Origin of the sequence: Pseudomonas sp. PS02303, from assembly GCF_029959925.1 — a bacterium.
GTDB classification, from domain to species: Bacteria; Pseudomonadota; Gammaproteobacteria; order Pseudomonadales; family Pseudomonadaceae; genus Aquipseudomonas; species Aquipseudomonas mandelii.
This window is the reverse complement of the sequence record NZ_JASCOM010000003.1, coordinates 1-57,671: the sequence shown is the minus strand read 5'-3', so window position 1 is coordinate 57,671 and position 57,671 is coordinate 1. Positions and strand designations below refer to the sequence as shown.

50 protein-coding genes and 4 tRNA genes (1 of these 54 running past the window's edge) are annotated in these 57,671 nt (G+C 60.3%); 12 read left to right on the top strand and 42 right to left on the bottom strand.

Annotation, left to right across the window (positions count from 1 at the left end):
• From QMX98_RS01700 to QMX98_RS01665, 8 genes are all read right to left on the bottom strand, one after another.
• On the bottom strand, nt 1-528 hold the 5' portion of the coding sequence (locus tag QMX98_RS01700) for a nucleoside hydrolase (RefSeq protein WP_102595447.1). It extends 501 nt beyond the left edge of the window; the window shows 528 of its 1,029 coding nt (coding positions 1-528); it begins with the start codon at nt 526-528; its stop codon lies beyond the left edge, outside the window.
• 43 nt (nt 529-571) lie between these two features.
• On the bottom strand, nt 572-976 hold the full coding sequence (rbsD, locus tag QMX98_RS01695) for a D-ribose pyranase (protein WP_102595446.1): 405 nt from the start codon (nt 974-976) through the stop codon (nt 572-574).
• Nucleotides 973-1,890 (bottom strand): ribokinase, encoded by a 918-nt coding sequence (gene rbsK / locus QMX98_RS01690; RefSeq protein ID WP_010455949.1) that lies wholly within the window; start codon nt 1,888-1,890, stop codon nt 973-975. The genes rbsD and rbsK overlap by 4 nt, the downstream gene beginning before the upstream one ends.
• Nucleotides 1,891-1,914: 24 nt before the next feature.
• Nucleotides 1,915-2,934 carry a LacI family DNA-binding transcriptional regulator gene (locus QMX98_RS01685; protein WP_010455951.1) on the bottom strand — a complete coding sequence of 340 codons (1,020 nt, stop codon included), beginning with the start codon at nt 2,932-2,934 and terminating at the stop codon, nt 1,915-1,917.
• 3 nt (nt 2,935-2,937) lie between these two features.
• Complete coding sequence (locus QMX98_RS01680; protein ID WP_010455954.1) at nt 2,938-3,915, bottom strand: ABC transporter permease; 978 nt, start codon at nt 3,913-3,915, stop codon at nt 2,938-2,940.
• Nucleotides 3,912-5,465 (bottom strand): sugar ABC transporter ATP-binding protein, encoded by a 1,554-nt coding sequence (locus QMX98_RS01675; RefSeq protein ID WP_282410139.1) that lies wholly within the window; start codon nt 5,463-5,465, stop codon nt 3,912-3,914. Before QMX98_RS01675 ends, QMX98_RS01680 begins: the two co-directional genes overlap by 4 nt.
• A 55-nt stretch (nt 5,466-5,520) precedes the next feature.
• Entirely contained in the window at nt 5,521-6,477 is a 957-nt protein-coding gene (locus QMX98_RS01670) for a sugar ABC transporter substrate-binding protein (RefSeq protein ID WP_010455958.1), read from the bottom strand.
• 175 nt (nt 6,478-6,652) lie between these two features.
• Nucleotides 6,653-7,090 carry a hypothetical protein gene (locus tag QMX98_RS01665; RefSeq protein WP_077748038.1) on the bottom strand — a complete coding sequence of 146 codons (438 nt, stop codon included), beginning with the start codon at nt 7,088-7,090 and terminating at the stop codon, nt 6,653-6,655.
• A gap of 346 nt (nt 7,091-7,436) precedes the next feature.
• Between QMX98_RS01665 and QMX98_RS01660 the strand changes: the two genes are divergently transcribed.
• From QMX98_RS01660 to QMX98_RS01650, 3 genes are all read left to right on the top strand, one after another.
• Complete coding sequence (locus QMX98_RS01660) at nt 7,437-8,525, top strand: asparaginase (RefSeq protein ID WP_010455963.1); 1,089 nt, start codon at nt 7,437-7,439, stop codon at nt 8,523-8,525.
• 169 nt (nt 8,526-8,694) lie between these two features.
• Nucleotides 8,695-8,985 carry a DUF1654 domain-containing protein gene (locus QMX98_RS01655; protein WP_042932723.1) on the top strand — a complete coding sequence of 97 codons (291 nt, stop codon included), beginning with the start codon at nt 8,695-8,697 and terminating at the stop codon, nt 8,983-8,985.
• Nucleotides 8,986-8,989: 4 nt separating this feature from the next.
• Nucleotides 8,990-9,679 (top strand): endonuclease I family protein, encoded by a 690-nt coding sequence (locus tag QMX98_RS01650; RefSeq protein WP_010455967.1) that lies wholly within the window; start codon nt 8,990-8,992, stop codon nt 9,677-9,679.
• 58 nt (nt 9,680-9,737) lie between these two features.
• Here QMX98_RS01650 and QMX98_RS01645 read toward each other — a convergent pair whose 3' ends face one another.
• Together QMX98_RS01645 and QMX98_RS01640 are read right to left on the bottom strand one after the other, a co-directional pair.
• Nucleotides 9,738-10,649, bottom strand: coding sequence for a siderophore-interacting protein (locus tag QMX98_RS01645; RefSeq protein ID WP_282410138.1), 912 nt, complete (start codon nt 10,647-10,649; stop codon nt 9,738-9,740).
• 101 nt (nt 10,650-10,750) lie between these two features.
• On the bottom strand, nt 10,751-11,116 hold the full coding sequence (locus QMX98_RS01640; protein WP_010455972.1) for an SPOR domain-containing protein: 366 nt from the start codon (nt 11,114-11,116) through the stop codon (nt 10,751-10,753).
• A 250-nt stretch (nt 11,117-11,366) separates the two neighbouring features.
• Between QMX98_RS01640 and csrA the strand changes: the two genes are divergently transcribed.
• Nucleotides 11,367-11,561 carry a carbon storage regulator CsrA gene (csrA, locus tag QMX98_RS01635; protein ID WP_007938114.1) on the top strand — a complete coding sequence of 65 codons (195 nt, stop codon included), beginning with the start codon at nt 11,367-11,369 and terminating at the stop codon, nt 11,559-11,561.
• Between the two features lie 186 nt (nt 11,562-11,747).
• Here the strand turns inward: csrA and QMX98_RS01630 are convergent, their stop codons facing one another.
• Both QMX98_RS01630 and QMX98_RS01625 read right to left on the bottom strand, forming a co-directional pair.
• The gene (locus tag QMX98_RS01630) at nt 11,748-12,212 is read right to left on the bottom strand and encodes a DUF2214 family protein (protein WP_282410137.1); all 465 of its coding nucleotides are present in this window, start codon (nt 12,210-12,212) and stop codon (nt 11,748-11,750) included.
• A 456-nt stretch (nt 12,213-12,668) separates the two neighbouring features.
• A complete protein-coding gene (locus QMX98_RS01625) occupies nt 12,669-12,863 on the bottom strand; it encodes a hypothetical protein (protein WP_010455982.1) in 195 nt (64 codons plus the stop codon).
• A gap of 191 nt (nt 12,864-13,054) precedes the next feature.
• Here QMX98_RS01625 and QMX98_RS01620 point away from each other — a divergent pair, with 191 nt between their 5' ends.
• Nucleotides 13,055-14,620 carry a PAS domain-containing methyl-accepting chemotaxis protein gene (locus QMX98_RS01620; RefSeq protein ID WP_083376297.1) on the top strand — a complete coding sequence of 522 codons (1,566 nt, stop codon included), beginning with the start codon at nt 13,055-13,057 and terminating at the stop codon, nt 14,618-14,620.
• A gap of 201 nt (nt 14,621-14,821) precedes the next feature.
• Here QMX98_RS01620 and QMX98_RS01615 read toward each other — a convergent pair.
• Nucleotides 14,822-14,898, bottom strand: a tRNA-Val gene (locus tag QMX98_RS01615).
• A 183-nt stretch (nt 14,899-15,081) separates the two neighbouring features.
• On the opposite strand from QMX98_RS01615, the gene QMX98_RS01610 reads away from it, so the two are divergent.
• The gene (locus tag QMX98_RS01610; protein ID WP_282410136.1) at nt 15,082-16,365 is read left to right on the top strand and encodes an FAD-binding oxidoreductase; all 1,284 of its coding nucleotides are present in this window, start codon (nt 15,082-15,084) and stop codon (nt 16,363-16,365) included.
• A 120-nt stretch (nt 16,366-16,485) separates the two neighbouring features.
• Here the strand turns inward: QMX98_RS01610 and QMX98_RS01605 are convergent, their stop codons facing one another.
• The 5 genes from QMX98_RS01605 to QMX98_RS01585 form a co-directional block, all read right to left on the bottom strand.
• Nucleotides 16,486-17,457: an XdhC family protein gene (locus QMX98_RS01605; protein WP_282410135.1), complete on the bottom strand. Its 972-nt coding sequence runs from the start codon at nt 17,455-17,457 to the stop codon at nt 16,486-16,488.
• A gap of 1 nt (nt 17,458) precedes the next feature.
• Entirely contained in the window at nt 17,459-18,694 is a 1,236-nt protein-coding gene (locus QMX98_RS01600) for a cytochrome c (RefSeq protein ID WP_282410134.1), read from the bottom strand.
• A gap of 2 nt (nt 18,695-18,696) precedes the next feature.
• Complete coding sequence (locus tag QMX98_RS01595) at nt 18,697-19,236, bottom strand: (2Fe-2S)-binding protein (protein WP_010455997.1); 540 nt, start codon at nt 19,234-19,236, stop codon at nt 18,697-18,699.
• Nucleotides 19,229-22,060 carry a xanthine dehydrogenase family protein molybdopterin-binding subunit gene (locus tag QMX98_RS01590; RefSeq protein WP_282410133.1) on the bottom strand — a complete coding sequence of 944 codons (2,832 nt, stop codon included), beginning with the start codon at nt 22,058-22,060 and terminating at the stop codon, nt 19,229-19,231. Before QMX98_RS01590 ends, QMX98_RS01595 begins: the two co-directional genes overlap by 8 nt.
• A gap of 184 nt (nt 22,061-22,244) precedes the next feature.
• Nucleotides 22,245-23,186, bottom strand: a complete 942-nt coding sequence (locus QMX98_RS01585) for a LysR family transcriptional regulator (protein ID WP_010456001.1) — start codon at nt 23,184-23,186, stop codon at nt 22,245-22,247.
• Between the two features lie 125 nt (nt 23,187-23,311).
• Between QMX98_RS01585 and QMX98_RS01580 the strand changes: the two genes are divergently transcribed.
• From QMX98_RS01580 to aldA, 4 genes are read left to right on the top strand one after another with little or no spacing between them, the layout of a single operon-like run.
• The gene (locus QMX98_RS01580; RefSeq protein ID WP_010456004.1) at nt 23,312-24,607 is read left to right on the top strand and encodes an MFS transporter; all 1,296 of its coding nucleotides are present in this window, start codon (nt 23,312-23,314) and stop codon (nt 24,605-24,607) included.
• Between the two features lie 16 nt (nt 24,608-24,623).
• Nucleotides 24,624-25,808 carry an L-rhamnonate dehydratase gene (gene rhmD / locus QMX98_RS01575; protein WP_172791351.1) on the top strand — a complete coding sequence of 395 codons (1,185 nt, stop codon included), beginning with the start codon at nt 24,624-24,626 and terminating at the stop codon, nt 25,806-25,808.
• 14 nt (nt 25,809-25,822) lie between these two features.
• Entirely contained in the window at nt 25,823-26,623 is an 801-nt protein-coding gene (locus QMX98_RS01570; protein WP_282410132.1) for an HpcH/HpaI aldolase/citrate lyase family protein, read from the top strand.
• A gap of 20 nt (nt 26,624-26,643) precedes the next feature.
• A complete protein-coding gene (aldA, locus tag QMX98_RS01565) occupies nt 26,644-28,077 on the top strand; it encodes an aldehyde dehydrogenase (RefSeq protein ID WP_282410131.1) in 1,434 nt (477 codons plus the stop codon).
• A 146-nt stretch (nt 28,078-28,223) separates the two neighbouring features.
• Here the strand turns inward: aldA and QMX98_RS01560 are convergent, their stop codons facing one another.
• The 22 genes from QMX98_RS01560 to leuC all read right to left on the bottom strand — a co-directional run bounded on the left by QMX98_RS01560 (nt 28,224) and on the right by leuC (nt 51,550).
• Entirely contained in the window at nt 28,224-30,647 is a 2,424-nt protein-coding gene (locus QMX98_RS01560; protein WP_282410130.1) for a TonB-dependent receptor, read from the bottom strand.
• Nucleotides 30,648-30,714: 67 nt separating this feature from the next.
• A complete protein-coding gene (locus QMX98_RS01555) occupies nt 30,715-31,665 on the bottom strand; it encodes a FecR domain-containing protein (protein ID WP_282410129.1) in 951 nt (316 codons plus the stop codon).
• Nucleotides 31,662-32,171 (bottom strand): sigma-70 family RNA polymerase sigma factor, encoded by a 510-nt coding sequence (locus QMX98_RS01550; RefSeq protein ID WP_042932721.1) that lies wholly within the window; start codon nt 32,169-32,171, stop codon nt 31,662-31,664. The genes QMX98_RS01555 and QMX98_RS01550 overlap by 4 nt, the downstream gene beginning before the upstream one ends.
• Nucleotides 32,172-32,420: 249 nt before the next feature.
• Nucleotides 32,421-32,497, bottom strand: a tRNA-Asp gene (locus QMX98_RS01545).
• 105 nt (nt 32,498-32,602) lie between these two features.
• A tRNA-Asp gene (locus QMX98_RS01540) sits at nt 32,603-32,679 on the bottom strand.
• A 55-nt stretch (nt 32,680-32,734) separates the two neighbouring features.
• Nucleotides 32,735-32,810 (bottom strand) — tRNA-Val (locus QMX98_RS01535).
• Nucleotides 32,811-32,992: 182 nt separating this feature from the next.
• Nucleotides 32,993-33,766, bottom strand: a complete 774-nt coding sequence (locus QMX98_RS01530) for an SDR family oxidoreductase (protein WP_010456018.1) — start codon at nt 33,764-33,766, stop codon at nt 32,993-32,995.
• Nucleotides 33,763-34,974, bottom strand: a complete 1,212-nt coding sequence (locus QMX98_RS01525) for an O-succinylhomoserine sulfhydrylase (protein ID WP_010456020.1) — start codon at nt 34,972-34,974, stop codon at nt 33,763-33,765. Before QMX98_RS01525 ends, QMX98_RS01530 begins: the two co-directional genes overlap by 4 nt.
• Before the next feature lie 66 nt (nt 34,975-35,040).
• Nucleotides 35,041-36,546, bottom strand: a complete 1,506-nt coding sequence (gene purF, locus QMX98_RS01520) for an amidophosphoribosyltransferase (protein ID WP_010456022.1) — start codon at nt 36,544-36,546, stop codon at nt 35,041-35,043.
• Between the two features lie 41 nt (nt 36,547-36,587).
• Complete coding sequence (locus QMX98_RS01515) at nt 36,588-37,148, bottom strand: CvpA family protein (RefSeq protein WP_221106693.1); 561 nt, start codon at nt 37,146-37,148, stop codon at nt 36,588-36,590.
• A 98-nt stretch (nt 37,149-37,246) separates the two neighbouring features.
• Nucleotides 37,247-37,909, bottom strand: a complete 663-nt coding sequence (locus QMX98_RS01510; RefSeq protein ID WP_010456026.1) for an SPOR domain-containing protein — start codon at nt 37,907-37,909, stop codon at nt 37,247-37,249.
• Nucleotides 37,893-39,200: a bifunctional tetrahydrofolate synthase/dihydrofolate synthase gene (gene folC, locus QMX98_RS01505; RefSeq protein ID WP_282410128.1), complete on the bottom strand. Its 1,308-nt coding sequence runs from the start codon at nt 39,198-39,200 to the stop codon at nt 37,893-37,895. Before folC ends, QMX98_RS01510 begins: the two co-directional genes overlap by 17 nt.
• Nucleotides 39,197-40,117, bottom strand: a complete 921-nt coding sequence (accD, locus tag QMX98_RS01500; RefSeq protein ID WP_010456031.1) for an acetyl-CoA carboxylase, carboxyltransferase subunit beta — start codon at nt 40,115-40,117, stop codon at nt 39,197-39,199. Before accD ends, folC begins: the two co-directional genes overlap by 4 nt.
• Before the next feature lie 209 nt (nt 40,118-40,326).
• Complete coding sequence (locus QMX98_RS01495) at nt 40,327-40,950, bottom strand: phosphoribosylanthranilate isomerase (protein ID WP_010456034.1); 624 nt, start codon at nt 40,948-40,950, stop codon at nt 40,327-40,329.
• A gap of 63 nt (nt 40,951-41,013) precedes the next feature.
• On the bottom strand, nt 41,014-41,838 hold the full coding sequence (truA, locus tag QMX98_RS01490) for a tRNA pseudouridine(38-40) synthase TruA (protein WP_010456035.1): 825 nt from the start codon (nt 41,836-41,838) through the stop codon (nt 41,014-41,016).
• A 310-nt stretch (nt 41,839-42,148) separates the two neighbouring features.
• Nucleotides 42,149-44,764 (bottom strand): FimV/HubP family polar landmark protein, encoded by a 2,616-nt coding sequence (locus QMX98_RS01485; RefSeq protein WP_282410127.1) that lies wholly within the window; start codon nt 44,762-44,764, stop codon nt 42,149-42,151.
• 208 nt (nt 44,765-44,972) lie between these two features.
• A complete protein-coding gene (locus QMX98_RS01480) occupies nt 44,973-45,983 on the bottom strand; it encodes an aspartate-semialdehyde dehydrogenase (RefSeq protein ID WP_010456038.1) in 1,011 nt (336 codons plus the stop codon).
• Nucleotides 45,984-46,252: 269 nt separating this feature from the next.
• Nucleotides 46,253-47,365, bottom strand: a complete 1,113-nt coding sequence (asd, locus tag QMX98_RS01475; RefSeq protein WP_054052925.1) for an aspartate-semialdehyde dehydrogenase — start codon at nt 47,363-47,365, stop codon at nt 46,253-46,255.
• A 69-nt stretch (nt 47,366-47,434) separates the two neighbouring features.
• Nucleotides 47,435-48,517: a 3-isopropylmalate dehydrogenase gene (gene leuB, locus QMX98_RS01470; RefSeq protein ID WP_282410126.1), complete on the bottom strand. Its 1,083-nt coding sequence runs from the start codon at nt 48,515-48,517 to the stop codon at nt 47,435-47,437.
• A 51-nt stretch (nt 48,518-48,568) separates the two neighbouring features.
• Nucleotides 48,569-49,336 (bottom strand): class I SAM-dependent methyltransferase, encoded by a 768-nt coding sequence (locus QMX98_RS01465; protein WP_077750382.1) that lies wholly within the window; start codon nt 49,334-49,336, stop codon nt 48,569-48,571.
• Nucleotides 49,337-49,475: 139 nt separating this feature from the next.
• On the bottom strand, nt 49,476-50,120 hold the full coding sequence (gene leuD, locus QMX98_RS01460) for a 3-isopropylmalate dehydratase small subunit (protein WP_010456042.1): 645 nt from the start codon (nt 50,118-50,120) through the stop codon (nt 49,476-49,478).
• Nucleotides 50,121-50,131: 11 nt separating this feature from the next.
• Nucleotides 50,132-51,550 carry a 3-isopropylmalate dehydratase large subunit gene (gene leuC, locus QMX98_RS01455; RefSeq protein WP_010456043.1) on the bottom strand — a complete coding sequence of 473 codons (1,419 nt, stop codon included), beginning with the start codon at nt 51,548-51,550 and terminating at the stop codon, nt 50,132-50,134.
• Between the two features lie 142 nt (nt 51,551-51,692).
• Between leuC and QMX98_RS01450 the strand changes: the two genes are divergently transcribed.
• Together QMX98_RS01450 and QMX98_RS01445 are read left to right on the top strand one after the other, a co-directional pair.
• Complete coding sequence (locus QMX98_RS01450) at nt 51,693-52,583, top strand: LysR family transcriptional regulator (protein ID WP_010456044.1); 891 nt, start codon at nt 51,693-51,695, stop codon at nt 52,581-52,583.
• A 66-nt stretch (nt 52,584-52,649) separates the two neighbouring features.
• Complete coding sequence (locus QMX98_RS01445) at nt 52,650-55,928, top strand: PAS domain S-box protein (protein WP_169856866.1); 3,279 nt, start codon at nt 52,650-52,652, stop codon at nt 55,926-55,928.
• A 50-nt stretch (nt 55,929-55,978) separates the two neighbouring features.
• Here the strand turns inward: QMX98_RS01445 and QMX98_RS01440 are convergent, their stop codons facing one another.
• Both QMX98_RS01440 and QMX98_RS01435 read right to left on the bottom strand, forming a co-directional pair.
• Entirely contained in the window at nt 55,979-56,422 is a 444-nt protein-coding gene (locus QMX98_RS01440) for an Hsp20 family protein (RefSeq protein WP_010456046.1), read from the bottom strand.
• Nucleotides 56,423-56,554: 132 nt separating this feature from the next.
• Nucleotides 56,555-57,514, bottom strand: coding sequence for a tRNA-dihydrouridine synthase (locus QMX98_RS01435; RefSeq protein ID WP_172791357.1), 960 nt, complete (start codon nt 57,512-57,514; stop codon nt 56,555-56,557).
• Between the last annotated feature and the right edge of the window lie 157 nt (nt 57,515-57,671).

Sequence of the window (57,671 nt, the reverse complement as noted above, 5' to 3'; positions counted from 1 at the left end):
CTTGATGCCCTGAACGATTTCAGGTTCCTGGATCAGCGCCAGGGCCAGGTTGGTCTGTGGACCGAGCATGGCGATGGTGATGCTGTGAGGCTTGGCGGCCTTCAAAGTGTCGATCAGGTACTCGACCGCATTGCCTTCGGCCAGGCCTTTCTTCGGCTCGTGCACGGTGACGCCCGACAAGCCTTCCTTGCCATGGATGTTCTCGGCATAAATCGGTGTGCGCATCAACGGTTTCGGTGCGCCTGCGTAGACCGGCACCTCCTCGCGCCCCGCCCACTCACGGGCCAGTCGCGCATTTCGTGAAGTCTTGTCCAGTCGCACGTTGCCCGCGACGGTGGTCAGCGCACGGATATTCAATTCTTCCGGCGACGCCAACGCAAACAGCAAAGCGACGACGTCGTCGGCACCCGGATCGGTGTCGATGATCAAATCGATCTTTTCCGCAGCCTGGACGCTTGTTGCAGTAATCAGGGACAAAAGCAGCAAACTCCGGAGCAGGTGGTGCAGTTTCTGAGCATAGCGGTGCATATCGCACTCCTTGTGCGTGGGAAAACAGATTGTGTACAGCGGGTCAGAAGGTCACCCCCGAGACCAGCACGATGTTGCAGTACGGCGCACATTCGCCGGTACGAACAATCGCTCGCGCCTGTCGACTGAGGACTTTGAATTGTTCATGGCTGAGCAGCTCACGCTGGCCCAGCGCGCCTTTGGCATTCAGCTCATCCAGAGAGCGCAAGGCGGGTGGTTGTTTGTCCAGAATTTCCTCGGCCAGCACATGGCGCTCAACCTGCATTTCGCTGAGCACGACGTTCAAGGTGCTGACGAAATCCGGAATACCCTGGGTCAGGGCCAGGTCGATCAGTTCGACGCCCGGCGGTACGGGCAGGCCGGCATCGCCGATCACGACCATGTCGCCGTGACCCAGGGAAGCGATCAGCCGAGACAGCGCGACGTTGAGCAAAGGTGTCTTTTTCATGGTGCTTTGTACGCCTGTACTTCGGACAAGGTGGGAATCGAGGGTTGCGCGCCGGCACGGGTGACTGAAAGCGCCGCGGCTACCTGGCCGAAACGGATCGCTTCAGCTTCGGTTTTGCCGGACGCCAGCGCGGCAGCAAAACCGCCGACGAAGGTATCGCCGGCCGCCGTGGTATCGACAGCCTTCACCGTCGGTGCCGGGAAATGTTCGAAGCCTGTACCGTTGGCGAACATTGACCCTTGAGCACCCAGGGTGATGATGACCTTACCGGCACCCAGTGCGATCAATCGGGTTGCGGCGGTTTCGGCGGACGCAAGGGAGTCAACCGGCAAACCGCTCAGCGCCGAGGCCTCGCTTTCATTGGGAATCAGGTAATCGATGGACGCATACCAATCTGCTGGCAGCGGACGACTGGCCGGCGCCGGGTTGAGGATCACGATTTTGCCCAGCTCACGGCCGCGCTTGAGGGCGTGACCCACCGTGGCATCCGGCACTTCCAGCTGACAAATAATCACGTCCGCCGCCTGCAACACGGCATCGAACCGGTCGATCACCTGTGGCGTCAGCGCACCATTGGCACCGGCGACGATCACGATTGCGTTCTGGCTGTTGTCATCGACCACAATCAATGCCACGCCGCTGGAACCCTCGACAGTGCTGACGGCCTGGCAGTCGATCTGCTCGACCATCAGAGCCCCGCGCAGTTCTTCACCGTAAGCATCGCTGCCGACACAACCGACCATCGACACCTGCGCCCCCAGCCGCGCCGCAGCGACCGCCTGGTTCGCGCCCTTGCCGCCGGAAACCGTGGCAAACGACTGCCCGATCAGCGTCTCACCGCCACGGGGCAGCCGTGGAGCCCGGGTCACCAGGTCCATGTTCAGGCTGCCTATCACCACTACTTTTGCTGGCATACATCACTACTCGTCAATTCGGTTTCAGCGGTATTCGTCGAACACACCGGCAAGCGGCGCAGTCGATTCTCGCAGGACAATACTGGGCGTCACGATCCGCTGATCGGTGGCCATGTCGGGTGTTGCGATTCGTCGTAACAGAACCTCGGCCGCCATCTCACCGAGTTGCAGGATCGACTGGCCCACGGTGGTCAGCGCCGGGTAGACATAACGGCTCATCTGGATATCGTCGAAGCCGATCACCGACAGTTCTGTCGGCACACGCACATTGCGCTCGGCAGCCGCTCGCAACACGCCAATGCCAATCATGTCGTTGCCGGCGAAGATCGCGCTGGGCGGGTTCTTTTCCAGCAGAATCGCGGCGGCGTTGTAACCGCCAGTGCTGGTGAAGTCACTTTCCAGCATGCGCTCGCGATGCACTTCCACCCCCGCCTCTTTCAAGGCTCGGCAATAACCGGCCAGACGCATCTGCGCCACACTGGTACCCGCCGGGCCACCGATGGTGGCGATGTCCCGGTGGCCCAGCTCCAGCAGATGCCGGGTAGCCAGGTAGGCACCGTATTCGTGATCGATACGCACCAGGTCGGCATTTACACCTTCCAGCCCGCGGTCGACGATGACCATCGGTGTGCGCACGCCGGCGAGACCTTCTGCCAGCCCCGCGTCGCCACCGGCCGAGGCCACGATCAACCCGTCGATGCGTTTTTCCAGCAGCACGCGCAGGTAACTGCGCTGTTTGTCCGGGTTGTCGTCGGAGTTGCAGAGGATCACGCAATAGCCGTTACGCTCGCAGTAATCCTCAATGCCACGGGCCAGTTCGGCGAAGTACGGGTTGAGGCTGTTAGGCACCAGCAAACCGATGGTCGCCGTGGTCTTGGCTTTCAAAGAACGGGCCACGGCGCTCGGCACGTAGTCCAGGGTCTTGATCGCCGCCTCGACTTTGATCCGTACCTCTTCGCTGACCGGCCGGGTCTTGTTCACCACATGGGACACCGTGGTGTAGGAAATCCCCGCGAGTGCCGCTACATCCTTGATCGTTGCCATGACTCAGGTCCGCCGGCTTGCGCGCTGACTGCGATAAGTATCAAGCACCACCGCCACCACGATCACTGCGCCGGTGATGATGCGTTTGGTCGGCTCGGTCGCGCCGATCTGCGCCAGGCCCGCCGCCAGTACGGAAATGATCAGAACCCCGAAGAAGGTGCTGATTACCGAACCACGGCCGCCCATCAGACTGGTGCCGCCGATCACCACCGCGGCGATCACTTGCAGCTCCAATCCGGAGCCGGCATTCGGGTCCGCCGCTTCCAGACGGGAAATCTGAAACAGAGCGGCAATACCGGCCAACAGCCCCATCAGACTGAATACCAGGATCTTGTAGGGTTTTGGATTGATCCCGGCCAGACGCACCGCTTCTTCGTTGGTGCCGATGCCGATCAGGTAGCGGCCGAACACGGTACGGGTCAGCACGGCCTGGGCGATGATGATGATCAGCAAGGCAATGATGAACGACGGCGAGATGCCAAAGGCAATCGGGTTGGACAGCCAGGCAAAGGCGTCACCGATGTAAGCCGTGCGCGAGCCGGTCATCTGATACGCCACGCCACGGGCCATTTCCAGCACGCCAAGGGACACGATGAACGACGGAATTCGCCACGCCACGGTGATCGATCCGGTGATGGTCCCGGCCAATGCCGCGATCGCCATGCCGAGCAGCGCTGCAGGCAGGACGCTCCAGCCCCAGCCAAGAATCGCCACGCTGACGGCCGACGCTGCGAGCGCCAACACCGAGCCGACCGACAGGTCGATACCGCCGATGATCAGCACGAACGTCATGCCGACCGCCAGCACCATCAGATCGGGAATCTGGTTGGCCAGGGTGCTGAAAGTGTCGTAGGACAGGAAGTGGCTGCTCAATACCGAGAACAGCGCAACCATCGCCAGCAAGGCACCGGCCAGGCCCAGATAGGTGCCCAGGCCGTAGAAATTGCCACTACGTTTGCCGGCAGAAGATGCAGTTTTCATGGAAGATCCCTAGGCGCTGCTTCGTTGAGCAACGCATCACGTTTTTGGTAGCCGGCGAACGCGGCAGCAAGCAAATCATCCTGGGTCCAGCTGTCGCGCTCGAAAGTGTCGATCAGGCGCCCCGCAGACAACACGCCGATCCGGTCGCAGATCAGCATCAGTTCACGCAGGTCGCTGGACACCACCACCAGCGCCTTGCCCTGCCGGGTCAGTTCACCGAGCAGCGCATAGATGTCGAACTTGGCGCCCACATCGATGCCACGGGTCGGTTCATCGAACAGCATTACCGAACAGTCACGCTCCAGCCAACGGCCGATCACGACCTTCTGCTGGTTGCCACCCGACAGCTCGGAAACCAGTTGCGTCGGACTCGAACTGCGGATGCGCATGGCATCGATCTGACGTTGGGCCAGGGACATTTCGTCAGCGTTGTTGACGATGCCGCCACTGGAAATCACCGGCATGTTGCCCAGCGCGATGTTGGCGCTGATCGACTGGGTCAGCAGCAGGCCTTCGCCTTTGCGGTCCTCGGTGATCAGGGCGATGCCGTGACCGACCGCATCAGCCGGCGAACGGATGCTCACCACCCGAGCCGGCGAACCCAGCGCAACGGTGCCACTGTCCGCGGTGTCGGCACCGAAGATCAGACGCAGCAACTCGGTGCGCCCTGCCCCGATCAATCCGGAAATCCCGTAGATCTCACCGGCGCGGACTTCGAAGGACACGTCGCGAACTTTGTCCGAGCGAGTCAGCCCACTAACCGTCAAGGCGGGAGCGCCAATGTTGCGCGGCCCCAGGTCGATGTGTTCGCCGAGTTCACGGCCGACCATCAACGTGACCAGTTGCTCGCTGTTGTAATTGGCCATCGGCTCGACGCAGACCAGGTTGCCGTCACGCAACACCGCAATGCGCTGGGCGACCCGCGCCAGCTCTTCGAGCCGGTGGGAGATGTAGATGATCGACACGCCCCGAGCTTGCAAGCGGGTGATCTGCTCGAACAGCATCTCGACTTCACGGGCGGTCAGCATCGCCGTCGGCTCGTCGAGAATCAGCACGTGGCAATCGCCGATCAGATTGCGCGCGATCTCGACCATTTGTTGGTGGCCGATGCCGAGTTCGCCGACCAGGGTGTCCGGGTCGATCGCGTCGAGCCCTACCTGGGCCATGGCCTCGATCGCGGCTTTGCGCAGTTGTTTGCGGCTGATCCAGCCCCCATTGCTGGGAAGGTTGTCGAGAAACAGATTTTCCGCCACTGACAGGGTCGGCAACAGATTGAGTTCTTGCATGACCATGCGGATGCCCAGGTCTTCGGCCTGGGTGCGGCTGCCAGGGCGGTATTCCTGCCCCTGAAATTGCATGTGGCCGGTGGTCGGCGTGACCAGCCCGCCAATGATTTTCGACAGTGTGCTTTTGCCGGCACCGTTCTCGCCGGTCAGCGCCAGCACTTCACCGCGCATCAGCGTCAGGTCGATGCCGGTCAGGACAGGTTGGGCGTAGGTCTTGCCGATGCCGCTGACCGAGAGGACAGCGTTCGGGGCGGAAACTGACATAAAACTCTCCATGCGCTCGCCCGATCGGGCGAGCACCGTTGTGCCGCCAGAAGGGTTACTTGGTGACCAGCTCTACCGGCGTTTCGATCACGCCGTTGGCGCCGCTGTCGACCTTCTCGCCCTTGATGATTTTCAGCGCAGTCTCGATACCGAACACGGCTTGCCTGGCGGCAAACTGGTCAGCGGTAGCCAGGACGCGGCCGTCTTTCAACATTGGCTTGATGGCGTTGATGTTGTCGTAACCGACCACTTGCACCTTGCCGGCCTTGCCTGCCGCACGCACGGCGGAAACGGCACCGACGGCCATGCTGTCGTTACCGGCCAGCAGCGCTTTGACGTCCGGGTATTCGCTGAGGATCGAGGCGGCAACCTTGTTGCCCTTGTCGATCTCCCAGTCACCGGATTGCAACGAGACAACCTTGATCTGCGCCGCTTCCATCGCGTCTTTGAAGCCTGCGGTGCGGGCCTGGGCGTTGGTGGTGGTGGACACGCCTTCGATGATGCCGACTTCGTCACCGGCCTTCAGCTGCTTGGCCAGATACTCGCCGACCAGACGAGCGCCTTTGCGGTTATCCGGGCCTACGAACGGGACGGTGATGTTCTTGCTTTTGACCACGGCCGGGTCGAGCTGGTTATCGATGTTGATCACGGTGATACCGGCATCGATGGCTTTCTTGATCACGGGAACCATGGCCTTGGAGTCAGCCGGCGCGATGACCAGCGCATTGACCTTGGCCAGAATCATTTGCTCGACGATGCGCGTCTGGCCCGCAGTATCCGTTTCGTCCTTGATGCCGTTGGAGATCAGCTCGAAATCGCCGGAATGGTCTTTTTGATAAGCCTTGGCACCGTCTTCCATGGTCAGGAAGAACTCGTTGGCCAGGGACTTCATGACCAGTGCGACTTTGGGTTTTTCAGGAGTCTCGGCGAAAGCCGAAGAGACAGGCAGCGCGGCAGATGCGGCGGCCAGCATAGCGACAGCAAGAAGACGTCCAGCGAATGGCAGCTTCATGGGTTCACTCCGATCTTATGATTATTGTGAGCAACGCTTGCGCTGGCGTAAGCTTCATGGCGTCCGACAATGGACGAGCCATCAAGAACAACGCGCAAACGTTTGCGTAGACCGAACTATGCGAACCCTGCTGTGATTTGTCAACGACCTGTTTTGTGTCTCGGTTGGCACCAGATCACGCCGTCGTGCTGACCAGACCACCCGCGCTGGAGTCTTTGGCCAGTTCTTTCACCAGATTCCCGGTGACTTGCGCCAGCGCACCATTGGTCTCGGCGATCTGCCCCTGGATCGACATGACGGCTGTGGCTTTGGCCTCCTCGGTTGGATAGGACGCTGCCTGAGCGGCCGCCAATTGCTGCTGTTGTTCGCGCAACTGCTGTTGCAGTTCCTGCATACGCTTGAGCAACACCTGAACCGCAATACTCTGGCTGCTTTTGCTCTCGGATTTGCTTTCGTCCTGAGCAGCCCCTCCGGTTCTGACCTGGTTTTCTTCTTTTCCAGTCAGCTGTGTCGACGCCTCTTCCGTCGCTTCGCTCAAGGCATTGATCGTCGACGGTGTCTTGCCACCAATAGTGATTGCGCCCGCATTTGGAAAACCGACAGAAAAAGACATGTGCACTCCCGAAAAAAAATCCCTTGAAGGGACATCGACCTGTGCGCGGGTTTCTTTAGCACTGATTTTCTATCTGGCAAGGCGAAGAGTTCACCAGAGGTCGTAGGCCTTTTCGGAGAGCCGAACGCGAAACCTCAACTAATTCGGAAACCCGGACACGAAGCTGTTTAAGGCCGGTAACCCACTGGGTAAATATTGATATAAATCATCCAGTTAAAAGTTTTTCTCATTCAACGTAGGGCTGGTACAGATCCTGCTCTTCACCTAGACCCCAAGCGTTCAGATCTGCCTGGGGCGTATCTAGATGAACTTGCATCAGCACCGTCTCACTACTAGAGAGAAAATAATGAAATCTGCCTTCAACACCTTTATTCCGGGCGCTTTGGCCCTCCTGCTGCTCCTGCCTACCGCTCTTCAGGCAAAAGAAGTCGAAACCCAACAGAAACTGGCCAACGTGGTGATCCTCGCCACCGGCGGCACCATTGCCGGTGCCGGCGCCAGCGCGGCTAACAGCGCGACCTACCAGGCAGCGAAAGTCGGCATCGAGCAACTGATCGCCGGGGTTCCGGAGCTCAGCCAGTTGGCGAACGTTCGCGGCGAACAGGTCATGCAGATCGCCTCGGAAAGCATCACCAACGACAACCTGCTGCAACTGGGTCGCCGCGTCGCCGAACTGGCCGACAGCAAAGACGTCGACGGGATCGTGATCACCCACGGCACCGACACCCTGGAAGAAACCGCGTACTTCCTGAACCTGGTGGAAAAAACCGACAAGCCAATCATCGTCGTCGGCTCCATGCGCCCAGGCACCGCAATGTCGGCTGACGGCATGCTGAACCTGTACAACGCCGTCGCCGTCGCCAGCAGCAAAGACGCCCGCGGCAAAGGCGTGCTGGTGACCATGAATGATGAGATCCAGTCGGGGCGCGACGTCAGCAAAATGATCAACATCAAAACCGAGGCATTCAAAAGTGCCTGGGGCCCGCTCGGCATGGTAGTTGAGGGCAAATCCTACTGGTTCCGTCTGCCGGCCAAGCGTCACACCATGGATTCGGAATTCGACATCAAAACCATCAAGAGCCTGCCTGACGTCGAAATCGCCTATTCCTACGGCAACGTCAGCGACACGGCCTACAAGGCACTGGCTCAATCCGGTGCCAAAGCGATCATCCATGCGGGCACCGGCAACGGTTCGGTCTCCTCGCGTGTGGTCCCTGCCCTGCAAGCCCTGCGCAAGGACGGCGTGCAAATCATTCGTTCGTCCCACGTCAACGCCGGCGGTTTCGTCCTGCGTAATGCCGAACAGCCAGACGACAAGTACGACTGGGTCGTGGCGCATGACCTGAACCCGCAAAAAGCCCGCATCCTGGCCATGGTCGCGCTGACCAAGACCAACGACAGCAAAGAGCTGCAACGGATGTTCTGGGAATACTGATTCGCCCTCGCCCGACCGACTCCGGTCGGGCACTGCATTCACCACTCGCCAGCCTGGGCGAGTGGTTCATACCCCGTCTGATACTCCGATAAAAATTTTCCCTTCTTCCTACACCAAATGGAAAAAACTGCTGTCAGAGGATTTTCTTGAATTTTAAGCAGTTGCGAAAATGCCTACAGTTAAATACTGTATGCACGTACAGCTTAATAAGGATAATTCCGTGGCCTCCACCTCTGCTTCTCCTGATGCCTATCAACGCATGGGCATACGCGTTCAGAAAATCATCAACTCCCCCACCGCTCAGAAAGCCAAAGCCGCACTGATCTTCCGTTTACCGGACGAGCCTGTGGATGAGTGGGAGCAATTGCTCGAAGAAATTGATGAGAACGACAACGTCACCCTCGCCTATCGCGACGATGGCGGTGTGCAGATTTTCTGGGTTGTGCCGAAGGAAGATTGAGTCAATGAGTGTCCGCTGGTTTGCTTTGCTGTTTCTGTTCATCACCCTTGGCGCCCAGGCTGGCGCCCCCCGCACCTTCAACGAAGCCAAGAAAGTCGCCTGGAAGCTTTACGCGCCGCAATCCACCGAGTTCTATTGCGGCTGTAAATACACCGGCAACAAGGTCAACCTCGCAGCCTGTGGGTATGTGCCGCGCAAGAACGCCAAGCGCGCCGCCCGCATTGAGTGGGAGCACATTGTTCCCGCTTGGCAAATCGGCCATCAGCGTCAGTGCTGGCAAGAGGGCGGACGCAAGAACTGCACGCGGTACGATCCGGTCTATCAAAAGGCCGAGGCTGATCTGCACAACCTGGTGCCGAGCATCGGCGAAGTGAACGGCGATCGCAGTAACTTCAGTTTCGGTTGGCTGCCGGTGCAATCGGGTCAGTACGGTTCGTGCCTGACCCAGGTCGATTTCAAGGCGAAGAAAGTCATGCCCCGCCCTTCCATTCGCGGCATGATCGCCCGGACGTATTTCTACATGAGCAAACAGTACGGTTTGCGCCTGTCGAAACAGGACCGGCAACTGTACGACGCGTGGAACAAGACCTATCCGGTTGAAGCCTGGGAACGTCAGCGCAACCAGAGCGTGGCCTGCGTGATGGGTCGGGGCAACGAGTTTGTCGGGCCCGTGGACATGAAAGCCTGCGGCTGATCGACCGCATAAAACCAAAAAGGCCTCGAGTATTCATGCCCGAGGCCTTTTTACGTTTCTATCCGCCGCTTTTGTTGTAGCGCCAGTAACCCATCAGATTCAGTGACTCCCGAGCGATGCCGCGCTCCTTGATCAAGTACTTGCGCAGGCTCATCACGGCCATCGTTTCCCCGGCGATCCAACCGTAGAAACCCTGACCGGTCGAGTCGGAGGTTTCCCAGAGAATCTCTTGGTCGACATCGACCTTGGCCAGCTCCACTGTTGCGTGAGTCTGCGAGGAAGTAACCGCCAGCGCCGCCCCACGGACCGCTTCAACCATCAGCGAACCTGCTGCCCTACCGGCGGAATGATCCCGGACCAGCCACCGCACTGACAACCCAGGCCATTCAGGAACCGGCAATGCGTCTTCTGCGCTGGCCACCTCGAAAAATGCCTGAGTCGTCGGCGGCTCGGCCAAGGCAGCCATCTCGTCCAGAATGCCGAGAGCGGCGGGCAATGCCGTGGCATCAGCCACCAGCAACAGATGCTTGAGCGTGTGAGGCGGCTTCCATTCGAAACCTCCCGCGTCTTGCGCTGAAAACTGACGATCAGGCGCAACAATCTGGATTGGCTCGCCCACTCCCGACCGGATTGCCCAACGGGAGGCCGGACCGGTTTCACCGTGCAATACGAAGTCGATGTCCACTTCGCCTTGCTCGGCCCGCAGATGCCGGATGGTGTAAGTGCGCATTGCCGGACGCTGGTTGGCCGGCATTGAACGGTAGCGCGCATACCAATGCTGGTCATGAGCCAGTCTGGCAGGCGACCCGTCTTCGGCTGGAAAGAATAGTTTGACGCGCTGATCCGGTGCCCAGGTGGCCATTTCGGTGACCATCGGACCGGCCAGGGTCACGCGCATTAAATGTGGGCTGAGGGTCTTTTTGTGCGCCAGGACCGCGTCGAATATTTTGTAAGGGGTGGCGGAGGCCATGGAGAGCTCCTTCTGGGAATCGACAGTGACTACGCTTAGAGACGAGTCAATGTGGATCCCCTTTAAGGGGCTTCGACGGAAGGCCTGCGTGAAAAGGGCTGTTACTGGGCTACGGGACGCTCAAGCACCAGCACTTCGATGTTCTGTTTCTTGGCCCGGGTAAGCGCCGCAGCCACCTCGGCCTGCTTGGCTTCGGCCTCGGCTTTCGAATTGAATGGTCCGAGCAGAATGCGAGTCTTGCCGTTTTCCTTGACGATGCTGGACACAAAGCTGTGCTCGATCAGCCAACCGCTCAGGTCGCTGACAGCCTGGGGCGTTTCGCCTCTCACTTCGACATCCCATTGCGGCCCGGTGACTGCCGCGGGCGCGGAAACGACTGCCGGCTTCGGCTTTTGAGCGTCAACGCCCTTACCTTGATCGCACCCAACCAGCGCCAGTACTGCGATTACCAAGACCATTTTGCGCACAACGTGTCCCTCTGAATGCTGAAAGCGGCGATTTTAGCATTCATGAATACTTCCCGAGTGCCGCAAAATGGGCGCAAAACAACGAGAATGATGGTTGCGGCCTCTGTATAGTTACGCCTTGGGAATTAATGCAGCATCTGCGCGTCAGAAAGAGGCACCCAAACCGTGAGACTTCGCACTAATCTATACATACCACCGACCTCTGCACTGTTCGAATCAGGTGCCCTACAAAGCAATCAAGGAGAAGACCATGCTGATACTCACCCGCAAAGTCGGTGAAAGCATAAATATCGGTGACGACATTACGATCACCATACTGGGCGTGAGCGGCCAGCAAGTCCGGATCGGGATCAACGCGCCGAAAGACGTCGCAGTGCATCGCGAAGAAATCTATCAACGCATTCAGGCTGGCCTGACCGCTCCAGACAAGCCGCAAACTCCCTGAATCCTGTTGCAGTCAGTAGCCAGCCCGTTCAGTCCCGGACAACGGCTGGCTAAAGATTCAAGTGTAGTATTGCCATCCGTTCGCCCCTGCCCGCCAAAAACGTGAAGCCGATATTAACGACACGTCCCCTGCCCTGACTGTCAGACGTTTCTGATTATCCCCCAGGAAGAACGTGATCCGACTCGGCTAACCAAACGTTACGCCGCGCGCCATGCCCGTGGCCGCCACCACCATCAGCAACACCAGCAGCCCTTCGATATGACTGATCCGCGCAAACAGCTTCGCGCGCCCGGTATCGATCGCCGCGCCACGACTCAGTGCGACCCGCCATTTGATCAGCGTGATCATCGGCGCCACTTCGAGCAGCAAGATCAGCACGAACAGCACGAACAGCGTCATCTTGAGATGGAACAATGGCTGGTGAAGGTAGTAATCCGTACCTTTTTCGTACCCACCGAAGGCCCGCATCCCACCGGAGACCAAGAGGATGACGGCAGAGATCCCCCACAGATTATCGGCCATCAACACTCGGCGAGCCTCCCCCGACCCGGCCGCCAGACGGCTGAATGCGGTTCCCCGCGTCAGTACAGCCCAGAACCCCAAGGCGAAAGCCAGCAAGTGAATTGCCGCAAGCGACCAATGAACCAGCATCGATTGACTCCTATCAGACTGAGTTTGAGTTTGGCCAGTCAGTAGTAGTCCAAAAAACCGCGATTCGCCCGGGTTTGCACAGGAGGCGTTTAGCGCTTCTCCATAGAAGCGGCACGGCACACAGGCAACTTTTTCAGAGTGAAGACAGGCGGCGGAGGTGTCCTTGCGATGTTCGAGCGAACCAGGACAAACTTCAGGCAAAAAAAATCCCAAGCAGCTGATGGACGCTTGGGACTTAAAAATGCATAAACCGTGGTGGTGAACGCGAAGCAATCTTACCTAAAACCGACACTTGTAACAATATATTTTGAGGACCGTTCGGTTAATTAATTTTATAAGTGCTTAAATATTCACACTATTTTTGTGGAGCTTGAACAATCCTATAACGACCAGTGTCGTAACTGAGCATCTATTAGAGCGCCAAACAGAGAGCCCAGCACGATGGCTGGGCCCTGGTTATTTTCTGTTTTCCATCATCTTATCGGCGAGCGCTTTGGCCCTTTCAATCAATAGATTCTGCCTGTCTTCGTGAGTAGCCCCTCCGACAACGGGTGCCGTCAGATTGCTTTCCGCAATCAACGCAGCGCAGAAGTATTGATCCCAAACAGCCTTGCCCTCAGACGCCTGTTTGTTCATTTGGTCGGCGATCATATGCGGCTCCTTTTGGTGGGATAGCACCGCTATCTTACGCCTGAACCGCAAACAACCTCAGCCGCTGAAGACCAACGCAAACGCGCCGCCACACAAACTTTCCGACACAAGACAGTTTCATTTCCAAGAACTCGTTAACCTTTTGCAAATTCTTGCCGATGTCTCAAGCTTAGGGCATAGGAGCAACACAGATGAGAAACAATCAACCCGTTACACAACGTGAGGTTGCCCTTGGACCTCAACAGAAACTCATCTCGACAACGGACTCACGAGGGGTCATCACTTACTGCAACGACGCCTTCGTAGACATCAGCGGTTTCAACAAGTCAGATCTGATAGGCGCCCCGCAAAACATCGTTCGTCATCCTGACGTGCCATCCGCCATATTCGCCCATATGTGGAGCGCCCTCAAACAAGGCAACCCATGGATGGGCATCGTCAAGAACCGCTCCAGGAACGGCGACCACTACTGGGTCAATGCCTACGTCACGCCCATATTTGAAGGGAGCCAAGTCGTTGGTTATGAGTCGGTCCGGGTAAAACCGAGCATCGAACAAATCCGCCGGGCCGAAGCTCTCTATAAACGAATCAACCGGGGCAAGTCTGCCGTGCCCGGCAGCGACAAATGGCAACCCGTCTTGATGGACTGGCTGCCGTTCCTGGCGATGGGCTTAGCGGGGACTTTGGGCGGTGTTTTCCTCAGTCCTCCCTTGGCAGCATTGGTAGCCGTAGGTGTATCGGCTCCGATGGGCCTGATTGCTTCGCGCCGACAGAAGCGCGGTGCGCTGCATCTGCTGGAAATGGCAGAGGCTTCCACTTCCGACCAACTGATCGCGCAAATGTATAGCGACGAGCGAGGTCATCAGGCGCGTCTTGAAACGGCCTTCGTGAGCCAGGCATCACGCCTCAAGACTTGCCTGACACGCTTACAAGACACCGCAGAGCAACTCACCGGGCTGGCCGGAAGATCTGATGCTCTCGCCTCCGACAGTTCACGTGGACTTGATCGCCAACGAATCGAAACCGAGCAGGTATCGGCCGCCGTCAATCAGATGGCAGCGACCACGCAAGAGGTCGCAAGCCACGTCCAGCGCACTGCCGACGCCACCCAGGCAGCCAACGTGCTGACAGGCCGCGGACGTGACGTAGCCCGGGACACCCGCGACGCCATTCAGCGGCTCTCCAATGTGGTAGGCGAGACAGGCCAGACCGTCGCGCAACTGGCCAAAGACAGTAACGAAATAGGGACGGTCGTCGATGTGATCAAAGGCATTGCCGATCAAACCAACTTATTGGCGCTCAATGCCGCAATCGAAGCTGCACGCGCGGGAGAAATGGGCCGAGGTTTCGCGGTCGTCGCGGACGAAGTGCGCCAATTGGCACAGCGAACAACCGAGTCGACAACCCAGATTCACGGCCTGATTTCCAAGCTACAGGTCTCTTCAAACAACGCCGTGAAGACTATGGAAAGCGGCCAGCGCCAGGCCGAAGAAGGAGTTGCGTGGGTGCTGGAGGCCGATAAAGCCCTGATCGGCATCAGTGAAGCCGTCGCCAACATCACCGATATGACCACCCAGATCGCGGCCGCGACTGAAGAGCAGTCGGCCGTCGCAGAGGAAATCAGCCGCAACATCACCACCATCGCAACCCTCGCCGATCAGACGTCTGAGCAAGCCAGGCATTCCGCCGAGGTAACCAAGGAACTAACACAGACAGCTAAAACTCAGTATTCGCTGGTTGAGCGCTTTAACCGATAGCCCCTGCTCTTACTGATCAGGGATCTAAATAGAAAAAGCAGGATGATCAATCCTGCTGTTTAAACAAGATCTCCTTAACAATTTCGCTGACTGACTATACCGTTTGTAGGTGAGCGGCTGGAACTGCTAAACGCCAGACAACAAAAAAGGGCCCACCTTTCGGTGAGCCCTTCTAGACCGCCCAGCAGAGCGGATTTTGTTTGGTAGGCGCGATTGGACTCGAACCAACGACCCCCACCATGTCAAGGTGGTGCTCTAACCAACTGAGCTACGTGCCTGCTGTGAGGCGGCATTCTACGGAATTCCGGAGGGGTGTCAACACCTTTTTTCGAGCTAACCCTATGAATATGCAAAATATTTAATTTAGCGGCGGTTAAGAAGATTTTCCGGTGGCTGGCGGTCGATTTTTAACTCGGGTAGGATCGAGGCACTCGTAAAATATATTAAACAGAGGCAGCCGGATGGCGAACACCCCCTACCCCGAATCCTATTACGCCGCGTCGGCCAATGCGGTTCCGCCGCGCCCGGCCTTGCAGGATGACGTAGAGACTGATGTCTGTGTGATCGGTGCCGGTTACACCGGTCTGTCCTCAGCCCTGTTTTTGCTGGAGAACGGTTTCAAGGTCACGGTGCTGGAAGCCGCCAAGGTGGGTTTTGGTGCGTCGGGCCGTAACGGTGGGCAGATCGTTAACAGTTATAGCCGTGACATTGATGTGATCGAACGCAGCGTCGGTCCCAAGCAGGCTCAGTTGCTGGGGCAAATGGCGTTTGAAGGCGGGCGGATCATTCGTGAGCGGATCGCCAAATATAATATCCAGTGCGACTTGAAGGACGGTGGCGTGTTCGCCGCCATCACTGCCAAGCAGATGGGCCATCTGGAATCGCAGAAACGCCTGTGGGAACGTTTTGGTCATACGCAGCTTGAGTTGCTGGATCAAAAGCGCATACGTGAAGTGGTGGCCTGCGAGCACTACGTCGGCGGCATGCTCGACATGAGCGGCGGGCACATTCACCCACTCAACCTGGCGTTGGGCGAAGCGGCGGCGGTCGAGTCGCTGGGCGGTACTATTTATGAGCAGTCGCCAGCGGTCCGCATTGAGCGCGGCGCAAATCCGGTGGTGCATACGCCACAGGGCAAGGTCAGGGCCAAGTTCATTATCGTGGCCGGCAATGCCTATCTCGGCAATCTGGTGCCGGAACTCGCGGCCAAGTCGATGCCTTGCGGCACTCAGGTCATCACCACCGAGCCTTTGGGCGATGAATTGGCCAAGCGTCTGCTGCCGCAGGATTACTGCGTCGAGGACTGCAATTACCTGCTCGATTACTACCGCCTGACCGGCGACAAGCGCCTGGTCTTCGGGGGTGGTGTTGTCTATGGCGCGCGGGATCCGGCGAACATCGAAGCGATCATCCGGCCGAAGATGCTCAAGGCGTTCCCGCAACTCAAGGACGTGAAGATTGATTACGCCTGGACCGGCAATTTCCTGCTGACCCTCTCGCGCCTTCCCCAGGTCGGGCGGATCGGCGACAACATCTACTATTCCCAGGGTTGCAGCGGCCACGGCGTCACGTACACGCACCTGGCGGGCAAGGTGCTGGCCGAAGCGCTGCGTGGCCAGGCTGAGCGTTTCGACGCGTTTGCCGATCTGCCGCACTACCCGTTCCCCGGCGGGCAATTGCTGCGCACACCGTTTGCCGCGCTGGGTGCTTGGTATTACGGGCTGCGGGACAAGTTCGGGTACTGAGAACGACTGAAATCCTTTGTAGGAGCGAGCCTGCTCGCGAAGGCGGCGAAACAGTCAACATGGATGTTGGATGTGCCGGGCTCTTCGCGAGCAGGCTCGCTCCCACAAGGGGAATGGTGTCTAAAGTCGATCCCGTGCGATGCCGCTGCGGATTCGCAGGATGTCGGCGAGTACGGCGAGGGCAATTTCCGCAGGGGTTTTACTGCCCAGATTCAGGCCGATGGGCGCATGAATCCGCGCCAGCTCTGCGTCTCCCAACCCACCAATCCTGCGCAACCGCTCGAAGCGCTTCTGCGAGGTCTGCAGGGAGCCCATCACACCGATGTAAAACGCCTCGGTGCGTACGGCTTCCATCATCGCCAAATCGTCGATGCGCGGATCGTGAGTCAAGGCCACCACCGCGGTGTCGCTGTGGCAGCCGCCATCAGCAATGAACACGGACGGCAATTGACGACGAATCTCAACGTTTTCCAGCACGACACCTTCCAGCACCTCGTCGCGCGGATCACAGAGAATCACCTCGAACCCGAGGCCAACCGCAAACTCCGCGCACACCTGGGCGACGCTGGAATACCCCGCCAACAGCAAACGCTGAGCCGCGCCGATCCGCACGCGCACCCGATCAATCTCCCGTTCGATGCGCACGCCCTGCTCACGATCAGTGAATAGGCTGCGTGCACCGCTGGCCAGATCGATCTCGCGGATCAGCCGCCGCTGGCCGAGCAACGCTGACTCCAGTTCCCGCAAATGAGCCTGAACCTCGCACCCGGATTCGAGCTTCTCCACCAGTACATCGAGCACACCACCGCAGGGCAAACTCACACGAGAATGCGGATCGTCGCCTTCGCCATAACGGACCACGCTGACCGCATCAACAAACGCGCCCTCGGCGACGCGTTCGAGAAAGTCTTCCTCGACGCAGCCGCCGGACAGCGAGCCGATCCATTGTCCGTCGGTATTCACCGCCAGCAACGAACCCGGCGCGCGCGGCGCCGAGCCATAGGTGGCGAGCACCGTGCACAGCCAGATGCGCTGGCCGGCCATCGACCATTCCAGCGCCCGGCGCACGACTTGCAGATCGAGATGCTGCATGTCAGTGCGCCTTGTGCTCGAGTGGCGGTGCATCGGCGCGCAACGTCTGCACGTCGCTCACGGCCAGATCACCTGTCTGACCACCCCACCCTTGACGCAGGTAGTTGAGCAGATCGGTGAGTTGCTCGTGACTGAGCTTCTCCGCGAACCCCGGCATCGGTTGCATGTGTTCGAACCCGGTGAATTTCTGCTCACCAATGCCGTCGTCGATCACCCGCACCAGGTTGCGCGGATCTTCCAGGCGCAGCGTGGTGTTGCCGCGCATGGCCACGGCGATGTGCGGCTTGCCCTCGCCGCCGACCGCGTGGCAACCGGCGCAGACGTTCAGGTAATCCTGACGACCGCGCTGGGCGCTGGCACCGAGCTTGTCCAGCGGCACGTCGGTCAGTACCTTCGCGGTCGGCGGTTGATCGCCGAGCAGGAAGGTTGCCATCGCTGCCAGGTCCGGGTCATTGAGGCCTTGGGTGCTGTTGTGAAACACCGGGAACATCTCGTTGAACATCGTGCCCTGGGCGCTCATGCCGTGTTTGAGGAACGTGCTCAGGTCCTGATGATTCCAGCCGCGAGCGGCCAGGTCGTTGGCCAGCAGGCTAGGCGCCAGATAGCCGTTGAGCACACCGCCGGTCATGCGTTTGTCCTGCTGCATCGCGCCCGGCAAGCCGCGCGGGGTGTGGCATTCGCCGCAGTGACCGAGCACATCGACCATGTACTGGCCGCGCTTCCAGGCTTCGCTTTTGCCGTCGGTCGGCGCCAACTTCACGTCCTTGCCGTAGAGCATGTTCCAGCCCGTCAAGCCCAGGCGCACGTTGAACGGAAAGCTCAGGCTCGTGACCGGCGCTGCCCGTTCGATCGGCTCGACGGTTTTCAGGTACGCGTGAATCGCATCGGAATCTGCGCGCGGCATCAAGTGATAGGAGGTGTACGGCATCGCCGGGTACAGGTTCGCGCCGTCGCGACGCTTGCCCTCGGTGAGCGCGGCGAAGAATTCGTCATCGTTGTACAAACCGATGCCGTGCTCTTTGCTCGGGGTGATGTTGGTGCCGTAGATCGTGCCGAACGGCGAGACGATCGGCAGCCCACCGGCATACGGCGCGCCACCCGGCGCGGTGTGGCAGGCCATGCAATCGGCGGCGCGGGCGAGATAGGCACCACGAACGACTTGATCATCCGCATGAGCCAGCAACACAGACGCAGCCAGACCCGCCGCCAATGCCAGACGGGACAGTAAATGCTTCATGCTCAACCCTCCTTGACCAGGCCGAGATCGGTCAGCACGTTGCGCGTCGCGCTGTAATACCGCACGTAGCCGGTGCAGCGGCAGATATGGTGACCGAGGCTGTCCTCGATGACTTTTTCCAGCTGGCTTTTGACGATGGGCTGACGTTGCAGCTTCTCCACCAACACCGTCGCGGCATTTACAAAACCCGGTGCGCAGTAGCTGCACTGGAAGGCAAATTCATCGACGAAGCGCTGCTGGATCGGATTGAGTTCGGTGACCTGGCCCTGTTCATCGCGGGTCGCGTGGCCTTCAATGGTCCGCACTTTTTTGCCTTCGAAATAGTGCGCACCGGTGATGCAGGTGCGCACTTCTTCGCTGGTGCCGTCCGGGTTGTCGACGATCACTACGCAGGCGTGGCAGATGCCCTGGCCGCAACCCAGGCGCGAGCCGGTGAGGTTTTTGTATTCGTGCAGGTAATCGATCATCGGCAGGTCATCAGGGATGTCCACCGGGCCGACGGATTGACCGTTGAGGGTCAGTTGAAGCGGACGGTTAGCCATTGAGGGCCTCCTTGATGCGGGCAGAAGTGATAGGCAGGTCGCGGACCCGTTTGCCGATGGCATGCGCCACGGCGTTACCGATGGCACCGACCACCGGGATCATCACCACTTCGGCGATGCCCTTGGATGGATCGCTCGGCGACAGCGGCGGCAGGATTTCGGCCGTCTGCGTCCACACCGCCACGTGGCGCGCCATTGGCAAGCGGTAGCGGTTGAAATTCCAGTCACCCTCCCCCGGCCCGCCTTCGTAAAGCGGCATCTCCTCCATCAACGCATGGCCGATGCCCATGGCGATCCCGCCTTCGAGCTGGCCCTTGACCAGTTCTTCCACCAGCACCCGACCGCACTCGACCCACGAGTGGTGGTTGAGCACCTGCACTTCGGCGGAGCCCTTGTTCACTTTCAGTTCCACCAGCGTCGCCACCGGGCTGTAATACGTCACCGCCGCGTTGTTCAACTGCGTGTCCGGGTAATGCACGTTCTGGCGATCCAGCAAGTGAAAACCGGCGCTGTTCATCTGCGCCTTTTTCACGCTCGGCGCGCCATCGCCGTACTTGACCGCCAAGCCGTCCAGCGGCAGACGTTCACGCACGCCGTCGATGCTGAACTCGGCCTCAGCCCAGCTCCAGCGGTTGAAACCGTGCACGGTCGCGCCGGTCACCAGGCCTTTTTCGTGGGCGTGCCTGGCCAGTTGCTCAAAGCTCAGCGGCTGCATGCCGTTGGCGGTGAGTCGGCCGTCGACCCAATGCGCATCTTCACGGCGCACCACATACGGGTTGGCCTGGCCGCCGTAAGGGCCCTGGCCCCAGATCTGCAACGCCGCCGGCCACAAACCGTGGTTGAACAACACGCGCGCCGCTTCACGGGTGGCGTGGCTGAAGTAATAGGCGGAGTTGGTCGCCGATGAGGCCGAGGCGAGTTTGCCGACCCAGCGCGGATTGCGCAGCACATTGTCCTGCTCGGCCTGGCTCATGAGGTACGGGTTGCCGCCGGTGATCAGCTGCAACTCTTTCCATTCGGTCTCGCCGGTCTTCACTTCAGTCGCCGGGACGCCAAGGAAATCCGCCACGACCAAGGCTTGCGAGGTGGACATGCCGGTGCCGATTTCGATACCGATGTGGCGCAGGGTGATGTGCCCATCAGCGGTGAATTCGATGCTGGCCATCGGCGCTTCGGAACCGGTGCCGAAGTCTTTCTGGCAGATGGCAAAACCGACGCCGTACCAGTTGTCCGGGTCCCGGGCTTCGCGCTGCTTTTTGATCGCGTCGCGGTTTTTCCAGACTTCGTGGACAGCGGCTTTATCGAGAATTTCGTGCAGGCGCAACGCGCCTGCCGGCACCGCGCCCTGGGTGTTTTTCATGCCCGAGACCATGGCGTTTTTCTTGCGCAGATCAATGGCGTCAATGCCGAGGCGATCGGCAATCTCATCGACCATCATCTCGGTCGAGGCCATGCTTTGCAGGGTGCCGTATCCACGCATCGACCCGGCTTCAACGGCGCGGGAATGGTAGGCGGTGACCTGCAAATCGTTCTGCGGCATGTAGTAGATCGACTGCGCCGCCGTGGCGCCAACCGCCGCCACAGAGGGGCTGTAGTTGATCCGTCCACCGCCGTCGACGTTCATCTCGGCGCGGAAAATCTTGAAGCTGTGATCGGTTTTGTCCACCGCCAGTTGGTAGCGGATGTCGAACGGGTGACGCTTGATGCCGCTCTGGAACTGCTCGTAGCGATCGTTGGCCAGACGCACCGGCACACCGGCGCCGTACAACGCCGCAAGCGCCGCGTAGTACACGAAAATGTTGTGATCTTTGGAGCCATAACCGACGGTGTAGCCCGGGTGCATGTTCAGGTTGGCCAGGCCGAAACGCGACGGTGCGATCATCTTCGCGGTTTCGGTCGCGGTCTCCAGCGGGCACTGGGTGGCGACGACAAAATGCAGGGTTTTGGTCGCCGGGTCGTACCAGCCGTTGCCGTTATCCGGTTCCATCGCCGCCGGTTCGATTGACGGGGTTTTGTAGCGCTCGTCGAACACCAGCCAGTTGTCTGGCGGCGTGTCGATTTGCTGCTTCATGCGCTCGGCGTAGAACAAGCCGCGCTCGGTCAGGTTGCCGTGCAGGTTCGGTTGGGAATTCCACACCGGACGACGGTTGCGCAGCATCGGGAACAGGATCGAATCCTTCAGGCTGGCGAATTCGTCTTCATCCGCCGAGGTCGCCCCACCGACGCGCACGTAGCGGAAACTGCCGTAGGGATCGCTTTCGTAGAACGGCACTTTGTCGCCGTAACGAATCGCTTTGTCATTGAATTTGAGTTTGGCCTTGGCCTGGCGGAAGCGTTCGAAGTCGTTCCAGATCAGGATCGCCACGGGATGGCCGATGAACATCGGCACCTTGCCCTCCGGCAGCAGCGGATCCGGCGCGTGCTCTTCCGGGAAGGCGATGCCGTCCTTGTCCAGGTCGGCGGCGGTGACAATGCGGTCCGGCTGCAAGTCGGCGCCGAGCCACGTCAGGTCGTAACCGGCATAAATGCGATCGGCCTTGGTGGTCTTCAGCAGCATGGCGTGGCCTTGTTGCTGCGGCCAGCCCGGCATGTCCTTGGCGCGGATGTCGCGGGCAAACACTTTGCTGCCGCAGACCTTGGACAAGGCATCGTTACGCGAGCGCGCCTTGCCGTTGTTGCCGAGCCATTGCTCGGAAGGCACGGTCACGCTGTTTTCCATCAAGGCCGCCAGCGCCTGACTGCTGAGCGGCGTGAGCGTCACGCTCACACCCGCCACCAGCCCGCCCTGAAGGAACGAGCGCCGGGATATTTCACGGTTGGACATGGATCATCCTCTGGGCGGTTATGGGTCCGCCCTTCTGGTTATGTTCTGGGGATCTCGAGTCTTGCAGAAGCCCTTTTTGACGAGGCAAAGGGCTGTGTTGACAGTGCAAAGCTGACCGAAAGGTTAACTTTATAGGTATATCGGCTTGTAGAAAACAACTGGCAACAAAAATCTGACCAAAGAATCAGAAAACCGCCGCTTTCCGGCGAAGCAAATCGATGAACAAACCCAACTCCCGGCTGATGTGTTCACCCTTGCGCAGCAACAATCCGAACGGTGCCAGTTGCACATCCAGCTCCACCGGCAGCGCCACCACCAGACCCATTTTCAGGTAGTCGCGCAACGCGGTTTCCGAGAGCACCATGATGGCGTCGGTCAGTTGAATCAGTTGCTGCATCGAGTACACCGAGCTGCATTCGATGATGTCGGCGGGTGTCGGCAAGGCCAGGCGCTGCAAGGCCTGATCCAGCCCGATGCGCGCCGGGCTGGTTTCCGGCTGCAGGATCCACGGCCAGCCGCTGACCAGTTCCGAGAGTTCGAGCGTTTCCCGTTGCACCAAGGGATGACCGGCGTGAACGACAACCAGCAACCGTTCGTTGCCCAGTTGTTCGAACTCGTAATGTTCGCTGTCGGTGGCAGCGTTGCGACGGGCAATGGCGAGGTCGATGCGGCCCTGCTCCAGCAACTGGATCACCTGATCGCTGGTGTCGCCCATGATGCGAATGCGCAATTGCGGATTGAGCGCCTTGATTTCGGCAATCGAATCCATCACCAGGTCCGGTGCGGCGCCCATGATGGTGCCGATGGACAGATAACCGTAACCGCCCTGCTGCCGCGCGATCAGGTCTTCGGCGCAGCGGTCGAGGCCGCTGAGGGCGGATTCGGCGAAACGAATCAACTCGCTGCCCAGCGCTGTTGGCCGCATTCCGCGCGGCAGGCGCTCGAACAGATCGCAGCCGAACATGTCTTCAATCTCATGCAGCATCCGGGTCGCCGCCGGTTGCGACATGTTCAGGCTTTGCGAGGCGCGGTGCAGGTTCTGGCTGCTGCTGAGCGTCACCAGCATGTGCAAATGCTTGTAGCGCAGGCGGTTGAGCAGACTGCGGGAGATGATCGGCGTGGTCATGGCGGGCCTTTGTTATCGATACCTTTAAGGTATCAGTTGTGAGCTAGATTCGATTTGTAACGCATCGATCCGCGGCCGTACAGTCTTTCCCATAAGAACAAATGCCCTACCAAAGGAAAACTGCGATGAAGACTCTACCTGCGCCTCTGCTCGCCAAAATTTCCTGGCGGCTACTCCCCTTCCTGCTACTGATGTACATCATGGCCTTCCTCGACCGCGCCAACGTCGGGTTCGCCAAGCAAGCCTTTCAAGCCGACACCAACATCAGCGACGCCGCCTTCGCCTTCGGCGCCGGGGTGTTTTTCGTGGGTTACGCGCTGCTTGAAGTGCCGAGCAATCTGATCCTGCACCGTGTCGGCGCCCGCCTCTGGATGTGCCGGATCATGGTGACCTGGGGGCTGGTCTCCGCCGCCATGGTCTTTGCCCACACTGAAACCAGCTTCTACGTCCTACGCTTTTTGCTGGGCGTGGCCGAGGCCGGTTTCTTCCCCGGCGTGATCCTTTACCTCACCTACTGGTTCCCCAGCGCCGCGCGCGGCAAAGCCATGGGCTTTTTCTACTTCGGAGCACCGCTGGCGTTCATCTTTGGCAGTCCGTTGTCTGGCTTGCTGCTGGAGCTGGACGGATTTGCCGGCGTCCACGGCTGGCAATGGCTGTTCGCGGTTGAAGGCTTGATGGCCACGGCGGTGGGCGTCTGGGCCTATTGGTATCTGGACAATCGCCCGGCCGACGCGAAGTGGCTGACGGTTGAAGAACGCCAGCAAGTGCAAGGCATCCTCGATCAAGAAGACAGCCACAAACAGAATCATGGCCGCAGCCTGCTCAATGTTCTGTGCCAACCCTCAGTCCTGTACTTGTGCCTGATTTATCTGCTGATTCAGGCCAGCGTCTACGGCGTGGTGTTCTATCTGCCGACCCAGGTCGGCGGGCTGCTGGGCACCAAGGTCGGGCTGATGGTCGGACTGGTCACGGCGATCCCATGGATCTGCGCGATAGTCGCGGCGTACCTGATTCCCGGCTACAGCGACCGCACCGGCGAACGTCGCCGCACCGCCTGCCTGACGTTGCTGATGTCCGCGGCTGGAATCGCCTGCTCGGTGACCTTCGCCAGCCCGTTCCTCGGCATCGTCGCCCTGTGTTTCGCCGCTTCCGGTTTCATCGCTGTGCAACCGGTGTTCTGGACCTTCCCTTCCAGCTATCTCGCCGGCAGCGCCGCTGCAGCCGGGATTGCCCTGATCAACTCGTTCGGCGCCCTCGGCGGCTTCATCGCCCCGGTCCTGAAGAACTGGGCCGAAGGCGCCTTCCATTCACCGGCCGCAGGCTTGTACGTGCTGGCCGGCACCACCGTCATCGCCGCGTTGCTGGTCCTGGGCATCCGCTCACCCGTCCACAAGCCTTCCAACACACCGGCCACCGTTTAACCTGAGGAGTCACACCATGGGCATTCCAACCATCAAACACGTCCGAGCCTTCACGTTGAGAGGCGGCGGCGCGGATTATCACGATCAGGCGGACGGTCACTGGATCGACGATCACATTGCCACGCCGATGAGCAAATACCCCGAGTACCGCCAGAGCCGCCGCACCTTCGGCATCAACGTGCTCGGCACGCTGGTGGTCGAGATCGAAGCCAGCGACGGCACGGTCGGTTTCGCCGTCACCACCGGTGGCGAGCCTGCCGCGTACATTGTCGAAAAACACTTGGCGCGTTTCCTCGAAGGCGCACGGGTCACCGACATCGAAAAAATCTGGGACCAGATGTACCAATCGACCCTGTATTACGGTCGCAAAGGCATCGTCATCAACACGATCTCCGGGGTTGATCTGGCGTTGTGGGACTTGCTCGGCAAGATCCGCAAAGAGCCGGTGCATCAGTTGCTCGGCGGTGCGGTGCGCGACGAATTGCAGTTCTACGCCACCGGCGCCCGTCCGGACCTGGCGCAGAAAATGGGCTTCATTGGCGGCAAGATGCCGTTACACCACGGTCCGGCCGAAGGCGAGGAAGGCCTGCGCAAGAACCTCGAAGAACTGGCGACCATGCGCGAGCGGGTGGGCCCGGACTTCTGGCTGATGCTCGATTGCTGGATGAGCCTGGACCTCAACTACGCCACCAAGCTGGCGGTCGGCGCCCACGAGTACGGCTTGAAGTGGATCGAAGAGGCTCTGCCGCCGGACGATTACTGGGGCTACGCGGCCCTGCGCAACAACGTGCCCAAAGGCATGCTGGTGACCACCGGCGAACACGAAGCCACCCGCTGGGGTTTCCGCATGCTCCTGGAAATGGGCTGCTGCGACATCATCCAGCCGGACGTCGGCTGGTGCGGCGGGATCACCGAACTGGTGAAGATTTCCGCCCTGGCCGATGCCCACAACGCGCTGGTGATTCCTCACGGCTCTTCGGTTTACAGCTACCACTTCGTCGCCACCCGGCATAACAGCCCGTTCGCCGAGTTTCTGATGATGGCGCCGAAGGCTGACGAAGTGGTGCCGATGTTCCACCCGCAATTGCTCGGCGAACCGGTGCCGGTGAACGGCCGCATGCGCCTGTCGGCACTCGACCAGCCAGGTTTCGGCGTGACCCTGAATCCGGAATGCCACCTGCATCGGCCGTACAACCGCTGAGAAAGGACCCCGCTATGAACATGCCTCACAACGCTTTCAAGGCCGCGCTGAAAAATCCGGCGACCCAGTACGGAATCTGGGCCGGTTTCGCCACCGGCTACGCCGCCGAAATCGTCGCCACAACCGGTTACGACTGGATGCTGATCGACGGTGAACACGCGCCGAACACCGTGCCCGGCGTACTCGCGCAATTGCAGGCGGTGGCGCCCTACTCCACGGCGCCCGTGGTGCGTGCGGTGACGGGCGATGCCAACCTGATCAAGCAACTGCTGGATATCGGTGCGCAGACGCTGATGATTCCGATGGTCGAAACCGCAGAGCAAGCGGCCGCCCTGGTGCGCGCCATGCGCTATCCGCCGCATGGCATTCGTGGCGTCGGCGGCGGCCTGACTCGCGCCACGCGCTGGGACGGCGTGCCGGATTATTTGAACACCGCCCATGAGCAGTTGTGCCTGATCGTTCAGGTGGAATCGCGGATTGGCGTGGAAAACGTCGAAGCGATCGCCGCCGTCGAAGGCGTCGACGCGGTGTTTATCGGCCCGGCGGATTTGTCCATCGGCCTCGGCCATGCCGGCAACCCTGGCCATCCTGACGTTCAGGAACGCATCCAGCACGCAGTGAAAGCAACGCTCGCAGCCGGCAAGGCTTGCGGCATCCTCGCGCCGAACGAAGAAGACGCGCGCCGCTATCAAAGCTGGGGGTGTCAGTTCATTGCCGTGGCCATCGACATCAGCCTGCTGCGCCAAAGCGCCACGGCCACCCTGGCCCGCTATCGCACACCCGCCACCGAACACGCGCCGTCGCGCACTTACTGATCAGCCAAGGAGTCGCCCCAATGTCGTCCGTGCCCGTGTACGAAAACTTCATCAACGGCCAGTTCGTGGCCAGCACCGACCATATCGATGTGATCAACCCGGCCACGGGTGTCATGCTGTCGAAAGTCCCGGCCTCGACGGCCGAAGACGTCGACCACGCCCTTGCCGCCGCGCGCGCCGCGCAAAAAGACTGGTCGCGCAAACCGGCGATTGAACGCGCCGGGCATCTACGCCGGATCGCCGCCAAGCTGCGGGAGAACGTCCAGCACTTGGCCCGCACCATCACCCTCGAACAAGGCAAGGTCAGCGGCCTGGCGGAAGTGGAAGTCAATTTCACCGCCGACTACCTCGACTACATGGCCGAGTGGGCCCGGCGCATCGAAGGCGAAATCATCACCAGCGACCGGCAGAACGAAAACATCTTTCTGTTTCGCAAACCACTGGGCGTGGTCGCCGGGATTCTGCCGTGGAATTTCCCGCTCTTCCTGATTGCCCGCAAGATGGCGCCGGCCCTGCTGACCGGCAATACCATCGTGATCAAACCCAGTGAAGAAACCCCGAACAACTGCTTCGAATTCGCCCGGCTGGTGGCCGAAACCGATCTGCCGGCGGGCGTGTTCAACGTGGTTTGCGGCGATGGTCGAGTGGGCGCGGCGCTCAGTGCGCACAAGGGCGTGGACATGATCAGCTTCACCGGCAGCGTCGACACCGGTTCGCGAATCATGGCCGCCGCCGCACCGAACATCACCAAACTCAACCTGGAACTGGGCGGCAAGGCGCCGGCCATTGTGCTGGCGGATGCCGACCTTGATCTGGCAGTAAAAGCCATTCGCGATTCGCGGATCATCAACAGCGGTCAGGTGTGCAATTGCGCCGAGCGGGTGTACGTCGAACGCAAGGTCGCCGACCCGTTTATCGAACGCATCGCAGCGGCGATGAGCGCCACCCGTTATGGCGATCCGATTGCCCGGCCAGAGGTGGAAATGGGCCCGCTGATCAACCGTCAGGGCCTGGACAGCGTCAACCGCAAAGTGCGCACGGCCTTGAGCCAGGGCGCGAGTCTGATCAGCGGTGGGCAGATTGCCGATTTGCCGAACGGCTTTCACTTCCAGCCCACGGTATTGGCCGGGTGCAGCGCCGACATGGAGATCATGCGCGAAGAGATTTTCGGCCCGGTGCTGCCGATCCAGATTATCGACGACCTCGACGAAGCCATCGCCCTGGCCAACGACTGCGACTATGGCCTGACTTCGTCGATCTACACCCGCGACCTCAGTAAAACCATGCACGCAATGCGCGAGCTGGATTTTGGTGAGACTTACGTCAACCGCGAGAACTTCGAGGCCATGCAGGGCTTCCATGCCGGGGTGCGTAAATCCGGGATTGGCGGCGCGGATGGCAAGCATGGGCTTTACGAGTACACCCATACCCATGCGGTTTACTTGCAAGGCTGAGTCTTGCGGCGTTGCTGATGCCGCTATCGCGAGCAGGCTCGCTCCCACAGGGGATTGGTGTTGTTGATTAAATCTATGCAACAACACAAAACCAGTGTGAGAGCGGGCCTGCTCGCGATGGCGTCGGGTCAGTCAACGCGATGCCGTCAGAAGTCGACGGTCGCCGAAAGCAGATAGGTCCGCGGTGTCGACAGCGTCAACCCTGGCTCACTGTCATCCGACGCCCCGGCCGAACTCCAGTAGCGCTTGTCGGCCACGTTCTCGATGTTGGCGCGCAATGTGATGTTCTTTTCCTCGACCTTGAACGCGTAGCGTGCGCCCACGTCGAAACGCTCCCACGATTCGATCTCCTTGTTGTTGGACTGGTCCAGATACTGCGAACTGGAATAGATGCCCCGGCTGGTGAGGGTCAGGCCCTGCACGGGCGGCACGTCCCACTCGGCGCCCAGGTTGACGTTGTATTTCGGAGTGGCCGGCGCCCGGTTGCCGTCGAAGGTGCCATTGGCGGTGTTGGTCAACTCGCTGTCGATATACATGACACCGCCGAGCAAGCGGAAACCCTCGAGCGGTTCACCGAACACACTCAGTTCCACACCCGTGTTTTCACGCTTGCCGTTCGGGCCGAAAACCCGCGTTGTGGCGTTGGTCTCATAGGCAGGCTGCTTGATCCGGAACACCGCAGCGGTCATGGCAAACGCGCCGGCGTCATACTTGGCGCCGACCTCGACCTGGCGGCTGATGAATGGCGGGAAAATCTCGTCTTCGTTGATCGAGGTCGATGGCGCGATCTTGCCTTGGCTCAGGCCTTCCATGTAGTTCGCGTACAGCGACAGCTTATCGGTGGCCTTGAACAGGATGCCGCCCGACGGCGAAACCTTTTCCTCGTCGTAGGCGGTGTCGCCTTTGACGTTATCCGACCAGTCGTCGACCTTCACCCGCTGCCAGCGGGCGCCCAGGGTCAGCAGCAAACGGTCATCGAAGAATCCCAGGGTGTCGGACAAGGCCACGCCGCTGAAGCGGTTCTCGGTATAGACCTTCGGATCCTGGCGCGTCGGCCTGACCGGCGTCGGTGTTTCCACAGGGTTGTAGAGGTTGCTGGGGGCCGCCGCGTAACGTGCGCCGCCATTTTCGAAGTCCATGTAGAAATAACTGGCCGCCAGATTGACCTCGTGGCTCACCGGGCCGGTATGAAACCAGTTGCGCACCCCAGCCGTGGCCGTCCGGACATTTTCGTCGCGGGTGAAATCACGGGGTTGAACGCTGAAATCGCCCTTGTCGTTGGTGACCGCGACGGCATGCCGGAGAAAATCATGATTGCTTTTGCGCGCGCCCACACCGCCGTAGAGCATCACGGAATCGTTGACGTCGAATTCGGCGTTCACCGTGCCGAAAGTGTCGTTGGTACTCGCCTTGCTCCAGGGTTGCGCATAGTTGTGACGCACATCGCTGGCATGTGGAACCTGCGCGTTGGCGTTGACCTGCACCCGCTCCTGCGGCGCGTCGGTATCACGCTCGGTACGGCCGACGTCCGTCGAGAGACGCAGGCGTTCACCGCGAAAATCCAGGCCCAGCACGGCCATCTCGCGGTCGACATTCTGCTGATCCCATTCGGTGTCGCCAGACTGCTTGACGCCATTGAAACGAATGCCGAACTTGTTGTCTTCACCAAAGCGCCGGCCAACATCCACTGCGCCGCCGACCTGGCTGTCGGAAGCGTACATACCGGTAAACGAAGTAATGGGCTTGTCGGTGGCGCGCTTGGCCACCACGTTGATCCCGCCACCCACGCTGCCCCGCGGCGAGATGCCGTTGATCAGTTGGCTCGGACCTTTGATCACATCGACACGATCGGCCATCTCCATATCAATCGTATAAGTCGGCAACACGCCGTAGAGACCGTTGTAGGCAACATCACTGTTGAACAGGCTCAACCCTCTAATGGTGAACTGCTCATAGCGCCCACCCGCCGGGTTCGTGGCACGAACCGATGGATCGTTGGCGATCAGGTCGCCCAAGGTCCGCGCCTGCTGGTTCTTGACCACCTCGCTGGTGTAGGTGGTCATGCTGAACGGCGTTTCCATGAAATCTTTGGAGCCCAGCAAGCCTTGCGAACCGCGACGCGCGACCTGGCCGCCGGCATACGGATCACCGCCCACCGGGTCGATGGAACCGAGAATCGAGGTGGCGCCGAGTTGCAGACCGCTGCCTTCGGGCGCCGAGGTCAGGATGTAGGCCTGCTCGCCCACCGGTTGCAGTTGCAGACCGGAACCCTGCAACAGCCGCGCAAAGCCCTCCTCCACGGCGAACTCGCCGGACAGACCGGGGCTGTTGCGACCGCTCACCAGCGCCGGGTCCACAGACAGATTGACCCCGGCCAGACCCGCGAAACGGGTCAGCGCTGCACCAAGGCTGCCTGCCGGCACCTGATAACTGCGTCGAGGCGCGTCTTCGGCCCAACCGGCGGTGATAAACAACGGACAGGCACTGAGGCTCAGCAACAGGCTCAAGTGCATTAACGGGCGCAGGCGGGATGAAGCCAAACGCGGACTCGACGGGAACACTGCGGGCATTGAAGAAGCTCTCTTGATTCGTTCACTTGCCTTGAATGACAAGCGACGCGAAAAAAGGGGACACCCTTCAAACACTATTTTTACGCGGCAGCAGCGTGACCCAATAACGCGTACGCGAATGCACCTCCAGCGGCAAGCTGGCCGCTAACAGCGTGAGGATACGATCGGTGTCTTCCAGGCGAAAACTGCCGGTGACACGCAGGGATTCCAGTTCCGGCTCCCAGCGCAGCACACCCGGGCGATAGGTGCTGAGTTCACGCAGGAAATCACCCAGGGGCTGGTTCTGTGCCATCAACACACCGTCTCGCCAGCCTGGAGCAAGCACGTCGAAGGGCTCCACAGCGCCGGCACCTGCCGCCTGAAGGCTGACTTGCTGGCCTGCGCGCAATGAAAAGACCGGTCCGCGCAAAGGCTCCAACTGCACCGCGCCGTTGAGCACCGACACCCGGCAACCCGTCGGCCACTGGCGAACACACACTTCGCTCTGACTGACGACTACCTGGCCGAAGTGAGTCTGGATCCTCAGCGGCGACGAACCGGGGACTTTCAGGGCTATTTCGCCCTCCACGAGCTTCAGTAGCCGAGTGTTCAGATCGATATCGACGGCGCTCGCGGTGTTCAATTGCAGCGAGCTGCCATCGGTCAACCGGACTTTCTTGCCCTCGCCGGTCGCCGTGCGCAGGTCGGCGCCCCAGACATCCAAAGGCAACTGCCGACTGATCAGCCAGGCAGTCGGCACCAACGCCACCGCTCCCACGGCGCGCTTGAGCACCGCACGCCGGCTCGGCTGCGGCCTATCCAGACTGGCCATCGCCAATGCTGACGGCAGGTCGCTAAAACGTTGACGCAAGCGTTGCGCTTTCTGCCAGGCCTGTTCGTGACTGGAATGGCTGTCACGCCAGGTCTGCAACTCCGCACGGTCCTGCTCATTGGCAGTGCCCGATTCCATCAACGCCAGCCACTGCGCGGCAGCCCGCATGACGTGGCGGGCGTCGGCTGAAGGGGCTGAACCGATCACAGGTCCACCAGCAGGCAGTGTTCGTAGGCTTGGGCCATGTAGCGCTTGATCGTGCGTTCGGAGACTTGCAGGCGCTCGGCGATTTGCTGGTAACCCAGGCCTTCCAGTTGGCTCCAGAGAAATGCCCGTCGTACCGGGGTAGGCAATCCATCGAGCAATTCGTCGAGGGCTTGCAGGGTTTCCAGCAGAATCCAGCGCTGCTCGGGGGATGGCACGCAGTCTTCAGGCAGCAGCGCCAGGGCGTTGAGGTAAGCCTGTTCGAGGCTGCGGCGCTTGTAGAAGTTGGTCAGCAGCCGTTTGCCCACGGTCGCCAGGTAGGCGCGGGGCTCTTGCAGGTCAGCAATGTGCTGGGAGCTGGCGAGCACACGCACGAACGTATCCTGGCTCAGGTCCGCCGCATCATGACCATTGCTCATGCGCCGCCTCAACCAGTTTTCGAGCCAGCCGCGATGGTCGCGGTACAAGTCATGGAAGGTTTGCTCCTCCGGCATCGCTGCATCGCTCATTTCAAGAAGCCCTGTGCCAAGGAGTTATCGTAAATGAGAGTGATTCTAATTAATGTCAGGCGTGCGAAGGAAGCCCTTTATGCATCGACTGAGCAGAAAGGTTCATTGGGGAGGGTATGGAGGAGAGAAAAGCCAAATCGCAGACACAAAAAACCCCGGCCTTTCGACCAGGGTCTTTGCTATCGACTCGAAGATTGCCAGCGGCTTTCTTCGTAGCTCCAAGGCGTTCAGCGGGCCTTGAGGCAGATATGGCGCAGCGGACGGGACTCGAACCCGCGACCCCCGGCGTGACAGGCCGGTATTCTAACCGACTGAACTACCGCTGCGTATCGCTTTGAGCTGACGCTCAATTAACTCGTCTGACTGAAAGCTCCGAGATTTTTCAATCTCTCTTTCAGTCTCGAATCAGGTCAAGCCTGACTCGGAAAATATGGCGCAGCGGACGGGACTCGAACCCGCGACCCCCGGCGTGACAGGCCGGTATTCTAACCGACTGAACTACCGCTGCGCGTCGGTGGAGGCTTTTAACAGCTTCCATCTTGCTTTCGCAAGACTCTCGGATTTGGTGGGTGATGACGGGATCGAACCGCCGACATTCTGCTTGTAAGGCAGACGCTCTCCCAGCTGAGCTAATCACCCGTTTGCATCTCCGAGGCCGCGAAATTTACGCAGGTAGCGAACCTAAGTCAATAGCAGGATTGAAGTTTTTTCAAAACAGCTCCAAGTACAAGCTTCAAACGGCAAGTAAAAGCAGGATCGCGTATTCAGGGCTTGCACGGGCTCGCATTTACTTGCCGCTTGTAGCTTGAGACTTGCAGCTTCTACTTGTAGACCATCTTCTTGGTCATGCCGCCATCGACCACAAATTCCTGGCCGGTGACGAACCCGGCATTCTTCGACAACAGCCACGCCACCATCGCCGCGACGTCTTCGACAGTCCCGACCCTGCCCGCCGGATGCTGGGCATGGTCGGCATCGGTCAGGGGGGCGGCACGTCGTGCCGCCGGGTCTCGCGCATCGATCCAGCCAGGGCTGACCGCGTTGACGCGTATTTCCGGCCCAAGGCTGATGGCCAACGCGTGAGTCAGGGCCAGCAGGCCGCCCTTGCTCGCCGCGTAAGCCTCTGTATCAGGCTCTGATTGCCCGGCACGGGTCGAGGCCAGGTTGACGATCGCACCGCTGTGAGCGCGCAGATACGGCGCACAGTGTTTGGCCAACAGCATTGGCCCACTGAGATTGACCGCCAGCACCCGGTTCCAGTAAGCCAGGTCGAGGCTTTCCAGGGTGATGTTGTGCGGGTCGGCCACCGCCGCGTTGCACACCAGCGCATCCAGACGCCCGAATTGACCCAGCACCTCGGCAACGCCCAGCGCCACTTGCCCCTCGTTCGAGACGTCCATGGCGACGAACCAAGCGTTTGCGCCCAGCACTTTTGTCACCTTCGAACCACGCTCTCGATCAAGATCGGTCAGCACCACCTGCCAGCCTTCGCTGATCAGCCAGGCCGCGATCCCCAACCCGATGCCGCGTGCAGCACCGGTGACCAGTGCAACGCGGCCATGGGTGCCGGTACCCGGCGTCGCCAACTCGATCACAAGGCCGCCAACCCGCGCGCCAGATCGGCTTGCAGGTCTGCCACGTCTTCCAGACCGACAGCGATACGGATCAGGCTGTCACGAATGCCCGCCGCTTCACGCTCTTGCGGCGCCAGACGGCCGTGGGAGGTGGTGCTCGGGTGCGTGATCGTGGTTTTGCTGTCGCCCAGGTTGGCGGTGATCGAAATCAGACGGGTCGCATCGATAAAGCGCCAGGCGCCCTCTTTGCCGCCCTTGACCTCGAAACTCACCACGGCGCCGAAACCTTTCTGCTGGCGCAGCGCCAGTTCGTGCTGCGGATGGCTCTTGAGGCCGGCGTAATGGACTTTCTCGATGCCATCCTGCTGTTCCAGCCACTCGGCCAGTTGCTGGGCGTTGGCGCAATGCGCCTTCATGCGCAGGCTCAGGGTTTCCAGCCCCTTGAGGAAGATCCAGGCGTTAAACGGGCTCAGGGTCGGCCCGGCGGTGCGCAGGAAACCCACCACTTCTTTCATCTGCTCGCTGCGACCGGCGACAACGCCGCCCATGCAACGGCCCTGGCCGTCGATGAACTTGGTCGCCGAGTGCACGACGATGTCCGCGCCCATCTTCAGCGGTTGTTGCAACGCGGGGGTGCAGAAGCAGTTGTCGACCACCAGCATTGCGCCTTTGGCATGAGCGATTTTCGCCAGCTCGGCAATGTCTACCAGCTCTGCCAATGGATTGGACGGCGACTCGACGAACAGCAATTTGGTGTTGGCCTTGATGGCTGCGTCCCAACCGGACAGGTCCGCCAAAGGCACGTAGTCGACTTCGATGCCGAAGCGCTTGAAGTACTTTTCGAAGAGACTGATGGTCGAGCCGAACACGCTGCGCGACACCAGCACGTGATCACCAGCGCTGCACAGGCTCATGACCACCGCCATGATCGCTGCCATGCCGGTGGCCGTGGCGACCGCTTGCTCGGCGCTTTCCAGCGCGGCAATGCGCTCTTCGAACGCGCGAACGGTCGGGTTGGTATAACGCGAGTAAACGTTGCCCGGCACTTCACCGGCAAAGCGCGCAGCCGCATCGGCAGCGGTACGGAATACGTAGCTTGAAGTGAAGAACATCGGATCACCGTGTTCGCCTTCCGGCGTGCGGTGCTGACCGGCGCGTACGGCCAGGGTATCGAACGCTACGCCTTCGAGGTCGCTGTCCAGCCGACCGGCATCCCAATCCTGACTCATGCTGTCACTCCTTGCCTTGTTCTTTATCAGTAGATACAAAACCGGCCCCTCAGGGCCGGTAGTTACTCAGTTGTTGTACAGATCAATGATCGCGCTGACGGCCTGCGTCTTGACCTTGGAGGCATCGTTACGTGCCTGCTCGATCTTGTTCAGGTAAGCCTCGTCGACGTCACCGGTGACGTACTGGCCGTCGAACACCGCACAATCGAACTTCTCGATCTTGATCTTGCCGCCACCGACCGCTTCGATCAAGTCAGGCAAGTCCTGATAGATCAGCCAGTCGGCGCCGATCAGGTCGGCAACGTCCTGGGTCGAACGATTGTGGGCGATCAGCTCGTGAGCGCTCGGCATGTCGATACCGTAGACGTTCGGGTAGCGAACGGCCGGTGCTGCGGAGCAGAAGTAGACGTTTTTCGCGCCGGCTTCACGGGCCATCTGGATGATCTGCTTGCACGTGGTGCCACGAACGATCGAGTCGTCCACCAGCATCACGTTCTTGCCGCGGAATTCCAGTTCGATGGCGTTGAGCTTCTGGCGTACGGATTTTTTCCGTGCGGCCTGGCCCGGCATGATGAAGGTCCGGCCGATGTAGCGGTTTTTCACGAAGCCTTCGCGGAACTTGACGCCCAGGTGGTTCGCCAGCTCCAGGGCCGCAGTGCGGCTGGTGTCCGGGATCGGGATGACCACGTCGATGTCGTGTTCAGGACGTTCGCGCAGGATCTTCTCGGCGAGCTTCTCGCCCATGCGCAGACGGGCCTTGTACACCGACACGCCGTCGATGATCGAGTCCGGACGCGCCAGGTAGACGTGTTCGAAGATGCACGGGGTCAGGGACGGGTTGGTCGCGCACTGACGGGTGTGCAGCTTGCCATCTTCAGTGATGTAGACCGCTTCGCCTGGTGCCAGGTCGCGAATAAGGGTGAAGCCGAGCACGTCCAGGGAGACGCTTTCGGAGGCGATCATGTACTCGACGCCTTCGTCGGTGTGACGCTGACCGAAGACGATCGGGCGGATGCCGTGCGGGTCGCGGAAACCGACGATGCCGTAACCGGTCACCATTGCCACGACCGCATAACCACCGACGCAACGGTTATGCACGTCGGTTACAGCAGCGAATACGTCTTCTTCGGTAGGCTGCAACTTGCCGCGCTGGGCCAGTTCGTGCGCGAACACGTTGAGCAGCACTTCCGAATCGGAGTTGGTGTTGACGTGGCGCAGGTCAGATTCGTAAATCTCCTTGGCCAGCTGTTCAACGTTGGTCAGGTTACCGTTGTGCGCCAGGGTGATGCCGTAAGGCGAGTTGACGTAAAACGGTTGAGCTTCGGCCGAGGTCGAGCTGCCCGCGGTCGGGTAACGCACATGGCCAATGCCCATGTGACCGACCAGGCGCTGCATGTGACGCTGATGGAACACGTCACGCACCAGGCCATTGTCCTTGCGCAGGAATAACCGGCCATCATGGCTGGTCACGATACCGGCAGCGTCCTGGCCGCGGTGCTGGAGGACGGTTAGCGCGTCATACAGCGCCTGATTGACGTTCGACTTACCGACGATACCGACGATGCCACACATGCGACGCAACCCCTACTTAATGGATCTGAACTGAACACAACTCACTGAGGCGTTTTGGCCGTCGGCAAGAGGTGATCCTTGAACGGTATCTCAGCGGGTACGCTGATACCGCTGGCAAGCCACTGACTGCTCCACCCGAGAATCAGGTTTTTGGACCAGTCTGCGACCAATAGAAATTTTGGCACGAGCTGTGATTGTTGCCACCACCCGTCCTGCTGTACCGGCCCCAGGCTCAACAGCCCGACCGCCACGACCACCAGCAACACGCCACGCGCGGCGCCGAAGGCCATGCCGAGGAATCGATCGGTCCCGGATAGCCCGGTGACGCGTACCAACTCGCCGATAAGATAATTGATCATTGCGCCTACGATTAACGTGGCGATAAACATGATGGCGCAGCCCGTGATCACACGAGCTGATGGCGTTTCGATGTATCCGGCGAGGTGCTCGGACAATGCACCACCGAACATCCAGGCGACGACTCCTGCGATGATCCAGGTCACCAGCGATAATGCTTCTTTGACGAAGCCGCGGCTCAGACTGATCAATGCGGAGATGGCGACGATTGCAACGATCGCCCAGTCAACCCAGGTAAATGGCACAGTGCAGCCTACAGACGGATAAGGCGGCGCATTTTAGCAGAGCGCATGGCTATCGGTAAGCTGCGATTGTCAGTGCATTTCAAATCGGGGCGATAGTTTTAGTTGCGCTCAGGCTGGAAACGCACCACAAAACCCTTGAGGTTCTTCTGGCGGCCCAACAAGTCGCGCAGGCGATCCGCTTCGGCGCGCTCGATCAGCGGCCCGACAAACACCCGATTCTTGCCATCGGCCGTGCGGATATAGGCGTTATAGCCCTGACTGCGCAGGTCTTTTTGCAAACTTTCTGCGCTTGCACGACTCGACAGACTGGCCAGTTGCACCGACCAGCTGACCGACAGGCCATTGGCATCGACGCGGCTTTGAGTCGTGTCTGGCTTGCCCGGCGCGGCCGTAATCGGCTGGGCAGGCGGCGTGGTCGGCGCAGCAGGCTTGACCACAGGCGCGGGAGCGACCGGTTTGGTAGCAGGCGCAGCCGCGGCTGGCGCACTCGGGGTGATCGGCGCCACGGGTGCTTCTTGCTGAGCGATCTCGTCATCGCTTGGCACAGGTTCCTGAGGCAGCGCTTGTGGCTCGGGCACCACCACTGGTTCGACCTGCACTGGCGGCACCGAGGGTGCTTGCGGCGCAGCCGGGGCTTCGACCGTCACTTGACGCTGCTCATCCTGGCGGGAAAACAGCATCGGCAGAAAAATAACCGCCAGCGCCACCAGAACCAGGGCGCCAACCATGCGCTGTTTGTATGCCTTATCCAGCAATGCCATTTGCCGCTTCCTCCGTGGAGCGCCGGGCCAGCCATTCGAGGGCCTCGGCGACACAATAAAATGATCCGAACAACAGAATCTCGTCGTCGCTCGTTGCCAGTGCGCACTGCCCTTCCAGGGCGGCGGCCACACTGTCATAAGACGTTACCGCAGCGCCAAGGTTCTGCAACGCCGCCTGCAAATCGGCCACCGGGCGCGCACGCGGCGAATCCAACGGCGCGACAGCCCATTGCTGGACACTAGCATTCAATTCACTGACAACACCATCCAGATCCTTGTCCGCCAACAAGCCAAACACCGCCAGACGCTTGCCGACCGGCGGACGAACGGCCAGACGGCGCGCCAGATACTCGGCCGCATGCGGGTTATGCCCCACATCCAGCAACAGGTTCAGACGCTTGCCCTGCCAGTCGATTTGACGGCGGTCAAGACGACCTACCACCCGCGTCGCTGTCAGCGCATTGATTACTTGCGAATCTACCCACGGCAAACCGAGCAACAGGTAAGCCTGCAAGGCCAGTGCGGCGTTTTCCATCGGCAGATCGAGCAACGGCAGATCATGCAACTCGACCACTCGCCCTTGAGCGTCAAGACCGCGCCATTGCCAATTGTGATCGGTCACACCGAGGTCGAAATCTCGCCCACGCAGGAAAAACGGGCAATTGAGCTCGCGGGCTTTATCCAGCAGAGGTTGCGGAGGATTCAGGTCACCACAGAGCGCAGGCGCGCCCTGGCGGAAGATGCCGGCTTTCTCAAAAGCCACGGATTCGCGGGTATCGCCCAGGTAATCGGCGTGATCGACGCCAATACTGGTGACCAGCGCAATGTCGGCATCGACCACGTTGACCGTGTCCAGACGCCCGCCCAAGCCGACTTCCAGCACCACGGCATCAAGCCCTGCCTGTTGAAACAGCCAGAACGCCGCCAGGGTGCCCATCTCGAAGTACGTCAGGGACGTGTCGCCACGGCCCGCCTCGACCGCAGCAAAGGCTTCGCACAACTCGGCGTCCGTCGCTTCGACGCCGTTGACCTGCACCCGCTCGTTGTAACGCAGCAGGTGCGGAGAATTGTAGACACCAACGCTCAGGCCTTGAGCCCGCAGCAACGAGGCCACGAATGCACAGGTGGACCCCTTGCCATTGGTGCCGGTGACCGTGATCACCCGAGGCGCCAGCTTGCCCAGTCCCATGCGGGACGCTACCTGTTGCGAGCGCTCCAGGCCCATGTCGATGGCCGAAGGGTGCAACTGCTCTAGGTAGGCGAGCCACTCGCCAAGGGTACGTTCGGTCATAGGTTGGCAGGTACCGGTGGAACCACGATCGGCTCAATGGGTGCGGCAACGAATTTTGGCGTCGGCAGGCCCATCATTTGTGCCAGCAGGTTGCCCAGGCGCGGACGCAGTTCCTGGCGGTGAATGATCATGTCGATTGCACCGTGCTCCAGCAGGAACTCGCTGCGCTGGAAACCTTCCGGCAGTTTTTCACGCACGGTCTGTTCGATCACGCGTGGGCCGGCGAAGCCGATCAGGGCTTTCGGCTCACCGACAATCACGTCGCCCAGCATCGCCAGACTGGCGGAAACGCCGCCGTAGACCGGATCGGTCAGCACCGAGATGAACGGAATGCCTTCTTCACGCAGACGCGCCAGGACCGCAGAGGTCTTGGCCATTTGCATCAGGGAGATCAGGGCTTCCTGCATCCGCGCACCACCGGAAGCGGCGAAACAGATCATCGGGCAACGGTTTTCCAGCGCGTAGTTGGCAGCGCGGACAAAACGCTCACCTACGATGGCGCCCATCGACCCCCCCATGAAGGAGAACTCGAAGGCCGAGACCACCACTGGCATGCCCAGCAGGGTGCCGCTCATGGAGATCAGCGCGTCTTTTTCGCCGGTCTGCTTTTGCGCAGCGGTCAGGCGGTCCTTGTACTTCTTGCCATCGCGGAATTTCAGGCGATCAACCGGCTCCAGGTCCGCGCCCAATTCTGCACGGCCTTCGGCGTCGAGGAAGATGTCGATGCGCGCGCGGGCGCCGATACGCATGTGGTGGTTGCACTTGGGGCAAACGTCCAGGGTCTTTTCCAGCTCCGGACGATACAGCACAGCCTCGCAAGACGGGCATTTGTGCCACAGACCTTCAGGCACCGAGCTCTTCTTGACCTCGGAACGCATGATCGAAGGGATCAGTTTGTCTACTAACCAGTTGCTCATGCTTTCTTTCTCCAGTACCGGCGGCCCGAACGCTCTGGTTCGCAGCCCCGCGTATGCCCTTGAGCTAAATTCATGTGTGTGGCGATGATCGGTGGATGGCCGGGTCAGCGAAACGTGACCTGCGTACAATCCAAAAATCCTCAGCCGTGCCTGCTTTGTGCAGCGCAGTGCATTTTGGGACGGCGGCAGTCTGCCAGCCGTCACATCAACTACGTGCTACTACGTACCGCCTTGATGAATGCCTGAATCTTTGCGTGATCCTTGATGCCCTTGCTCGCTTCTACCCCGCCGCTGACGTCCACCGCATAAGGCCGGACCCGGGCGATTGCCTCAGCCACGTTATCCGGCGTCAGCCCACCAGCGAGGATGATCGGCTTGCTCAAGCCCTGCGGTATCAGAGACCAGTCGAACGCCTCACCGGTTCCACCGGGAACACCTTCGACATAGGCATCAAGCAGGATACCGCTGGCACTTGGAAACGCATCGCAGGCCGCCGCGATGTCGTCGCCGGCCTTGACCCGCAACGCCTTGATGTACGGGCGGTGCCAGCCTTCACATTCGGCTGCGGTTTCGTCGCCATGGAACTGCAACAGGTCCAGCGGTACGGCGTCGAGCAGCTCGCCCAACTCGCAGCGGCTGCTGTTGACGAACAACCCCACGGTGGTCACGAACGGCGGCAGCAACTTGATAATGTCGCGCGCCTGCTGGAACGTGACGGCCCGCGGACTCTTGGCGTAAAACACAAACCCGATGGCATCGGCCCCGGCCTCGACCGCCGCCAACGCATCTTCTATGCGGGTAATCCCACAAATCTTGCTGCGAACGGCTGACATGTCGATAAAACCTCAGGGCAAATCCGAGAAAGTCCCGGATGGTAACAAATGCGTTCGAGGGCGTCAGCCGTCAAGTTCAGAGAAGCCGGTGAGGAAGTGTGGGCCGATGTAACGCTCAGGCAATTGGAACTCGTCGCGATACTCGACCTGCACCAGATACAGGCCAAACGGATGCGCCGTCACCCCGCCAGAACGACGGATCCGGCTCTCCAGCACTTCCTTCATCCACTCCACCGGCCGCTCGCCGGCACCGATGGTCATCAAGACACCGGCGATGTTGCGCACCATGTGGTGCAGGAAGGCGCTGGCGCGGATATCCAGGACGATCATCTTGCCGTGGCGCGTGACACGCAGGTGATGCAGTTCCTTGATCGGCGATTTGGCCTGGCACTGACCGGCGCGGAATGCGCTGAAATCATGGGTACCGACCAAGTACTGGGCGGCCTCGGCCATGCGCTCGACATCGAGCGGACGGTGGTTCCAGGTGATTTCTTCGTTGAGGTGCGCCGGGCGGATCTGATCGTTGTAGATCACGTAGCGATAACGGCGGGCGATGGCCTTGAAGCGCGCATGAAAATGCGCCGGCATGACCTTGGCCCAGCTGACACTGACGTCGTGGGGCAAGTTGATGTTGGCGCCCATGACCCAGGCCTTCATCGAACGCTCGACCTGCGTATCGAAATGCACCACTTGGCCGCACGCATGCACGCCCGCGTCAGTGCGCCCGGCGCAGAGCAGCGACACCGGTGAGTCGGCGACTTTGGATAAGGCCTTTTCGAGGGTTTCCTGCACAGTGAGCACACCGGAGGCCTGGCGCTGCCAGCCGCGATAACGCGAGCCTTTGTATTCAACGCCCAACGCGATCCGGAAAAAGCCGTCGGCCGCCATTTCGGCAGCCGGGTTATCTATATTTGCCAAGGAGTCACAGCCTGCTGATGTGCGCAAAGGCGGGCATTATAAAGCTGTCCGGCGGGGATACCAGCACAACAGAAAGTACGATATTGAATGTTGGAGCCCTTTCGCGGGCAAGCCCGCCCCCACAGTGTTTCGGGGGTGTTCTCAGGTTATGTGACCGCCACAAAACCTTGTGGGAGCGAACTTGCTCGCGATGGCGCCCTGACAGACGCCGTCGGACCACCACTGAAACAAAAACGGCAGCCTCAATGGGCTGCCGTTCTGTTTATTGCCTACCAATCACTCAAGCCAGATGCGAAAGCATCTCCTTGGCCTCGCTCTTCTGGCCAGCATTCCCCTCGGCCACAACCTCATTGAGGATGTCCCGAGCGCCGTCGTTGTCACCCATGTCGATGTAGGCCTGGGCCAGATCGAGTTTGGTGGCGACTTCATCGGTGCCGGAGAGGAAGTCGAAGTCCGGCTCGTCCGCCGCAGAAGCCATAGCGTCTTCTGCAGTAAAGGTCGGCTCACTCATGCTCTGGGACAAACGATCCAGCTCGGCGTTGACGTCATCCAGTTCAGCGGCAAAGGCGTCCTTGACCTCAGGCTCGGCCGGGGCGGCATCCATTTCATCAGCCAGCGACAGGTCGAAATCGGCCGGCAGCTCCAGATCGTCCTGAGGCACTTCAGGCTTTACAGGCTTCGCAGGCAGGTCCTTCACGCCTTCGTCCAGATCCAGCAGGAAGTCATCTTCAGCGAGGATGGCCGGCGATGTATCACCGCCCAGATCCATGTCCAGATCGAAGTCCGACAGGTCGTCGAGGTTTTCCTTGATTTCGGTCTGTTCCTTCAATACCGATTCAAAGCTCAGGTCATCGTCCAGCGGAAACTCGTCAAGGTCAGCCGCAGCTTCCGGCTCTGGCGTGACCACTGCGGGTGACGCGGCTTCCAGGTCATCCAGGCTCAGGTCGAAGGCACTGTCCAGGTCATCGGCCGGTGCTTGCGGCTCGTCCAGCAGCAGGTCCTTGACGTACTGCGCGTCCAGCTCGGCAGCGAGGGCGGCGGCAGCAAGACCACCGGCAGCCGCGATAGCCATTGCCGGGAAGCGGCTTTTAAGCTGCTCGACCTGGGCGAAGTTGTCACCGTTGGCGACCAACTGACGCTCCTGGGCAACAAATGCATCGCGATCGCCCTGCTGACCGTAGACTTCCATCAGTTTCAGACGCAGGTCGCTGCGCTGTGGCTCTTGCTTGATGCCGTCTTCGAGCAACGCAGCGGCCTGGTTCAGACGACCGGCGGCAATGTGCGACTGAGCCTTGGTCAGTACGTCGTCATTGCGCTCGGCCGCTGGCGACACCAGCGGCGCGGCGATCGGCGTCGTCATTACATCCGGGGCTGGAGCAGGCGCTGGCGCAGGTGGTGGCGTTGGTATCGGCGCGGTAGCGAGTTTCACGCTCGGCGGCGGAACTTCCAAACCTTCGAAGCTGCTTTCTGGCAGGTCCTGCTCGGCAGAGAATTCCTTCTCTTCTTCCAGGGCACGCGCCATGCGCAGGTGTTTCTCGGCTTCTTGCTGCGCCTTGCGGCGACGCGCCAGCAACAGCAGCAGAAGCAGCAGAACCACTGCCCCACCGCCTACCAGACCCAGCAGGACCGGATTGGTCAGCAGTTCGTTGAATTTCTGCTCGTCGGAAGCTACCGGTGTCGGCTCGATTGGCGGCTCGGCAGGCACGGGTGCAGGAGCAGTCTCAGGCGCAGACGTTTCCGGAGCAGGAACCACTTCAGTCGGTGCTGCCGCAGGGTTCGCGGCCAGTTCAGCAGACATTGCCGGTGGGGTCGTCGCTGGAGTCGAAGCCGACGCTCCCGCTGCGCCTTCAGCCTGCAACTTGGCCAGTTGATTGTTCTTCAGCTCGATCAGGCGCTGCAGCTTATCCAGCTGACTTTGCAGATCGGTCATGCGGCTTTTCAGTTCAGCGTTGTCACGACGGGTCGTGTCGAGGCTTTCCTGGGTCACCGCCAGTTTGTTGTTCAAGGCTTTGGCATCACCTGCAGCGCCTTTGCCCTTGCCGGTTTCGGCAGAAACCAGGCTCAGGTTGTCTTTCGCCGTTTGCGATGGAGCTGCGTCAGCGCGGCCACGCTTGGTGGCATCGAGTTGCTGCTGCCCGGTGCCGGGCTTCGCCACATAACGACGACCCTGGCGCCATGCAGTGTTCTGGGCAGCGACTTCAGCGATTGCCTTGGGTTGCGGCAGGCTGGTGCTCTGCGCCTGATCCGGCAAGCGCAGCACCTGACCGGTTTTCAGCCGGTTGATGTTGCCGTCGATGAAGGCATCCGGGTTCAGCGCCTGGATGGCCAGCATGGTTTGCTGGACCGAACCGCCATTACGCGCCTTCGCGGCGATTTCCCACAGGGTATCGCGCGGCGTGGTGGTGTATTGGGACGGCTGGGTGGCACCGGTCACCGGCGCAGTGACCGTTTCGGTCGGCGCAGGCTGCGCAGCCGCTTCAGCGGTCTGCGGGGAGAATTTGGAAGGATCGAGCAGCACGCTGTAATCGCGCAGCAAACGACCGTTGGGCCACATCACCTGAACCAGGAATTTCACCATGGGTTCGGACAGTGGTTTGCTGGACGTTACACGCAGGATACTTTTGCCGCTGGCATTGAGCACGGGCGTGAAGGTCAGGTCGTTGAGAAACGCCTGGCGATCGACACCGGCCTTGGCGAAATCTTCGGGTGACGCCAGGCTCGGCACCACTTCTGCGGCGGTGAGGTCCTTGACGTCGAGCAGCTCGATTTCCGCCACCAGAGGTTGGTTCAGCGTCGACTTCAGGGTCAATTCCCCGAGCCCGAGGGCATGCGCCATACCGGAGGACAGCGCCGAGGCGGCCGCTATTGCTAACACCAGTTTGCGAACTTGAACCATAGCCTCATCCTTTGTTTGAACATTCCTCGGCCAGCGAGAAGGTGTTGATAGCCGCTGCCGTAAGGCATTGCGCGCGGCGACGAAGGGTCGTCACGCGCGATCATTTCATAAATGCCCCGGAAAGCCCCGAAGAGTGGCTCGCCATCAGCAATCCGGCCAAGCATAGCGCTCGACTGGACTCATTCGAAAAATTGTTGCCAAGTATCTTTTACAGCAGGTCTTTTATCAACAATTCAGCCACCTGCACAGCATTGAGCGCAGCGCCTTTACGCACGTTATCTGACGTCAGCCACAAATTAAGTTCCGACGGGTCGTCGATTCCGGCGCGAACCCGACCAACGTAGACCACGTCCTGCCCTACTGCATCGCCTACTGCCGTCGGGTAATCGCCGGCTTCCACCAGTTCGATACCCGGTGCGTCTTCCAGCGCCGCGTTGACTTTCGCCAGGTCCACAGCGCTCGCTGACTGCAAGGTCACGCTAAAGCTATCGCCAAAAAACACCGGGGCTTGAATGCAAGTGACAGAAATCTTTAATAAAGGCAGCGCCATGACCTGACGCAGCTCACGCACCAGGCGTTTTTCCAGCAGCGTATGACCCTGCTCATCAGGCTTGCCGACCTGAGCCAACAGGTTGAAAGCCATCTGCCGATCAAAGAAAGTCGGCTCCAGCGGACGCACATTCAGCAGCTCGGCGGTCTGCCGGGCCAGCTCGGTCACGGCTTCGCGCCCCTGGGCGGAAACGGCCAGGCAGGCGGTCAGGTTGATGCGTTGCAGGTCGAGCAAACCCAGCAACGGCGCCAGCACCACGGCCAGCGTAGTGGCCGACGGGCTTGGGCTGCTGACCTGGAACGGTTTTTTCAAACCGGCCAAGACGTCGGCGTTGGCTTCCGGCACCACTTGCGGCGCCTGATTGGCCGGCAAAGCGCCGGACAGGTCGATCAGCGAACAACCGGCAGCGGTCGCGCGCGAGGCAAAACTCAGGGTCACTGCCGGACCGGCAGCGAAAAACACCAGCTGAACCTTGCTGAAATCGAATTCGTCGACTTCACGCACCCGCACGTTCTTGCCGCGAAACGGCACCGAATGCCCGGCGGATTCGCTGCTGGCCAGCAAATGGAGGTTGCCGACCGGGAAGTCGCGTTCTTCGAGAATCTGCACGAGCGTTTCGCCGACAGTACCGGTGGCGCCGATCACGGCAATATCAAAGGACTGGCTCATGGTTCTACCTCTGGCGAAACGGGGGGAGCGGCACTTTACCGGGTGGGTGGCGTGCAGGCAATTCGGCTGGGGTTTTGTGGTGTATGCGCCGGCTTCTTCGCGAGCAAGCCTCGCTTCTACGGGTTGTGTGTCGGTCGCGAAATCTTGAAACAACCGCGATACCTGTAGGAGCGAGGCTTGCCCGCGAAGAGGCCCTTCCTGACGACATACCTTCCCAAAAAAAACCCGCACCTCTTTCAAGGCGCGGGTTCTTTGATTACTTCAATCGATCAACGCTCAAGCAGGATCCGCAGCATGCGACGCAGCGGTTCGGCCGCGCCCCACAGCAGTTGGTCGCCGACGGTAAACGCGCCGACGTACTGCGTGCCCATGTTCAGCTTGCGCAGACGGCCAACCGGTACGTTCAGGGTGCCGGTGACTTTCGTCGGGCTCAGTTCCTGAATGCTGGCTTCGCGATTGTTCGGCACCAGTTTGACCCAAGGGTTGTGCTGGCTGATCAGCCCTTCGATGTCGGCGATCGGCACGTCTTTGTTCAGCTTGATGGTCAGCGCCTGGCTGTGGCAGCGCATGGCGCCGATGCGCACGCAGATGCCATCCACCGGGATCGGGCTCTTGAAGCGACCGAGGATCTTGTTGGTCTCGGCCTGGGCCTTCCATTCTTCGCGGCTCTGACCGTTCGGCAGCTCCTTGTCGATCCACGGGATCAGGCTGCCGGCCAGCGGAACGCCGAAGTTTTCGGTCGGGTACGCGTCGCTGCGCATGGCTTCGGCCACACGGCGGTCGATGTCGAGGATGGCGCTGGCCGGGTCGGCCAGTTGATCGGCGACAGCGGCGTGGGTCGCGCCCATTTGCTTGATCAGTTCACGCATGTTCTGCGCGCCGGCACCGGAGGCCGCCTGATAAGTCATGGCGCTCATCCACTCGACCAGACCGGCTTCGAACAGGCCGCCCAGGCCCATCAGCATCAGGCTGACGGTGCAGTTGCCGCCGATGTAGTTCTTGGTGCCCGCGTCGAGCTGCTGGTCGATGACCTTGCGGTTCACCGGATCCAGCACGATCACCGCGTCATCCTGCATGCGCAGGCTGGAAGCAGCGTCGATCCAGTAACCCTGCCAGCCGGCTTCGCGCAGCTTCGGGAATACTTCGCTGGTGTAGTCGCCACCCTGGCAGGTCAGAATCACGTCGAGGGTTTTCAGCTCTTCAATGCTGTAAGCGTCCTTGAGCGGAGCAATGTCCTTGCCCACGGACGGGCCTTGGCCACCGACATTGGAAGTGGTGAAAAACACCGGCTCAATAAGATCGAAATCCTGCTCTTCCAGCATCCGCTGCATGAGCACGGAACCGACCATACCGCGCCAACCGATCAGACCTACACGTTTCATCGCAACTACACCTTCTTTAAAAAGTGGGCCGCTGCTTTCAAGAGTGAAAGTGGCAGCGGGCCCGAGAGATTACAGATTCCGCAGCGCGGCGACTACTGCGTCGCCCATTTCCTGCGTACCGACTTTAGTGCAACCGGCCGACCAGATGTCGCCCGTGCGCAGCCCCTGATCCAATACCAGACTGACGGCTTTCTCGATGGCATCGGCCGCGTCCTGCAGGTTGAAGCTGTAACGCAGCATCATCGACACCGACAGAATGGTCGCCAACGGGTTGGCAATGCCTTTGCCAGCGATGTCTGGCGCCGAACCGTGGCAAGGCTCGTACATGCCCTTGTTGTTGGTATCCAGGGATGCCGACGGCAGCATGCCGATGGAACCGGTGAGCATCGATGCCTGGTCAGACAGAATGTCGCCGAACATATTTTCGGTAACGATCACGTCGAATTGCTTCGGCGCACGCACCAGCTGCATGGCGGCGTTGTCGACGTACATGTGGCTCAGTTCGACTTCCGGGTAATCCTTGGCCACTTGCTCGACGATTTCGCGCCACAGTTGGCTCGAAGCCAGCACGTTGGCCTTGTCCACCGAGCACAGCTTCTTGCCGCGCACCATGGCCATGTCGAAACCGACACGGGCGATGCGGCGGATTTCGCTTTCGCTGTACGGCAGCGTGTCGTAAGCCTGACGCTCGCCGTTTTCCAGGGTGCGGGTGCCGCGTGGCGCGCCGAAATAGATGCCGCCGGTCAGTTCACGGACGATCAGGATGTCCAGGCCCGAAACGATTTCAGGCTTCAGGCTCGATGCCTCGGCCAGTTGCGGGTAGAGGATCGCCGGGCGCAGGTTGCCAAACAGGCCCAGTTGCGCACGAATCTTCAGCAGGCCGCGCTCAGGGCGGATGTCACGCTCGATGGTGTCCCATTTCGGGCCGCCCACGGCGCCCAGCAGCACAGCGTCGGCTGCGCGTGCACGGTCGAGGGTTTCGTCGGCCAATGGCACGCCGTGCTTGTCGATGGCGCTGCCGCCGATCAGGTCGTGGCTCAGCTCGAAGCCCAGGCTGTACTTGTCGTTGGCCAGCTCCAGCACCTTGACCGCTTCGGCCATGATTTCCGGGCCAATACCATCACCTGGGAGAATCAGAATCTGCTTGCTCATGCTTTCCTCATGTCATCAGTCGGTGCGCCCTTGAGCACACCCGGAAAAATTCTATCGTTCGGCCATCAGCACCAGCACATCGGTACTGAACGAACCATCGGCCTCAATCTCAAAATATTCGCGCACTTCATTGCCCATCGACTGCTGCAACTCGCGGATCGCCGCGCGCATCACTTCTGGCGTGCGCATGCGTTCGACCCAGGAGTTGTACTCCAGCCGCAACCGTTGACGCGTAGTGCTACGGGTATGCAACCCCGCTTCGCTGACCTGACGCAACCACTCGCCGGCGGAATAATCGCGCACATGGCTGGTGTCGCGCAGCACTTCGACGCTTTGCAGGTAAGTGTCAAACAACGGACTGCCCGGTGACAATACGTCGATGAACGCCGCCACCCCACCCGGCTTCAGTACCCGCCGGACTTCGCGCAGGGCCAGGCCGAGGTCGCTCCAATGGTGCGCCGAGTAACGACTGAAGACGAAGTCGAACTCACCATCGGCAAACGGCAGGCGCTCGGCGGCACCGTTGACCGTGGTCACATTGCTCAAACCACGGTCCACAGCGGCGACGGTAACCACGTCGAGCATCTGCTGGGACAAATCGTAGGCCACCACTTCCTTGACCAGCGACGCCACGTGAAAACTGACGTGACCAGCGCCACACCCCAGGTCCAGCACCCGAGCATCGCCCTGCCCGGCCAGTTCGGCCTGTAGCAGCGCAAATTCGGTGCCTTGAGCGTGTACGGCGCTGCTCAGATAGGCCGAGGCCTGTTCACCGAATTGCTTTTGGACTACCTGGTTGTGCTGGGCGGTGCGGGTCATGGGGGACTTCCTTTTGGGGTTTAGCCTTGTGTTGTCTGGGCGGGCCTCTTCGCGGGCGAGCCTCGCTCCTACAGGGAGACGTATTTCAGCCGTAAGAGCGAGGCTTGCCCGCGAAGGCGTCATCACGCCTTACGCAAACTTACGCGTCGCGAAACAACCAAGGCTGGCTCGCCCGGTGCTTGGCTTCAAACGTCGCAATCGCTTCATGGTCCATCAACGTCAGACCGATATCGTCCAGACCGTTGAGCAGGCAATGCTTACGGAAGGCGTCAATTTCAAAGCTCAACACCTTGCCATCCGGACGGGTAACGGTCTGGGCCTGCAAATCGACCTGCAACTGATAACCCGGGGTCACTTCCACCTGCTGGAACAGCTCATCCACCTCAGCGTCGCTCAAGATGATCGGCAGCAAGCCGTTCTTGAAGCTGTTGTTGAAGAAGATGTCGGCGTAGCTCGGCGCGATGATGCTGCGGAAACCGTATTCCTCCAGCGCCCACGGCGCATGTTCACGACTGGAACCGCAACCGAAGTTTTCGCGGGCCAGCAACACGCTGGCGCCTTGATAACGCTCGGCGTTGAGGACGAAGTCCTTGTTCAACGGGCGCTTGGAGTTGTCCTGATAAGGCTGCCCGACATCCAGGTAGCGCCACTCATCGAACAGGTTTGGGCCGAAACCCGTGCGCTTGATCGACTTCAAGAATTGCTTCGGGATGATCTGGTCGGTGTCGACGTTGGCACGATCCAGAGGCGCGACAAGACCAGTGTGCTGGGTAAAAGCTTTCATGCTGCGCTCCTTTAGATCAATTCACGGACGTCGACGAAACGACCATTCACCGCGGCGGCGGCGGCCATGGCCGGGCTCACGAGGTGGGTACGGCCACCGGCGCCCTGACGGCCTTCGAAATTGCGGTTGGAGGTCGAGGCGCAATGCTCGCCCGACTCCAAACGGTCCGGGTTCATCGCCAGGCACATCGAGCAACCCGGCTCACGCCATTCGAAACCGGCGTCGAGGAAAATCTTGTCCAGGCCTTCCGATTCAGCCTGGGCCTTCACCAGACCCGAGCCCGGCACCACGATGGCCTGCTTGATGGTCGAAGCGACTTTGCGACCTTTGGCGATCACGGCGGCAGCACGCAAATCTTCGATGCGCGAGTTGGTGCAGGAACCGATGAACACGCGGTCCAGCTGAATGTCGGTAATTGCCTGATTGGCAGTCAAACCCATGTATTTCAAGGCGCGTTCGATGGAGCCGCGCTTGACCAGGTCCATTTCCTTCGCAGGGTCCGGCACGTTCTGATCCACGGCCAACACCATCTCGGGCGAAGTGCCCCAGCTGACTTGTGGCTTGATCTGGGTGGCGTCGAGCTCGACGACGGTGTCGAACGTGGCGTCTTCATCAGTCACCAGGTCTTTCCACGCTTCGACGGCCAAGTCCCATTCCGCGCCTTTCGGAGCGAATGGACGGCCCTTCACGTAGGCGACGGTTTTTTCGTCAGCGGCGACCAGTCCTACGCGAGCGCCAGCCTCGATGGACATGTTGCAAATGGTCATGCGGCCTTCGACCGACAGATCACGAATCGCACTACCGGCGAACTCGATGGCATGGCCGTTACCGCCGGCAGTGCCGATCTTGCCAATGACCGCGAGAACGATGTCCTTGGCGGTCACGCCGAACGGCAATTTCCCTTCGACCGACACCCGCATATTCTTCATTTTCTTGGCGACCAGGCACTGGGTGGCGAGCACGTGCTCGACCTCGGACGTGCCGATACCGTGTGCCAACGCGCCAAACGCGCCGTGGGTCGAGGTGTGGGAGTCGCCGCAGACCACGGTCATGCCCGGCAAGGTTGCGCCCTGTTCCGGGCCGATGACGTGGACGATGCCTTGGCGCACGTCGTTCATCTTGAACTCGACGATGCCGTATTCGTCACAGTTGTCATCGAGGGTCTGGACCTGCAAACGCGAGACCTGGTCGGCAATGGCTTCGATGCCGCCCTTGCGTTCCGGGGTGGTCGGTACGTTGTGGTCCGGGGTCGCGATGTTGGCATCGATGCGCCAAGGCTTGCGCCCGGCCAGACGCAGGCCTTCAAAGGCTTGCGGCGAGGTCACTTCGTGAATGATGTGACGATCGATGTAGATCAAGGCAGAGCCATCGTCGCGCTGCTTGACCAAATGCGAATCCCAGAGCTTGTCGTAGAGCGTTTTGCCGGCCATCAGACGGTTTCCTCATCAGCTTGTTTCTATGCCCCGGGCCGTTTGTATAACCCTTTGGCTTGTGAGGTCGATCCTAGGGGGTTACATTAAATAACTCAAATTCATATTTTTCATGCTTTGGATAACCAACTGGAATACCGCAATGGACCTGGCTAATCTCAATGCTTTCATCGCCATTGCCGAGACCGGAAGCTTCTCCGGCGCGGGAGAACGGCTGCACCTGACGCAACCGGCGATCAGCAAGCGCATCGCCGGGCTGGAGCAGCAATTGAAGGTGCGGCTTTTCGATCGACTGGGTCGTGAAGTCGGCCTGACCGAGGCCGGTCGCGCCCTGTTGCCGCGGGCCTATCAGATTCTCAATGTGCTGGATGACACCCGCCGCGCCCTGACCAACCTGACCGGCGAAGTGACCGGGCGCCTGACGCTGGCCACCAGTCACCACATTGGCTTGCACCGCTTACCGCCCTTATTAAGGGAGTTCACCCGACGCTACCCACAAGTGGCGCTGGATATTCAGTTTCTCGATTCGGAAGTGGCCTACGAGGAAATCCTCCATGGCCGCGCGGAACTGGCGGTGATCACCCTCGCCCCGGAACCTCATACCTTGGTCAAAGCCACGCCGGTGTGGGACGACCCCCTGGATTTCGTGGTCGCTCCGGAGCATTCGCTGATCAGCAACGGCCCAGTCAGCCTGGCGGACATTGCCCTGCATCCGGCGGTGTTTCCCGGCGGCAACACGTTCACTCATCACATTGTCCAGCGCCTGTTCGAGGCTCAGGGACTGACGCCGAACATCGCCATGAGCACCAATTATCTGGAAACCATCAAGATGATGGTCTCGATCGGCCTGGCCTGGAGCGTTTTGCCGCGAACGATGCTCGACGATCAAGTTGCGCGAATACCTTTGCCGGGCATACAACTGACTCGCCAGCTAGGCTATATCCTGCACACCGAACGGACGCTGTCGAATGCGGCACGGGCCTTCATGGCCTTGCTGGATGCACAAATCGATCTGCCAGGGATTCAAGGCTAACGTGTGCTACTGCCATAGAGCCGCGAACCCCTGCGCCTAACGCCCAATTCAGCCCAAGGCCTGCCAATGCCGAAATCTGTTGACCGTATTCCGCCGATGCCACGTATACAGGCGCTTGACCCGAAACGGTCCGAGCAGAGCTGGGAAAGCGCACCACAGTTGTTGGCCGCCCTCAACGGCGCGCGCCTGGGCGCCTGGTATTGGGACATCGAGCGCGGACAGATCAGCTGGTCGCGGGGTACCCAGGCGTTGTTCGGCTTCGATCCCCGACAGCCGTTGCCGACCGATCTGGAATACCTCGACTTGCTGCCTCCGGAGGATCGGGCAAAAACCATTCGCGCCTTCCATGCCGTGATCGCCGGCGCCCCGCTGGAGCAGGCGATGCACCACCGCATCCGCTGGCCCGACGGCAGCCTGCACTGGCTGGAGATCAACGGCAGCTTGCTGCCGGACAAAGACGGTCGGCCACGGATGATTGGGGTCATTCGCGAAATCACCCATCAGCGCCAGCGCGAACAGGCCCTGAGCAGCTCGGAAAAACGCTTTGCCACGCTGTTTCACCTGTGCCCGAACATGGTGCTGCTGACCCGCCAGGAAGATGGCCTGATTACCGAAGCCAATCAGTATTTCGAAAGCCTGTTCGGCTGGCCGGTGCAGGATGCCATTGGCCGAACCACTGTCGAACTGGGCCTCTGGGTGCACCCGGAACAACGGGACGTGCTGGTCAAGGCGACCAAGGCCAAGGGCGAACTGACCAGCATGGAGGTGCAGTTTCGCGCCAGCAATGGCCAGATCCACGACGGCATCCTCAGCGCACAGAAAGTCGAACTCGAAGGCCAGCCCTACCTGCTGAGCACTTTCCTCGACACCACGGAACGCAAGGCCGCCGAACTCGCGCTGAAAGACAGCCAGGAACGCCTCGACCTGGCCCTGGATTCGGCGCAACTCGGCACCTGGGACTGGCACATTCCCAGCGGCATGTTGTACGGCTCGGCGCGGGCCGCGCAGTTGCACGGGCTGGAGGCCATACCCTTCCATGAGTCCTTCGACGCGTTTTTCGAAGGTGTGCCCGACGAAGAACGCGGCAGCATGCGCGACGCTTATCGCAGCCTGCGCGAGGGACCGGCCGGCAATTATCAGCTGACTTATCGCGTGCAGTTGCCGGACGGCAGTTCACGCTACCTGGAAAGTCGTGCCCGCCTCTACCGCGATGAAAACGGCGCACCGCTGCGCATGGCCGGCACCTTGCTGGACATCACCGATCAAGTGGAGCGCGAACAACGGCTGGTGGCCTCCGAAGAGAAATTCGCCACGCTGTTTCAAGTCAGCCCGGACCCGATCTGCGTCACGCGCCAGGACACTGGCCAGTTCATCGAGATCAACTCCAGCTTTACCCAGACCTTCGGCTGGAGCGCCGCCGAAGTGATTGACCGCAGGGCCGACGAAATCGGCCTGTGGGACGCGTCAGCGAAAAGCCTGCAACGAATTGAACAAGTCATCCGCGAACAGGGGCTGAACAATGTCGCGATCATCGCTCAACACAAAGACGGGCAAGCCCTGACCTGCGTGATTTCCAGCCGGCAGATCAGCGTGGGCGACCAGCCGTGCATCGTCACGACCCTGCGCGACATTACCCAGCAACAGCGTTCCGAAGCGGCACTCAAGGCCAGCGAAGAGAAGTTTGCCAAGGCGTTTCACTCAAGCCCGGACGCGATCACCATCACCGAACGCGATACCGGGCGCTACCTGGAGGTCAACGATGGTTTTTGTCGCCTGACCGGTTACCGCGCCGACGAAGTGGTCGGCCGCACGGTGTATCAAGTCGGCATCTGGGCAGAAGAGAAACAGCGCTCGGCGCTGCTGGCCGAGTTGCAGCTTAAGGGTCGTGTGCATCACCAGGAAATGCTGGGCCGCAATAAGCGCGGCGAACTGCTGACCGTCGAAGTCTCGGTGGAGCCAATCACCCTCAACGAAACCGCATGCCTGTTGCTGACTGGCCGAGACGTCAGCCTGTTGAAAAATGCCGAAGCGCAGATTCGCCATCTGGCCTACCACGACCCGCTGACCAACCTTCCGAACCGCGCCCTGTTGATGGATCGCCTGAGCCAGCAGATCGCCCTGCTCAAGCGCCACAACCTGCGCGGTGCGCTGCTGTTCCTGGACCTCGATCATTTCAAGCACATCAACGATTCCCTGGGTCACCCGGTGGGCGACACGGTGCTGAAAATCATCACGGCTCGGCTTGAAGCCAGCGTGCGCATGGAAGACACCGTGGCACGCCTGGGTGGCGATGAATTTGTGGTGCTGCTCAGCGGCCTTGAGGGCTCGCGCAACGAAGTCAGCGCCCAGGTTCGGGAGTTGGCGGACACGTTGCGTGAACTGTTGTCGGAGCCGATGTTCCTCGACGGCCAGCGCCTGCAAGTGACACCGAGCATCGGCATCGCGCTGATCCCCGACCACGGTTCGACCCCGACCGACCTGCTCAAACGTGCCGACATTGCGCTTTACCGCGCCAAGGACTCGGGCCGCAACATGGCGCAGATGTATCACAACACCATGCAGAAGGCGGCCAGTGAACGCCTGCGCATGGAAACCGACTTGCGCCTGGCCCTTTCCCGGGGCGAGTTTCATGTGCATTACCAACCCCAGGTCGACGCCCGGGGCAACCGTATTGTCGGCGCCGAAGCGCTGGTGCGCTGGGACCACCCGGAACTCGGCCCGCAATCGCCCACCGAATTCATCAAGGTGCTGGAGGACAGCGGGCTGATTCTGGAAGTGGGCACGTGGATCATCGACGAAGCCTGTGGGGCCTTCAAAAAGCTGGTTGCCAAAGGCCTGGTGAACCCGCTCAGCTTCAGCCTGTGCGTGAACATCAGCCCGAGGCAATTTCGTCAAAACGACTTCGTCGAACGCATCGAATACAGCCTCAGCAGCCACGACCTGCCCTGCTCGTTGCTGAAACTGGAAATCACCGAAGGGATCGTCATCCAGAACCTGGAAGACACCATCAACAAAATGCGCCGCCTGAAAAAACTCGGCGTGAGCTTTGCCATGGACGACTTCGGCACCGGCTACTCCTCGCTGACCTACCTCAAGCGCCTGCCGGTCGACACGCTGAAAATCGATCAGTCGTTCATCCGCGATGCCACCACCGACCCCAACGACGCCGAAATCATCCGCGCCATCGTGGCCATGGCCCGCAGCCTGGAATTGAAAGTGATCGCCGAAGGGGTGGAAACGGCGGAGCAGCTGGAATTTTTGCAGGGGCTGGGGTGCCATTTTTATCAGGGGTATTTGCACAGTCGGCCGCTACCGGTGGAGGAGTTCCAGAAACTCCTCAAATAACGGGTACAAAAAAGGGCGCCGAATGGCGCCCTTCTCATTGCCCTGACTCGTTACTGCAGAGCGGGTTTTTGCGTCCCGTTGATCGGGATGCGTTTGGCTTTTGCCTCTTCCGGAATCACCCGCAACAGGTCGATGCTCAACAAACCGTTGCTCAGGCCGGCAGCCTTGATTTCGATATGGTCCGCCAGACGGAAGGACAGTTTGAAGGCGCGCTGAGCGATGCCTTGGTACAGATAGGTGACGTCTTCATTCGCGTCACGCTTGCCACCACTGATGGTCAGCACCCCTTTTTCCACTTGCAGATCCAGGTCTTCTTCCTGGAACCCGGCGGCCGCCACGACGATGCGGTATTGGTCATCACCGTGCTTTTCAACGTTATAAGGTGGGTAGGTGCTGCCTGGCTCGTTGCGCAGGGCGGTTTCGAACAAGTCATTGAAGCGGTCGAAGCCCACCGAGGAACGGAACAGGGGCGCCATCGAAAATGCAGTACTCATGATTCAAATCTCCTGAAAACAGATCAGCAAGTTTTTTTGTCTCCGCGACCCGAATTCGGCATCGCGTAATCCCTAGATAGGGATCGCCGATTGCTTTTCAAGAGATTATTTTCAGATTTTTTTGCGTTTTTTTCAGGCCGCTTCCGACACCTGGAGCCCCAACAAACGCGAGACTTGATCCAGTTCGGTCTCTCGACGCAACACGGTAAACAGCTCCACCGCCTCAGGATAATTGCGGGTCAACATCGCCAGCCATTGCTTCAAGCGACCCGGCGACTGGCGGGCAGTCATCTGCGCCTTGGCTTGCAGCCAGAAGTCCTGGATCAGAGGCAGCAACTCGGCCCACGTCATCTCGACCACTTCTTCACCGGCCCGCGCCGCCGCGATCTGCCGGGCCAGGTCCGGACGCGACACCAGGCCGCGACCGAGCATGATGTCTTCCACGCCGCTGATTTCGCGGCAACGGCGCCAATCTTCAACGCTCCAGATGTCGCCATTGGCGAACACTGGAACCTTGACCACGTCCTGCACGCGGGGGATCCATTCCCAATGCGCAGGCGGCTTGTAACCGTCGGTTTTGGTCCGCGCGTGCACCACGATGTGCGCCGCGCCGCCTTCGGCCAGCGCTGTTGCGCAGACCAGCGAACCGTCCGGGCTGTCGAAGCCCAGGCGCATTTTCGCAGTGACCGGAATGTGCGCCGGCACAGCGCGGCGGACGTGTTCAACGATTTGGTTGAGCAGTTCAGGTTCTTTCAGCAGGACGGCGCCGCCACGGGACTTGTTGACGGTCTTGGCCGGGCAGCCGAAGTTCAGGTCGATCACCTCGGAACCCAGCTCGCAAGCCAGCGCGGCGTTTTCAGCCAGACACACCGGATCGGAACCGAGCAACTGCACCCGCAGCGGCACGCCGGACGCGGTGCGGGCTCCGGTCAATAATTCCGGGCCGAACTTGTGGTAATAGGCAGGCGTGAGCAGTTGATCGTTGATCCGAATAAACTCGGTCACGCACCAATCGATACCGCCCACTCGGGTCAGCACGTCCCGCAGGATGTTGTCGACCAACCCCTCCATGGGCGCCAAAGCAATTTGCATGAAAAACACACTCAACGAAAAACGTGCGGCAGTTTACTGGATTCTCTGTCGAAAGACTTGCATCTGCCTCTGTGGCGAGGGAGCTTGCTCCCGCTAGAGTGCGTAGCACTCTCCATTGCAAGGGACCGCTTCGCGCTCCAGCGGGAGCAAGCTCCCT

Bases quoted from the DNA above. Each gene is read 5' to 3' on its own strand.
- rbsD (WP_102595446.1), bottom strand. From the start codon at position 976: ATGAAAAAGACACCTTTGCTCAACGTCGCGCTGTCTCGGCTGATCGCT.
- rbsK (WP_010455949.1), bottom strand. From the start codon at position 1,890: ATGCCAGCAAAAGTAGTGGTGATAGGCAGCCTGAACATGGACCTGGTG.
- QMX98_RS01685 (WP_010455951.1), bottom strand. From the start codon at position 2,934: ATGGCAACGATCAAGGATGTAGCGGCACTCGCGGGGATTTCCTACACC.
- QMX98_RS01680 (WP_010455954.1), bottom strand. From the start codon at position 3,915: ATGAAAACTGCATCTTCTGCCGGCAAACGTAGTGGCAATTTCTACGGC.
- QMX98_RS01675 (WP_282410139.1), bottom strand. From the start codon at position 5,465: ATGTCAGTTTCCGCCCCGAACGCTGTCCTCTCGGTCAGCGGCATCGGC.
- QMX98_RS01670 (WP_010455958.1), bottom strand. From the start codon at position 6,477: ATGAAGCTGCCATTCGCTGGACGTCTTCTTGCTGTCGCTATGCTGGCC.
- QMX98_RS01665 (WP_077748038.1), bottom strand. From the start codon at position 7,090: ATGTCTTTTTCTGTCGGTTTTCCAAATGCGGGCGCAATCACTATTGGT.
- QMX98_RS01660 (WP_010455963.1), top strand. From the start codon at position 7,437: ATGAAATCTGCCTTCAACACCTTTATTCCGGGCGCTTTGGCCCTCCTG.
- QMX98_RS01655 (WP_042932723.1), top strand. From the start codon at position 8,695: ATGCCTACAGTTAAATACTGTATGCACGTACAGCTTAATAAGGATAAT.
- QMX98_RS01650 (WP_010455967.1), top strand. From the start codon at position 8,990: ATGAGTGTCCGCTGGTTTGCTTTGCTGTTTCTGTTCATCACCCTTGGC.
- QMX98_RS01645 (WP_282410138.1), bottom strand. From the start codon at position 10,649: ATGGCCTCCGCCACCCCTTACAAAATATTCGACGCGGTCCTGGCGCAC.
- csrA (WP_007938114.1), top strand. From the start codon at position 11,367: ATGCTGATACTCACCCGCAAAGTCGGTGAAAGCATAAATATCGGTGAC.
- QMX98_RS01630 (WP_282410137.1), bottom strand. From the start codon at position 12,212: ATGCTGGTTCATTGGTCGCTTGCGGCAATTCACTTGCTGGCTTTCGCC.
- QMX98_RS01625 (WP_010455982.1), bottom strand. From the start codon at position 12,863: ATGATCGCCGACCAAATGAACAAACAGGCGTCTGAGGGCAAGGCTGTT.
- QMX98_RS01620 (WP_083376297.1), top strand. From the start codon at position 13,055: ATGAGAAACAATCAACCCGTTACACAACGTGAGGTTGCCCTTGGACCT.
- QMX98_RS01610 (WP_282410136.1), top strand. From the start codon at position 15,082: ATGGCGAACACCCCCTACCCCGAATCCTATTACGCCGCGTCGGCCAAT.
- QMX98_RS01605 (WP_282410135.1), bottom strand. From the start codon at position 17,457: ATGCAGCATCTCGATCTGCAAGTCGTGCGCCGGGCGCTGGAATGGTCG.
- QMX98_RS01600 (WP_282410134.1), bottom strand. From the start codon at position 18,694: ATGAAGCATTTACTGTCCCGTCTGGCATTGGCGGCGGGTCTGGCTGCG.
- QMX98_RS01595 (WP_010455997.1), bottom strand. From the start codon at position 19,236: ATGGCTAACCGTCCGCTTCAACTGACCCTCAACGGTCAATCCGTCGGC.
- QMX98_RS01590 (WP_282410133.1), bottom strand. From the start codon at position 22,060: ATGTCCAACCGTGAAATATCCCGGCGCTCGTTCCTTCAGGGCGGGCTG.
- QMX98_RS01585 (WP_010456001.1), bottom strand. From the start codon at position 23,186: ATGACCACGCCGATCATCTCCCGCAGTCTGCTCAACCGCCTGCGCTAC.
- QMX98_RS01580 (WP_010456004.1), top strand. From the start codon at position 23,312: ATGAAGACTCTACCTGCGCCTCTGCTCGCCAAAATTTCCTGGCGGCTA.
- rhmD (WP_172791351.1), top strand. From the start codon at position 24,624: ATGGGCATTCCAACCATCAAACACGTCCGAGCCTTCACGTTGAGAGGC.
- QMX98_RS01570 (WP_282410132.1), top strand. From the start codon at position 25,823: ATGAACATGCCTCACAACGCTTTCAAGGCCGCGCTGAAAAATCCGGCG.
- aldA (WP_282410131.1), top strand. From the start codon at position 26,644: ATGTCGTCCGTGCCCGTGTACGAAAACTTCATCAACGGCCAGTTCGTG.
- QMX98_RS01560 (WP_282410130.1), bottom strand. From the start codon at position 30,647: ATGCCCGCAGTGTTCCCGTCGAGTCCGCGTTTGGCTTCATCCCGCCTG.
- QMX98_RS01550 (WP_042932721.1), bottom strand. From the start codon at position 32,171: ATGAGCGATGCAGCGATGCCGGAGGAGCAAACCTTCCATGACTTGTAC.
- QMX98_RS01525 (WP_010456020.1), bottom strand. From the start codon at position 34,974: ATGAGTCAGGATTGGGATGCCGGTCGGCTGGACAGCGACCTCGAAGGC.
- purF (WP_010456022.1), bottom strand. From the start codon at position 36,546: ATGTGTGGCATCGTCGGTATCGTCGGTAAGTCGAACGTCAATCAGGCG.
- QMX98_RS01510 (WP_010456026.1), bottom strand. From the start codon at position 37,909: ATGGCATTGCTGGATAAGGCATACAAACAGCGCATGGTTGGCGCCCTG.
- folC (WP_282410128.1), bottom strand. From the start codon at position 39,200: ATGACCGAACGTACCCTTGGCGAGTGGCTCGCCTACCTAGAGCAGTTG.
- accD (WP_010456031.1), bottom strand. From the start codon at position 40,117: ATGAGCAACTGGTTAGTAGACAAACTGATCCCTTCGATCATGCGTTCC.
- QMX98_RS01495 (WP_010456034.1), bottom strand. From the start codon at position 40,950: ATGTCAGCCGTTCGCAGCAAGATTTGTGGGATTACCCGCATAGAAGAT.
- truA (WP_010456035.1), bottom strand. From the start codon at position 41,838: ATGGCGGCCGACGGCTTTTTCCGGATCGCGTTGGGCGTTGAATACAAA.
- QMX98_RS01485 (WP_282410127.1), bottom strand. From the start codon at position 44,764: ATGGTTCAAGTTCGCAAACTGGTGTTAGCAATAGCGGCCGCCTCGGCG.
- QMX98_RS01480 (WP_010456038.1), bottom strand. From the start codon at position 45,983: ATGAGCCAGTCCTTTGATATTGCCGTGATCGGCGCCACCGGTACTGTC.
- asd (WP_054052925.1), bottom strand. From the start codon at position 47,365: ATGAAACGTGTAGGTCTGATCGGTTGGCGCGGTATGGTCGGTTCCGTG.
- leuB (WP_282410126.1), bottom strand. From the start codon at position 48,517: ATGAGCAAGCAGATTCTGATTCTCCCAGGTGATGGTATTGGCCCGGAA.
- QMX98_RS01465 (WP_077750382.1), bottom strand. From the start codon at position 49,336: ATGACCCGCACCGCCCAGCACAACCAGGTAGTCCAAAAGCAATTCGGT.
- leuD (WP_010456042.1), bottom strand. From the start codon at position 50,120: ATGAAAGCTTTTACCCAGCACACTGGTCTTGTCGCGCCTCTGGATCGT.
- leuC (WP_010456043.1), bottom strand. From the start codon at position 51,550: ATGGCCGGCAAAACGCTCTACGACAAGCTCTGGGATTCGCATTTGGTC.
- QMX98_RS01450 (WP_010456044.1), top strand. From the start codon at position 51,693: ATGGACCTGGCTAATCTCAATGCTTTCATCGCCATTGCCGAGACCGGA.
- QMX98_RS01445 (WP_169856866.1), top strand. From the start codon at position 52,650: ATGCCGAAATCTGTTGACCGTATTCCGCCGATGCCACGTATACAGGCG.
- QMX98_RS01440 (WP_010456046.1), bottom strand. From the start codon at position 56,422: ATGAGTACTGCATTTTCGATGGCGCCCCTGTTCCGTTCCTCGGTGGGC.
- QMX98_RS01435 (WP_172791357.1), bottom strand. From the start codon at position 57,514: ATGCAAATTGCTTTGGCGCCCATGGAGGGGTTGGTCGACAACATCCTG.